This is a genomic window from Sedimenticola sp., assembly GCF_050289425.1.
GTDB lineage: Bacteria > Pseudomonadota > Gammaproteobacteria > Chromatiales > Chromatiaceae > Sedimenticola.
This window is the reverse complement of the sequence record NZ_JBNKFS010000002.1, coordinates 115344-173014: the sequence shown is the minus strand read 5'-3', so window position 1 is coordinate 173014 and position 57671 is coordinate 115344. Positions and strand designations below refer to the sequence as shown.

General features: G+C 55.7%; 47 protein-coding genes and 2 tRNA genes (2 of these 49 cut by a window edge). 36 read left to right on the top strand and 13 right to left on the bottom strand.

Annotated features, from left to right (window positions below; genetic code table 11):
* A protein-coding gene (carB, locus tag ACQY5R_RS02020; RefSeq protein WP_428603866.1) for a carbamoyl-phosphate synthase large subunit crosses the window boundary here: on the top strand, positions 1-529 show its 3' portion. 2678 nt of this gene lie to the left of the window's left edge; 529 of the gene's 3207 nt are visible here — the last part of the coding sequence; its start codon lies beyond the left edge, outside the window; its stop codon occupies positions 527-529.
* Positions 530-583: 54 nt separating this feature from the next.
* Complete coding sequence (greA, locus tag ACQY5R_RS02015) at positions 584-1060, top strand: transcription elongation factor GreA (RefSeq protein WP_428603864.1); 477 nt, start codon at positions 584-586, stop codon at positions 1058-1060.
* Positions 1061-1147: 87 nt separating this feature from the next.
* Here greA and yhbY read toward each other — a convergent pair whose 3' ends face one another.
* Complete coding sequence (gene yhbY, locus ACQY5R_RS02010) at positions 1148-1447, bottom strand: ribosome assembly RNA-binding protein YhbY (RefSeq protein ID WP_428603862.1); 300 nt, start codon at positions 1445-1447, stop codon at positions 1148-1150.
* Positions 1448-1592: 145 nt separating this feature from the next.
* Here yhbY and rlmE point away from each other — a divergent pair, with 145 nt between their 5' ends.
* The 22 genes from rlmE to ACQY5R_RS01900 all read left to right on the top strand — a co-directional run bounded on the left by rlmE (position 1593) and on the right by ACQY5R_RS01900 (position 23155).
* On the top strand, positions 1593-2213 hold the full coding sequence (gene rlmE / locus ACQY5R_RS02005) for a 23S rRNA (uridine(2552)-2'-O)-methyltransferase RlmE (protein WP_428603860.1): 621 nt from the start codon (positions 1593-1595) through the stop codon (positions 2211-2213).
* Between the two features lie 146 nt (positions 2214-2359).
* Positions 2360-4288: an ATP-dependent zinc metalloprotease FtsH gene (ftsH, locus tag ACQY5R_RS02000; protein ID WP_428603858.1), complete on the top strand. Its 1929-nt coding sequence runs from the start codon at positions 2360-2362 to the stop codon at positions 4286-4288.
* A 29-nt stretch (positions 4289-4317) separates the two neighbouring features.
* On the top strand, positions 4318-5154 hold the full coding sequence (gene folP, locus ACQY5R_RS01995) for a dihydropteroate synthase (RefSeq protein ID WP_428603856.1): 837 nt from the start codon (positions 4318-4320) through the stop codon (positions 5152-5154).
* Between the two features lie 89 nt (positions 5155-5243).
* Positions 5244-6620: a phosphoglucosamine mutase gene (gene glmM / locus ACQY5R_RS01990; protein WP_428603854.1), complete on the top strand. Its 1377-nt coding sequence runs from the start codon at positions 5244-5246 to the stop codon at positions 6618-6620.
* 150 nt (positions 6621-6770) lie between these two features.
* A complete protein-coding gene (gene tpiA / locus ACQY5R_RS01985; RefSeq protein ID WP_428603852.1) occupies positions 6771-7523 on the top strand; it encodes a triose-phosphate isomerase in 753 nt (250 codons plus the stop codon).
* A gap of 166 nt (positions 7524-7689) precedes the next feature.
* Entirely contained in the window at positions 7690-8103 is a 414-nt protein-coding gene (gene secG / locus ACQY5R_RS01980; RefSeq protein ID WP_428603850.1) for a preprotein translocase subunit SecG, read from the top strand.
* A 30-nt stretch (positions 8104-8133) separates the two neighbouring features.
* Positions 8134-8218: transfer RNA gene (locus ACQY5R_RS01975), tRNA-Leu, on the top strand.
* A gap of 194 nt (positions 8219-8412) precedes the next feature.
* Entirely contained in the window at positions 8413-8769 is a 357-nt protein-coding gene (locus tag ACQY5R_RS01970; protein WP_428603848.1) for an NADH-quinone oxidoreductase subunit A, read from the top strand.
* Positions 8760-9242, top strand: coding sequence for a NuoB/complex I 20 kDa subunit family protein (locus ACQY5R_RS01965; RefSeq protein ID WP_428603846.1), 483 nt, complete (start codon positions 8760-8762; stop codon positions 9240-9242). The genes ACQY5R_RS01970 and ACQY5R_RS01965 overlap by 10 nt, the downstream gene beginning before the upstream one ends.
* Before the next feature lie 13 nt (positions 9243-9255).
* Positions 9256-9975 carry an NADH-quinone oxidoreductase subunit C gene (locus tag ACQY5R_RS01960; protein WP_428603843.1) on the top strand — a complete coding sequence of 240 codons (720 nt, stop codon included), beginning with the start codon at positions 9256-9258 and terminating at the stop codon, positions 9973-9975.
* The gene (locus tag ACQY5R_RS01955) at positions 9968-11221 is read left to right on the top strand and encodes an NADH-quinone oxidoreductase subunit D (RefSeq protein WP_428603841.1); all 1254 of its coding nucleotides are present in this window, start codon (positions 9968-9970) and stop codon (positions 11219-11221) included. The genes ACQY5R_RS01960 and ACQY5R_RS01955 overlap by 8 nt, the downstream gene beginning before the upstream one ends.
* Positions 11221-11751 carry an NADH-quinone oxidoreductase subunit NuoE gene (nuoE, locus tag ACQY5R_RS01950; protein ID WP_428603839.1) on the top strand — a complete coding sequence of 177 codons (531 nt, stop codon included), beginning with the start codon at positions 11221-11223 and terminating at the stop codon, positions 11749-11751. Before ACQY5R_RS01955 ends, nuoE begins: the two co-directional genes overlap by 1 nt.
* A gap of 5 nt (positions 11752-11756) precedes the next feature.
* The gene (gene nuoF, locus ACQY5R_RS01945; protein ID WP_428603837.1) at positions 11757-13025 is read left to right on the top strand and encodes an NADH-quinone oxidoreductase subunit NuoF; all 1269 of its coding nucleotides are present in this window, start codon (positions 11757-11759) and stop codon (positions 13023-13025) included.
* 54 nt (positions 13026-13079) lie between these two features.
* Positions 13080-15383, top strand: a complete 2304-nt coding sequence (gene nuoG / locus ACQY5R_RS01940; RefSeq protein WP_428603835.1) for an NADH-quinone oxidoreductase subunit NuoG — start codon at positions 13080-13082, stop codon at positions 15381-15383.
* 15 nt (positions 15384-15398) lie between these two features.
* Complete coding sequence (nuoH, locus tag ACQY5R_RS01935) at positions 15399-16439, top strand: NADH-quinone oxidoreductase subunit NuoH (RefSeq protein ID WP_428603833.1); 1041 nt, start codon at positions 15399-15401, stop codon at positions 16437-16439.
* Positions 16440-16452: 13 nt separating this feature from the next.
* The gene (gene nuoI / locus ACQY5R_RS01930; RefSeq protein WP_428603831.1) at positions 16453-16944 is read left to right on the top strand and encodes an NADH-quinone oxidoreductase subunit NuoI; all 492 of its coding nucleotides are present in this window, start codon (positions 16453-16455) and stop codon (positions 16942-16944) included.
* Positions 16945-16978: 34 nt separating this feature from the next.
* Positions 16979-17578 carry an NADH-quinone oxidoreductase subunit J gene (locus ACQY5R_RS01925; RefSeq protein ID WP_428603829.1) on the top strand — a complete coding sequence of 200 codons (600 nt, stop codon included), beginning with the start codon at positions 16979-16981 and terminating at the stop codon, positions 17576-17578.
* Between the two features lie 11 nt (positions 17579-17589).
* A complete protein-coding gene (gene nuoK, locus ACQY5R_RS01920) occupies positions 17590-17895 on the top strand; it encodes an NADH-quinone oxidoreductase subunit NuoK (protein WP_428603827.1) in 306 nt (101 codons plus the stop codon).
* Positions 17896-17897: 2 nt separating this feature from the next.
* Positions 17898-19886: an NADH-quinone oxidoreductase subunit L gene (nuoL, locus tag ACQY5R_RS01915; protein ID WP_428603825.1), complete on the top strand. Its 1989-nt coding sequence runs from the start codon at positions 17898-17900 to the stop codon at positions 19884-19886.
* A 19-nt stretch (positions 19887-19905) separates the two neighbouring features.
* Positions 19906-21423 (top strand): NADH-quinone oxidoreductase subunit M, encoded by a 1518-nt coding sequence (locus ACQY5R_RS01910; protein WP_428603823.1) that lies wholly within the window; start codon positions 19906-19908, stop codon positions 21421-21423.
* Positions 21424-21454: 31 nt separating this feature from the next.
* A complete protein-coding gene (nuoN, locus tag ACQY5R_RS01905) occupies positions 21455-22891 on the top strand; it encodes an NADH-quinone oxidoreductase subunit NuoN (RefSeq protein WP_428603821.1) in 1437 nt (478 codons plus the stop codon).
* Between the two features lie 187 nt (positions 22892-23078).
* Positions 23079-23155, top strand: a tRNA-Met gene (locus ACQY5R_RS01900).
* A gap of 344 nt (positions 23156-23499) precedes the next feature.
* Here the strand turns inward: ACQY5R_RS01900 and ACQY5R_RS01895 are convergent.
* The 3 genes from ACQY5R_RS01895 to ACQY5R_RS01885 all read right to left on the bottom strand — a co-directional run bounded on the left by ACQY5R_RS01895 (position 23500) and on the right by ACQY5R_RS01885 (position 31018).
* The gene (locus tag ACQY5R_RS01895; RefSeq protein WP_428603819.1) at positions 23500-24579 is read right to left on the bottom strand and encodes an HD domain-containing phosphohydrolase; all 1080 of its coding nucleotides are present in this window, start codon (positions 24577-24579) and stop codon (positions 23500-23502) included.
* A 70-nt stretch (positions 24580-24649) separates the two neighbouring features.
* Entirely contained in the window at positions 24650-25720 is a 1071-nt protein-coding gene (locus ACQY5R_RS01890; protein WP_428603817.1) for an HD domain-containing phosphohydrolase, read from the bottom strand.
* A 21-nt stretch (positions 25721-25741) separates the two neighbouring features.
* Entirely contained in the window at positions 25742-31018 is a 5277-nt protein-coding gene (locus tag ACQY5R_RS01885) for a transporter substrate-binding domain-containing protein (protein ID WP_428603815.1), read from the bottom strand.
* A gap of 326 nt (positions 31019-31344) precedes the next feature.
* Here ACQY5R_RS01885 and rimP point away from each other — a divergent pair, with 326 nt between their 5' ends.
* The 7 genes from rimP to pnp all read left to right on the top strand — a co-directional run bounded on the left by rimP (position 31345) and on the right by pnp (position 40016).
* A complete protein-coding gene (gene rimP / locus ACQY5R_RS01880; RefSeq protein WP_428603813.1) occupies positions 31345-31884 on the top strand; it encodes a ribosome maturation factor RimP in 540 nt (179 codons plus the stop codon).
* Positions 31885-31898: 14 nt separating this feature from the next.
* Positions 31899-33401: a transcription termination factor NusA gene (gene nusA / locus ACQY5R_RS01875; protein WP_428603811.1), complete on the top strand. Its 1503-nt coding sequence runs from the start codon at positions 31899-31901 to the stop codon at positions 33399-33401.
* A gap of 21 nt (positions 33402-33422) precedes the next feature.
* Positions 33423-36098, top strand: a complete 2676-nt coding sequence (gene infB / locus ACQY5R_RS01870) for a translation initiation factor IF-2 (protein WP_428603809.1) — start codon at positions 33423-33425, stop codon at positions 36096-36098.
* An 18-nt stretch (positions 36099-36116) separates the two neighbouring features.
* A complete protein-coding gene (gene rbfA, locus ACQY5R_RS01865; protein ID WP_428603807.1) occupies positions 36117-36497 on the top strand; it encodes a 30S ribosome-binding factor RbfA in 381 nt (126 codons plus the stop codon).
* Positions 36497-37408 (top strand): tRNA pseudouridine(55) synthase TruB, encoded by a 912-nt coding sequence (gene truB, locus ACQY5R_RS01860; RefSeq protein ID WP_428603805.1) that lies wholly within the window; start codon positions 36497-36499, stop codon positions 37406-37408. Before rbfA ends, truB begins: the two co-directional genes overlap by 1 nt.
* A 209-nt stretch (positions 37409-37617) precedes the next feature.
* Positions 37618-37887: a 30S ribosomal protein S15 gene (rpsO, locus tag ACQY5R_RS01855; RefSeq protein ID WP_029135016.1), complete on the top strand. Its 270-nt coding sequence runs from the start codon at positions 37618-37620 to the stop codon at positions 37885-37887.
* Between the two features lie 32 nt (positions 37888-37919).
* Complete coding sequence (gene pnp, locus ACQY5R_RS01850) at positions 37920-40016, top strand: polyribonucleotide nucleotidyltransferase (RefSeq protein ID WP_428603802.1); 2097 nt, start codon at positions 37920-37922, stop codon at positions 40014-40016.
* A 114-nt stretch (positions 40017-40130) separates the two neighbouring features.
* Here the strand turns inward: pnp and ACQY5R_RS01845 are convergent, their stop codons facing one another.
* On the bottom strand, positions 40131-41876 hold the full coding sequence (locus ACQY5R_RS01845; protein ID WP_428603799.1) for an ABC transporter ATP-binding protein: 1746 nt from the start codon (positions 41874-41876) through the stop codon (positions 40131-40133).
* Positions 41877-42233: 357 nt separating this feature from the next.
* On the opposite strand from ACQY5R_RS01845, the gene ACQY5R_RS01840 reads away from it, so the two are divergent.
* The 4 genes from ACQY5R_RS01840 (at position 42234) to ACQY5R_RS01825 (ending at position 46803) form a co-directional block, all read left to right on the top strand.
* Positions 42234-43073: a M23 family metallopeptidase gene (locus tag ACQY5R_RS01840; RefSeq protein ID WP_428603797.1), complete on the top strand. Its 840-nt coding sequence runs from the start codon at positions 42234-42236 to the stop codon at positions 43071-43073.
* Positions 43074-43123: 50 nt separating this feature from the next.
* The gene (locus tag ACQY5R_RS01835; RefSeq protein ID WP_428603795.1) at positions 43124-44431 is read left to right on the top strand and encodes a TolC family outer membrane protein; all 1308 of its coding nucleotides are present in this window, start codon (positions 43124-43126) and stop codon (positions 44429-44431) included.
* A 64-nt stretch (positions 44432-44495) separates the two neighbouring features.
* On the top strand, positions 44496-45593 hold the full coding sequence (gene aroC / locus ACQY5R_RS01830) for a chorismate synthase (protein ID WP_428603793.1): 1098 nt from the start codon (positions 44496-44498) through the stop codon (positions 45591-45593).
* Between the two features lie 61 nt (positions 45594-45654).
* Complete coding sequence (locus tag ACQY5R_RS01825; protein WP_428603791.1) at positions 45655-46803, top strand: MFS transporter; 1149 nt, start codon at positions 45655-45657, stop codon at positions 46801-46803.
* 44 nt (positions 46804-46847) lie between these two features.
* On the opposite strand, the gene ACQY5R_RS01820 is transcribed toward ACQY5R_RS01825, so the two are convergent.
* From ACQY5R_RS01820 to ACQY5R_RS01805, 4 genes are all read right to left on the bottom strand, one after another.
* A complete protein-coding gene (locus ACQY5R_RS01820; RefSeq protein ID WP_428603789.1) occupies positions 46848-47693 on the bottom strand; it encodes an alpha/beta fold hydrolase in 846 nt (281 codons plus the stop codon).
* A gap of 325 nt (positions 47694-48018) precedes the next feature.
* A complete protein-coding gene (gene acs, locus ACQY5R_RS01815) occupies positions 48019-49959 on the bottom strand; it encodes an acetate--CoA ligase (RefSeq protein WP_428603787.1) in 1941 nt (646 codons plus the stop codon).
* Positions 49960-50088: 129 nt separating this feature from the next.
* Positions 50089-50817, bottom strand: coding sequence for a 3'-5' exonuclease (locus ACQY5R_RS01810; protein WP_428603785.1), 729 nt, complete (start codon positions 50815-50817; stop codon positions 50089-50091).
* Positions 50818-50943: 126 nt separating this feature from the next.
* Positions 50944-52824 (bottom strand): putative nucleotidyltransferase substrate binding domain-containing protein, encoded by a 1881-nt coding sequence (locus ACQY5R_RS01805; protein WP_428603783.1) that lies wholly within the window; start codon positions 52822-52824, stop codon positions 50944-50946.
* Between the two features lie 47 nt (positions 52825-52871).
* On the opposite strand from ACQY5R_RS01805, the gene ACQY5R_RS01800 reads away from it, so the two are divergent.
* A complete protein-coding gene (locus tag ACQY5R_RS01800; RefSeq protein WP_428603781.1) occupies positions 52872-53141 on the top strand; it encodes a hypothetical protein in 270 nt (89 codons plus the stop codon).
* A gap of 17 nt (positions 53142-53158) precedes the next feature.
* Here ACQY5R_RS01800 and ACQY5R_RS01795 read toward each other — a convergent pair whose 3' ends face one another.
* The 4 genes from ACQY5R_RS01795 to ACQY5R_RS01780 all read right to left on the bottom strand — a co-directional run.
* Positions 53159-53851 (bottom strand): tetratricopeptide repeat protein, encoded by a 693-nt coding sequence (locus tag ACQY5R_RS01795; RefSeq protein WP_428603779.1) that lies wholly within the window; start codon positions 53849-53851, stop codon positions 53159-53161.
* Positions 53844-54077 (bottom strand): hypothetical protein, encoded by a 234-nt coding sequence (locus ACQY5R_RS01790; protein ID WP_428603777.1) that lies wholly within the window; start codon positions 54075-54077, stop codon positions 53844-53846. Before ACQY5R_RS01790 ends, ACQY5R_RS01795 begins: the two co-directional genes overlap by 8 nt.
* 191 nt (positions 54078-54268) lie before the next feature.
* Positions 54269-56254: a sodium:solute symporter family protein gene (locus ACQY5R_RS01785; RefSeq protein WP_428603775.1), complete on the bottom strand. Its 1986-nt coding sequence runs from the start codon at positions 56252-56254 to the stop codon at positions 54269-54271.
* 252 nt (positions 56255-56506) lie between these two features.
* Positions 56507-57671, bottom strand: the 3' portion of a protein-coding gene (locus ACQY5R_RS01780) for a sigma-54-dependent transcriptional regulator (RefSeq protein WP_428603773.1). It continues 191 nt past the right edge of the window; only the last 1165 of its 1356 coding nucleotides appear in the window; its start codon lies off the right edge, out of view; the stop codon is at positions 56507-56509.

Below are 57671 nucleotides of genomic sequence, written 5' to 3'. Positions count from 1 at the left end.
CTTCCCGTTTGTCAAATTCCCCGGTGTCGATACCCTGCTGGGGCCTGAGATGAAATCAACCGGAGAGGTGATGGGGGTCGGTGCCACCTTTGGCGAGGCCTTTGCCAAAGCGATGGAAGGCGGTGGTGATTTGTTGCCACGCTCCGGTCGGGCGCTGCTTTCGGTGAGAGAGCAGGATAAGACGCGTATTGTCTCAGTGGCGCGCGATCTGCATCAGCTTGGTTTCCAACTCTACGCCACAGGTGGAACCTGCAAGGTGATCATGGATCACGGCATTGAGTGCGAACGGGTAAACAAGGTGGCAGAAGGGCGTCCACATATTGTGGATATGATCAAGAACGATGAATTCCGCCTGATTATCAATACCACTGAAGGGAAAAAAGCGATTGCCGATTCGGCCGCGATACGACGCTCTGCCCTGCAGCACAAGGTGACCTACACCACCACCATGTCGGGTGGCGAAGCGATCTGCCTGGCATTGAAACAGGCTGACAGTACCAACGTCAACCGTCTCCAGGACTTGCACTGACCCCGGGAGGTTGGGCGTGGACTTGGTTAGCGAACAAAAAATGAGGTTTAAGGTATGAGCAAGGTGCCCCTGACAGTCAGAGGTGCGGAGAATCTCCGGGCCGAACTGACTCACCTGAAACAGGTAGCGCGCCCGAAGGTGATCCAGGCGATCGCCGAGGCGCGCGCCCATGGTGATTTGAAAGAGAATGCGGAGTATCACGCAGCACGTGAGCAGCAGGGCTTCATCGAAGGCCGGATCAAGGATATTGAATCCAAACTCTCGCATGCGCAAATTATCGATGTGAAGAGCATCAATGCCGATGGTCGGGTCATCTTTGGCGCCACCGTTGATGTGTATGAAGAGGAAGAGGATGCGGAGCACACCTTCCAGATCGTCGGCGACGATGAGGCCGATATCAAACAGGGGCTGATTTCAGTCAGTTCACCGATGGCGCGGGCCCTGATCGGTAAATCCGTTGGTGATGAAACGGCGGTACAGACCCCGAATGGTCTGCGCCACATGGAGATACTGGCAGTCCGCTACGAGTAACGGTTTGCGGGTTCGGGGTTTAACCAAAGGGGGCTGATGCCCCCTTTTCGGTTTTGCCCAACCAGGGGGGGTCGGACGCGGACTGGCTCAGTCCTGGCTCAGGGCGATGACCGGTTTATCCGGATTACGCCGGAAGAAGGCCGCTACATGGCCGATGGTCTGGACCAGTTCGGCGTCACAGCGTTCGCCTATGGCAGCGATCATCGCCTGACGCTCTTCCCGATCGGCGGCATTCAGGCGCACCTTGATCAATTCATGGGTATTCAGCGTGATATCCAATTCGTTGAACACGGCCTCGGTTAAACCGTTCTGGCCGATGATCACCACAGGATTGAGGTGATGAACCAGACTCTTTAGCTGGCGGATCTGTTTTTTTGTCAGAGGCATCGCGGACTCCGGTCGCGCTTGAAAGGCCGCGCATTCTAACGTAGTTATAAGCAACCCGACACTATATTTGATAGTCGAGTTATATCCATCGGGCAAATTCGATGTGCTCGATAGGTCGAAAGCAAAGATTATATAAGCAGGATTAATGAAAAAGAGTAAAAGCAGTCAGCAATGGCTGGACCGCCATTTCAATGATGCCTATGTCAAACGTGCCCAAGCTGAGGGGTATCGGTCCCGTGCGGCATTCAAATTATTGGAATTGCAGGAAAAAGATAGATTGATATCGCCCGGTCAAGTGGTGGTGGATCTGGGTGCGGCGCCGGGCGGCTGGTCCCAGGTGGCGGCCAGATTGGTGGGGTCAACCGGCAAGGTGTTTGCGCTGGATATTCTGGACATGGAGCCGTTGCCGGATGTCGATTTCATCCAGGGAGACTTTCGCGAGGAGGCGTCGGTGGAGCAGATGCGGGCGTTACTCGCGGGTCGTCCGGTGGATCTTGTAATCTCTGATATGGCCCCCAATGTGAGTGGTATGAGCGCGGTGGATCAGCCCCGTGCCATGTATCTGTGTGAATTGGCTCTGGATTATGCCCGCGAAGTATTGCGTCCGGGGGGCGGTTTTGTGGTAAAGGTTTTCCAGGGCGAAGGATTTGATCAGTATGTGCGGGAGCTGCGCAGCACTTTTACCAAGGTGGTGACGCGAAAACCCGCTGCCTCAAGGCCACAAAGCCGCGAGGTCTATCTGGTGGCGACCCGCTATAATGTATAGTACTGTAGGTCGCTCGTTTTGATGATAAGCAATTGAATTATGGCCGGTTCCTGTGGTCGATACGGCAAGGGACCGGAAAACGCCGGGGCGGTGCAAGGATTTTCTCGGCATGGGCAGTAATGTAGAGGGTTTTGACCTTGAATGATATGGCAAAGAATCTGATTCTCTGGGTGATCATCGCGATCGTTTTGATGTCAGTATTCAACAACTTTTCATCCCAGACGACTCAGACCAATGCGCTGTCGTATTCGGATTTTATTGCCCAGGTAAAGAGCGGCGCGGTTCAGAAAGTGAACATCGATGGTCGCGAAATCAAGGGTACTTTGACCTCTGGTGCGACCTTCTCCACCTACAGCCCGGGCGATGACGGGCTGGTTGGGGATTTACTTAACAACAATGTGCAGATTGTCGCTACGCCGCCTGACAAGCCGTCGATCTTGATGACCATTCTGATCAACTGGTTCCCGCTGTTTATCTTGATCGGTCTATGGATATTCTTCATGCGCCAGATGCAGGGCGGTGGTGCCGGTCGCGGGGCGATGTCGTTTGGTAAAAGCAAGGCCCGTATGTTGGGTGAAGATCAGGTCAAAGTGACCTTTGCCGATGTGGCCGGTGTTGAGGAGGCCAAGGAAGAGGTCTCGGAGATGGTGGAATTCCTGCGTGATCCGTCGAAGTTCCAGAAGCTCGGTGGAAAGATTCCCAAGGGCGTCTTGATGGTCGGTTCACCCGGAACCGGTAAAACGCTATTGGCCAAGGCGATCGCCGGAGAGGCCAAGGTCCCGTTCTTTACCATTTCCGGTTCCGATTTTGTCGAAATGTTCGTGGGTGTCGGTGCTTCACGAGTGCGCGACATGTTTGAGCAGGCAAAAAAACACGCTCCCTGCATCATTTTTATTGACGAGATCGATGCCGTCGGACGCCATCGTGGCGCCGGTCTGGGAGGCGGGCATGACGAGCGTGAGCAGACGCTCAATCAGTTGCTGGTGGAGATGGACGGATTTGAAGGCAACGAAGGGGTGATCGTTATCGCGGCCACCAACCGTCCCGATGTCCTCGATCCTGCGCTGTTACGTCCCGGCCGTTTCGATCGCCAAGTGGTGGTACCGTTGCCCGACGTTCGCGGACGTGAGCAGATTTTAAAGGTTCATCTGCGTAAGGTGGCGGCCTCCGATGACGTGAAACCGGCATTGATTGCGCGCGGTACCCCCGGATTCTCCGGCGCCGATCTCGCCAACTTGGTCAATGAGGCGGCGCTGTTCGCTGCCCGTGCCAACAAGCGCATGGTGGAGATGGCCGAAATGGAGCGGGCCAAGGATAAGATCATGATGGGCGCTGAGCGTAAGTCCATGGTGATGAATGAGGATGAAAAGAAGCTGACCGCTTACCATGAAGCCGGTCACGCCATCGTGGGGCGCAATGTGCCGTCCCACGATCCGGTCTACAAAGTGAGCATTATCCCGCGTGGTCGAGCATTGGGCGTTACCATGTTCCTGCCGGAAGAGGATCGCTACAGCCAGAGTAAAGAGCATCTGGAGAGTCAGATCTCCAGTCTGTTTGGCGGCCGCGTGGCGGAGGAGCTGGTGTTTGGCAAGGATATGGTCACCACCGGTGCTTCCAATGATATCCAGCGTGCCACCAGCATCGCCCGCAGTATGGTTACCAAGTGGGGGTTGTCCGATCGTCTGGGGCCGCTGATGTACGGCGAGGAAGAGGAAGAGGTGTTCCTCGGTCGCTCTGTGACCCAGCACAAGAATGTCTCTGATGAGACCGCCCATACCATCGATGAAGAGGTGCATAGCGTTATAGACCGCAACTACGCCAGGGCGAAACAGATCCTGGAAGAGAATATGGATAAGTTGCATTTGATGGCCGAAGCGCTGATGAAGTACGAGACCATTGATAGCAGCCAGATCAACGATATCATGGCCGGCAAGCCGCCCCAGCCGCCTGCGGATTGGATCGATGACTCGGATTCGTCTCCCAAATCGGGTGGTGATGGTTTGAAGGCGGATGTGATCGAAAAGCCAAAGGGCGACTCGCCGGACGGCATTGGCGGTCCGGCCGGACAGCACTGATCGCTGCCTAATACGGTTATCGATTTGCAATGCCGATCCTTGATTGCGCAGGTAAGAGCATCGATCTGGATCGCCCGCAGGTTATGGGCATACTCAACGTCACCCCCGACTCCTTTTCGGACGGGGGTGATTTTTTTAACCGTGATCGAGCGCTGGAACACGCGTTTAAATTGATTGATGAAGGCGCCGATATTCTCGATGTCGGCGGTGAGTCTACCCGCCCGGGAGCAACGGCGGTGTCTGAGCAGGAGGAGCTGGACCGGGTTGTTCCGGTGATTCAGGCCATTGCTGCCGAAATACCCGTGCCCATTTCCATCGATACCAATAAGGCATCCGTGATGCGTGAGGCGGTGGCCGCCGGGGCAGGATTGATCAATGATGTGATGGCCCTGCAGGGTGATGGGGCGATGGCGGCGGCACAGGCGTTGGAGGTGCCGGTTTGCCTGATGCACATGCAGGGACAGCCGCGCACCATGCAGCAAGCCCCCCATTACGAAGACGTGGTGGCGGAGGTGGTGGCGTTTCTGCAATCGCGGGTGGAGGCGTGCCTTTCGGCCGGTATTGCCCGGCACCGGTTGATCCTTGATCCGGGCTTTGGTTTCGGCAAAACGCTACAGCACAATCTCACGCTGTTATCGCATCTGGAGCAAGTCTGTGCATTGCAACTACCTGTTTTGGTTGGTGTTTCAAGAAAATCGATGATCGGTGGCGTGCTGGATAACGCCCCGGTCGATCAGCGCCTGTACGGCGGGCTGGCTTGTGCGGTATTGGCGGTTGAACGCGGAGCGGGCATTATCCGCACTCATGATGTCAAGCCGACGGCCGATGTAATACGTATGGCGCAAGCGGTTGTTTCGACCAGATAAGTGGCGCCCCTGAGTGCAGGGAAAGGCGTTTTATCCGGTATAATGGGCGCAATTTTTTAGCGTTATCAACAAGGATCGAGGGGAATACCTTGAAGCGGAAATATTTTGGGACAGACGGCATTCGCGGTCGTGTCGGTGAAGGGAAAATCACTCCGGAATTTGTCATGCGCCTGGGTTGGGCGGCAGGCCGTGTGCTCGGTAACGGAAAGGGCAGTAAGGTGTTGATCGGCAAGGACACGCGTATCTCCGGCTACCTGCTGGAGTCGGCGTTGGAAGCCGGTCTGGTGGCCGCCGGGGTCGATATCCATCTGCTGGGCCCGATGCCGACCCCCGGCATCGCCTACCTCACCCGTACCCTGCATGCCCAGGCGGGTATCGTGATCAGCGCTTCCCATAACCCCCATTGTGACAACGGCATCAAGTTTTTTTCCAGCGAAGGAAAAAAGTTGCCCGATGAAGTCGAGTTGGCCATTGAGCGGGAACTGGATAAGCCGATGACAACGGTCGAGTCGGAACAACTGGGCAAGGCGTATCGGGTCGGTGACGCGGCCGGTCGCTATATCGAGTTCTGCAAAAGCACCATCCCCTGGACCATGAGTTTCAAGGGGATGAAGTTAGTGGTGGATTGTGCTCATGGGGCGACTTACCACATCGCACCACACGTATTTAGAGAGGTGGGGGCCGAGGTAATAGCAATCGGCGCCGAGCCGGATGGACTCAATATCAACGCCGGTGTGGGTTCAACGCATATTGAAACCCTGCAGAAAGAGGTTCTCAAGCAGCAGGCTGACCTGGGTATCGCTTTGGATGGCGATGGCGACCGACTGATCATGGTGGATCAGAACGGCGCCGTGCTGGATGGGGATGACATACTTTATATCATCGCCTGTTCGCGGTTGCGCCGCGGCGTTTTGGAAGGAGGCGTGGTGGGGACCCTCATGACCAATTTCGGGTTGGAGCACGCCTTGAATGAGCACGGTATCGATCTGGTACGTACCGATGTGGGAGATCGTTATATTCTTGAGCGGTTGCAGGTGGAGCGTTGGTCGCTCGGCGGCGAACCCTCGGGACATATCATCTGTCTTGATCGTACCACGACGGGAGATGGCATTATCTCCGCGCTGCAGGTGCTGGCGGAAATCAACAAGAGCGGCCGCTCCTTGCATGAATTGCGCGATGGCTATCAGAAATTTCCTCAGATCACCCGAAATGTTCAGCGAGGTACCGTGTCGGCTTCAGAGCTGATGGCGGACCCATCGGTACAGCAAGCCGTGGCAGAGGCTGAAACCCAGCTCTCGGGAACGGGCCGCGTGTTATTGCGGCCATCCGGTACCGAGCCACTTATCAGGGTGACGCTTGAGGGGCCAGATGAATCACAGATTCAACAGTTGTCGCTGCAGATCGCAGATATTCTTGTGCAGATTGTCGCTAACGCGACAGACAGGCCGGCTGTCTCTACCGGGTAAAAGTCCAGTCATAGGTATAACTGATTCCATCTATACCATTTCCTGATTTGATTTCGTCTGGAGCGGTGGATAGACTTTTTGCCTCTATCGTCATCTGAAAAGGCCGTCACGGCAGGCCACCTTTGAAGCTAAATCTGTCAGGAGAAAACGATGCGTCAACCACTCGTTGCAGGTAACTGGAAAATGAACGGCTCACTTGAGAGTATCGAGCAGCTGCTTCAGGGGATCAAGGCCGGCATGGGTGACGTAAAACAGGCGGAAGTGGCTGTTTGTGCGCCGGCAATCTACCTCTCTGCCGTTCAACAGCAGTTGCGGGGGACAGCCATTGCCTGGGGCGCCCAGGATGTCTCGGCCGAAACTTCCGGTGCCTACACCGGCGAAATCGCCACTTCGATGCTGCTGGAGTTTGGCTGCAAATATGTCATCGTGGGTCATTCCGAGAGGCGTGCCTATCACGCCGAAAGCGATGAACTGGTCGCGCGCAAGTATGCAGCGGCGCGCTCAGCAGGTTTGGTGCCGATATTGTGCGTCGGTGAAACCCTCGCGGAGCGTGAACAGGGTATTACCGAAGCGGTGGTTGCCCGTCAATTGGATGCGGTGATTGCATTGGAAGGCGCGGCGGCCTTGGGTGACGGGGTTGTTGCGTATGAGCCGGTCTGGGCTATCGGTACCGGAGAGACGGCTACCCCCGAGCAGGCGCAGGAAGTTCATGCCTTTATCCGTAATCGCGTTGCCGGGCAGGATGCGGGCGTCGCGGAAGGGTTGCGAATCCTGTATGGTGGCAGCATGAAACCGGGCAATGCCCAGGAATTGATTGCCAAGCCTGATATCGATGGTGGTCTGATTGGCGGCGCTTCTCTCGATTCGGCTGACTTTTTAGGTATCTGTACGGCAGCTAACTGAGTCCATCAAAAATAATTGCATACTTCAATTGTTTAGGATGATTGTCCGGATTAATTCCGAAAAAAACCTACAAATTATCGCTTTTTGATGCTGATGTGACTTCTTTCTCGCAACTGCATCATGTACAATGCGCGCTTTGAATTTTCAGCAATAAACGGAAGCCCGAATGCAAACAGTTCTGGTCGTAGTTCATCTCTTCCTGGCGGTGGGTGTCATCGGTCTCGTGCTGATGCAGCACGGCAAGGGTGCTGATGCGGGCGCGGCCTTTGGTTCCGGATCATCCGGTACGGTTTTCGGCGCCGCAGGTTCAGCCAATTTTTTGAGCAGGGCAACGGCGCTGCTGGCCACCCTTTTCTTCCTGACCAGTCTGGGTATGGGTTGGTTTTCCATGCAGTCGGTTGAGAAGCCGGGGCTGATGACGGAAGAGGCCAAGCCAGCGATTGAAATCCCGGTCTCCAAACCGGAGCCGATGTCCGAAGTGCCCGCCATTCCCGGTGCAACCAGTGGGAGCTCGGTAGAGGTTCCGGTGGTCTCTCCTGTGACAACCGATAGCGGTGAGAAGCCGAAGGTAGCTGAATGAGATAATCCAGAAAGGCGAAATCGCCTGAATGCCGATGTGGTGAAATTGGTAGACACGCTATCTTGAGGGGGTAGTGGCGCAAGCCGTGCCGGTTCAAATCCGGCCATCGGCACCATTCTGAAAAAACGGTATCACCCGTCAGGGTGATGCCGTTTTTTGCTAGTAAAATCAACATAAGTGCCTGATTATAAAGTTTTTTATTGTCTGTATAAGCTTGACAGATCAAGTCCGCTGCTCTACCATTTCGCCCCGTTAAACTTACGGCTGGGACCACTAATAATGAGAACCCGGTGAGAAGGACGAGAGCAAATGTTAGAGAACTATCTTCCCGTTCTGGTGTTTATCGGTGTCGGCCTGATTGTCGGGGTCGTCATGGTGGCACTGGGTTTTGTGCTCGGCACAAGACGCCCCGATAGCGAAAAGCTGTCTCCCTACGAGTGTGGTTTTGAGGCATTTGAAGATGCCCGCATGAAGTTCGACGTCAGGTATTACCTGGTCGCTATCCTATTTATTATTTTCGATCTTGAGATTGCTTTCCTGTTTCCCTGGGCGGTTGTCCTGGACAAGATCGGTATGGTTGGACTTATTGCTATGACCGTCTTCCTGGGTGTGCTGGTGGTCGGCTTTATCTACGAGTGGAAGAAAGGGGCCCTGGAATGGGAGTAGAAGGCATACTTGAAAAGGGTGTCATCACCACAAGCGCCGACAAGCTGATCAACTGGGCGCGTACCGGCTCCCTCTGGCCGATGACCTTCGGCCTCGCTTGTTGCGCCGTTGAGATGATGCACGCGGCGGCTGCGCGCTATGACATGGACCGGTTCGGAATTATTTTCCGTCCCAGCCCCCGTCAATCGGACGTGATGATTGTGGCCGGCACGCTGGTTAACAAAATGGCGCCGGCACTGCGTAAGGTGTATGACCAAATGGCCGAGCCTCGTTGGGTGATCTCTATGGGATCCTGTGCCAACGGTGGCGGCTATTACCACTACTCCTATTCCGTAGTGCGGGGTTGTGATCGTGTGGTGCCGGTAGATATCTATGTACCGGGTTGCCCGCCTACTGCCGAGGCACTCCTTTACGGAGTGATCCAGTTGCAGGAAAAAATCAAGCGTACCAGTACTATCGCGCGTCAGGACTAGGTGAGTCAGGTTAATGAGCGAAACAGTCAAGACGAAAACCCAGCTTCGCCACGAGACACTGCAGAACAATCTGGTTGATCGTTATGCATCAAGGGGTTGTGTGGTGACTTCCGCTTTGGGTGAGGTCACGATGGTGATCCCCAGAGAACATCTATTGAGCATCGCTACAGAGCTCCGTGACGACGAAGCCTTTTTGTTCGAAGAGTTGATCGATGCCTGTGGTATCGACTACGCGGGCTACGGCGAATCGGAGTGGATGACCCAGGAGGCTTCGACAGCTGGGTTCTGCCGCGGTGTGGAGCGACATAATATAGATGTATCCGCGCGTGGTGAGAACGATCGCTTTGCCGTGGTTTACCACCTCCTTTCCATGTCCAACAACCAGCGTCTGCGCTTGCGTACATTTGTCGATGCTACCCAGCCCATTATCGATTCTGTGGTGGGTATCTGGCGTGGTGCCGACTGGTTTGAGCGTGAAGCCTTTGATCTATACGGCATTATGTTCAGCGGCCATCCGGATCTGCGCCGCATTCTCACCGATTATGGTTTTGTCGGCCATCCGTTCCGCAAGGATTTCCCCCTCGAGGGCAATGTCCAGATGCGTTATGACGCAGAGCAGGCGCGGGTGGTCTATGAACCGGTCTCTCTCGATCCACGTGTGCTGGTGCCGAAGGTGATCCGCGAAGATAACCGATTTGTGTCCACTGCACAGCAGGACTCCACCGATGCCTGAGATTCGTAATTACACCCTCAACTTCGGCCCCCAACATCCGGCCGCTCATGGCGTATTGCGTCTGGTCCTAGAGATGGATGGCGAAGTCATCGAGCGGGCCGATCCGCATATCGGACTATTGCATCGCGCAACGGAGAAACTGGCCGAAAGCAAACCCTTCAATCAGGCTATCCCTTATATGGATCGCCTCGATTATGTCTCCATGATGTGCAATGAGCACGGTTATGTCATGGCGGTAGAGAAGTTGCTGGGCGTCGAAGTACCGCTACGGGCCAAATATATCCGCACCATGTTCGATGAGATCACGCGGATTCTCAATCACCTGATGTGGTTGGGCACACACGCCCTGGATGTCGGCGCCATGACCGTTTTCCTCTACGCTTTCCGTGAGCGTGAGGATCTGATGGATTGTTACGAAGCGGTGTCGGGTGCACGTATGCACGCCGCCTACTACCGAGTCGGAGGCGTCTATCGGGATCTGCCGGATGTGATGCCGCGCTATGCCAATAATCAATTCCGTAGCGATGCCGATATTGCCCGCAAGAATGAGACCCGCCAGGGCTCGTTGCTCGATTTTATCGAAGATTTTGCCAATCGCTTTCCGGCTTTGGTGGATGAGTACGAGACGCTGCTGACCGATAACCGGATCTGGAAGCAGCGTACCGTAGGTATCGGTGTGGTCACCCCGGAGCGTGCCAAACAGCTGTCGTTCACCGGGCCGATGGTGCGGGGATCGGGACTGGCTTGGGATCTGCGCAAGAAACAGCCATATGCCGCCTACGACCGGGTCGATTTCGATATTCCGGTGGGTGTGAACGGTGACTGCTACGACCGCTACTTGGTGAGGGTTGAGGAGTTACGCCAGTCTACGCGGATCATCAAACAGTGTGTTCAATGGTTGCGCGAAAATTCGGGGCCGGTAATTGTGGAAGACCACAAGATATCGCCGCCTGCCCGCGACTATATGAAAGGTGACATGGAGAGTCTGATCCACCACTTCAAACTGTTCACCGAGGGTTACTGCCCGCCGGCCGGTGAGGCCTATGCGGCGGTTGAAGCGCCCAAAGGTGAATTCGGCTGCTATGTGGTTTCCGATGGTGGCAACAAGCCGTTCCGCTTAAAGATTCGTGCTCCCGGTTTTGCGCATCTGGCAGCGATGGACGAGATGGTTAAAGGCCACATGCTGGCCGACGTGGTGGCGGTTATCGGCACCATGGATGTTGTGTTCGGGGAGATTGATCGCTGATGGGTTTCAAGAATTCACCAATGACCACGGTCAAGCCGGCGGAGAATAAAGAGCAACTGTTCTCGGCAGAAATACGGGCAGAGATCGATACCTGGGTGGCCAAGTATCCGGAAGGCTGGCAGCAGTCCGCGGTAATGGCGGCACTACGCATCGTGCAGGATGGCAACGGTGGATACCTGACCCAGGAACTGATGGATCAGGTGGCCGCCTATCTGGATATGCCGCCGATTGCGGTCTACGAAGTCGCCACCTTCTACTCCATGTATGAGCACAAGAAGGTGGGCAAGCACAAAGTCTGTGTCTGCACCAACGTCTCGTGCATGATCAACGGTTCCGACAAGTTGGTCGATCACATGGAGAAAAAGCTGGGCGTCAAACTGGGACAGACCACGGAAGACGGTAAATTTACCTTGAAAGAGGTGGAGTGCCTGGGTGCTTGCGGCGGTGCGCCGATGTTCCAGATCGGCAACAAGTATTACGAGAATTTGACGCCTGAACTGGTCGATTCCATTCTGGACGGGCTGGAGTAAGCATCATGGCAAACGAAGTCTGTCTCAGAAACAATGATCTTGAACGCCCCTGGTTGCTGGAAACCTACCAGAGCCGTGGGGGTTACTCCGCACTGACCAAGATCCTCACCGAGAAGATTCCGCCGGAGCAAGTGATCGAAGAGGTCAAGTCCTCCGGTCTGCGCGGTCGTGGCGGTGCCGGATTCCCGACCGGTCTCAAGTGGAGCTTCATCTCCCGCAACGCCCCGGGACAGAAATATGTGGTGTGCAACTCGGACGAGGGCGAGCCGGGCACCTTTAAGGATCGTGACATCCTGCGTTACAACCCGCACCAGTTGATCGAAGGTATGATTATCGCCGGCTACGCTATCGGCGCTACCGTCGGTTACAACTATATCCGCGGCGAGTTCTGGGAGCCCTACGAGCGCTTCGAAGCGGCGCTGGAAGAGGCGAGGGCAGCCGGCTTCCTGGGAGCCAATCTGCTGGGTTCCGGTTTCGATTTTCAGCTCCACTCTCACTTGGGCGGTGGCGCCTATGTCTGTGGTGAAGAGACGGCACTGCTGGAATCGATTGAGGGCAAAAAGGGTCAGCCGCGCTATAAGCCGCCATTTCCGGCCCATTTTGGACTCTATGGCCGTCCGACCATCATTAACAATACCGAATCGCTGGCTTCCATCCCGGTCATTATGGAAAAGGGCGGCGAGTGGTTTAAAAAATTGGGTGTGGAAAACAGTGGCGGGTCAAAGCTGTTCTCCATCTCCGGCAATCTGAATAATCCCGGGGTGTTTGAAATTCCGCTTGGGACACCGTTCTCCGAACTGTTGGAGATGGCCGGTGGCATGAAGGATGGCCGTAAGATCAAAGCCGTCATTCCCGGTGGTTCCTCGGCGCCCATTATTCCAGGCGATCAGATGATGGATCTGACCATGGATTACGATGCCATCGCCAAGGCCGGCTCCATGCTCGGTTCCGGCGCAGTGATCGTGCTGGATGACACCAACTGTATGGTTAAGGTGCTGGAGCGCATGTCCTACTTCTATTTTGAAGAGTCGTGCGGACAGTGTACGCCTTGTCGAGAAGGTACCGGTTGGCTCTATCGGGTGGTGAGCCGGATCGAACGGGGCGAGGGTCGTCCGGAAGATTTGGCACTGCTGGATGACGTGACGCAAAAGATTGCTGGGCGCACCATTTGTGCACTGGGCGATGCGGCAGCCATGCCGGTTCAAGGCATGCTGAAGCACTTCCGGCATGAATTCGAGTATCACATAGAACACAAGAAATGCATGGTGGGCTGAGGCCATTCCCTGTATTGAACGTTATTTACGGCTACTGGTTAGAGAACTAAATCAATGTCTGAAGACCAGACGATTACAATCGAGATAGATGGTAAGGCGATACAGGCTAAACCCGGTCAGATGCTGATCGAGGTGACCGACGCTGCCGGCATCGATATCCCGCGTTTCTGTTATCACAAGAAACTTTCCGTCTCCGCAAACTGCAGGATGTGTCTGGTTGAGGTGGAGCGCGCGCCGAAACCGTTGCCAGCCTGTGCTACGCCGGTCAACGACGGGATGAAGGTGTTTACCCGTTCTCCGGTCGCGCTGGCCGCGCAGAAAGGGACCATGGAGTTTCTGCTGATCAACCATCCTCTGGACTGTCCGATCTGTGATCAGGGTGGTGAGTGCGAGCTGCAGGATATCTCGATGGGGTACGGCAGCGATGTCTCACGCTTTGTCGAAGGCAAGCGCATCGTCAAGGACAAAGATATCGGACCGCTGATCACCACCGACTTGACCCGCTGCATACATTGTACGCGTTGCGTGCGCTTTGGTGCCGAGATTGCCGGTATCCGTGAATTGGGTGCTACCGGCCGTGGTGAGCACATGACCATCGGCACCTATGTTGAAAAGAGTGTGGATTCCGAACTCTCCGGCAACATTATCGATGTCTGCCCGGTGGGCTCCCTCACCTCCAAGCCTTCTCAGTTCAAGGCCCGTGCCTGGGAGCTGATTCAACGCGATACCATCGCGCCACACGACTCCGTGGGCTCCAATATCCATGTGCACGTCCGTCGCAATGAGTTGATTCGGGTGCATCCGAAGGATAATGAATCAGTCAATGAGTGTTGGATTTCCGACCGTGACCGTTTCAGTTATGAAGGTGTCTACAGCGATGATCGGTTGACCACGCCGATGGTCAAAAAGAACGGCGAGTGGACCCGGGTCAGTTGGGACGAAGCGCTGACGGAAACCGTAAAAGGGTTAAAGGCAGCGGGTGCAGATGTAGGCGCGCTGCTCTCCCCGAATGCCACCCTGGAAGAGTTGTTCCTGGCGCAAAAGCTGGTTAAGGCAATGGGTAGTGAAGCGGTTGACAGTCGCCTGCGTCAGGGTGACTTCCGTGGAGAAACGCCTCGTTTGCCTTGGCTGGGACAGTCGATCGAATCGCTGGAAACGGTGGAGGCCGCCTTGCTGATCGGCAGCCATATTCGTAAAGAGCAACCGATTCTGGCTCACCGTCTGCGTAAGGCCGCCATGGAAGGAGCCAAGATCAGCTTTATCAATCCGATTGAAATAGATTTGAATTACGTTGCCCAGCAACAGGTCACCACTCCCTCTGGCATGCTTGATGAATTGGCGGCGGTCGCCAAGGCGGCGGGTGCCAACGGCGCGCTGATCGATCAGGCGACGGTTTCCCCTCAGCATCAGGCTATCGCCGACAATTTGAAAGCGGCTGCAAAGGGTACGGTGCTACTGGGTAATCTGGCGACCGCACACGGAGACTTTGCTGTGTTACGTTCGCTGGCAAATGCGATTGCCAAGGCGTGCGATGTGACGCTGGGTTATCTGCCGGAAGCGGCCAACAGCGTCGGCGCATATCTGGTCGGTGCGGTGGCTGCCACCGGTCATGATGCACAGGCCATGTTGGCGCAGCCGCGCAAGGCCTATCTGTTGATGGGCATTCAGCCGGGACTGGATCTGTGGCACCCGGCGAAGGCCCAGGCTGCCTTTGATCAAGCCGATTTTGTGGTGGCGTTGACCGCTTACAGAAGTGCTGACCTGGATGCGGCGGCCGATGTCTTGTTGCCGACGGCCGTGTTTGCCGAAACCTCCGGCAGCTATGTCAACGCAGCCGGTATTCGGCAATCCTTTACGGGTGCCATCACGCCGAGCGGCAACACGCGTCCGGCCTGGAAGGTCCTGCGTGTGCTGGGCAATCTGCTGGAAGTGGCCGGGTTTGACTATGTCAGCTCCGACGAAGTACTGGCGGAGATTCAGGCGTTGACGGATGGCGTGACGCCGGACAACAGTGTCACCGACAACGCCGAGCAGACGGTGTTAACCGCAAACGGTGGCTTGCAGCGTATCGGTGATGTGCCGATCTACGCGCTGGATCCGCTGGTGCGGCACGCTGCGTCACTGCAGAAAACCCGCGATGCCATTACGGCTGGTATCTATATCAATAGTGACGAGGCGTCCAGACTCGGTCTGGCGGCTGGCAAGTCGGCCATTGCTGTTCAAGATGGCCAGCGCACCCAACTGCCGGTATTCATTGACCCCAACATACCAAACGGTTGCGTTCGCATACCCGCCGCACTGGCCGGTACGGAAACGCTTGGCGCCCAGTTTGGTGAAGTGACCCTGGAGAAGGTTTAAACGATGGAATCATTGATGACTCTCTGGGAATGGCTTGGCGAAAACCTGATCGTCCTGCAGATCCTGATCAAAATCGTGGTGATCGTTGCACCGCTGATGCTCTGTGTAGCCTACTTTACCTACGCGGAGCGCAAGCTCATCGGTTATATGCAAGTGCGTATCGGCCCCAATCGTGTCGGGCCCAAGGGTTGGCTGCAGCCGATCGCCGACGCCGTCAAGCTGATGTTCAAAGAGATCGTAATCCCGACCAAGGCCAATAAAACCCTGTTCCTGATTGCGCCGTTGCTGACGCTGGGTCCGGCTCTCGCCGCCTGGGCCGTGATGCCTTTTTCCGACGGTCTGGTGCTGGCGGACCTGAATGCCGGACTGCTGTATATCCTGGCCCTCACCTCCATCGGTGTATATGGCGTGATCATCGCCGGTTGGGCGTCGAACTCGAAGTATGCCTTCCTGGGGGCGATGCGTTCCGCCGCCCAGATCGTGGCCTACGAAATCGCTATGGGCTTTGCCCTGGTTGGTGTGCTGGTTGCCGCCGGTAGTCTGAATCTGGGTGAGATTGTCCGTGCCCAGCAGAGCGAAGCCGGTATCTTCGGCTGGTTCTGGTTGCCGCTGTTTCCACTGTTCCTGATCTACTTTATCTCCGGTGTGGCCGAGACCAACCGTGCGCCGTTTGACGTAGCGGAAGGTGAATCGGAGATTGTGGCTGGTTTCCATGTCGAGTATTCCGGCATGCCGTTCGCGGTATTCTTCCTCGGCGAGTACGCAAACATGATTCTGATCTCCGCCCTGACAGCATTGCTGTTCCTGGGTGGTTGGTTGTCACCGCTGCCCGCCAGTTGGGTGGATGGTGTGTTCCTGCTGGGTGACGGCATCCATTGGTTGTTCCTGAAGACGGCTTTCGCCGGCTTCTTCTTCCTCTGGTTCCGCGCCACATTCCCGCGTTATCGCTATGACCAAATCATGCGCTTGGGATGGAAGGTCTTTATTCCGATCACCATCGTCTGGATTCTGGTGGTCGGGCTGATGGTCGTCTACCGTTTCGCCTGGTTTAGCTGAGGTTGGATGAAAGATGAAAATGCTACGCGATTACATCAAAAGTCTGGCCATGCTGGAGCTCCTCAAGGGGTTGAGGGTGACCGGCGGATACATGTTCAAAAAGAAGTTTACGGTTCAATATCCGGAAGAGAAGGCACCGATATCCCCGCGTTTTCGCGGTTTGCATGCGCTGCGCCGCTACGAGAACGGTGAGGAGCGCTGCATCGCCTGCAAACTGTGTGAGGCAACTTGCCCGGCGGTAGCGATCACCATTGAGGTATCGCCACCACTACCGGATGGATCTCGCCGTACCTCCCGGTATGACATTGACTTGTTTAAGTGCATCTTCTGTGGTTACTGCCAGGAAGCTTGCCCGGTCGACGCTATCGTTGAGACACCGATTTACGAGTACCACTTTGAAAGCCGGCAGGATGCCGTTATGACCAAGGAAAAGCTGCTGGCTAATGGTGACAAACATGAACCGGCGTTGGCTGCCTGCATCCGTGCAGACGGCAAATATCGGTAATAGTGGTTTTTAAAAACTGAGACTGGACTAACCCATGACATTCGAGAAGTTTGTCTTTTATCTATTCGCTGCGATCCTGGTGTTTGCCGCGACTATGGTCATCACCCGGCGCAATCCCGTGCACTCGGCGCTGTTTCTGGTGCTGGCGTTTTTCTCCAGTGCCGGCATCTGGTTGTTGGCTGAGGCTGAGTTTCTCGCCATTGTGCTGATTCTTGTCTACGTCGGCGCGGTCATGGTGTTGTTCCTGTTTGTGGTGATGATGCTGGATATCGATGTGGCCACCTTGCGGGCTGGCTTTATCCGATATATGCCGGTCGGCGCCTTGGTAGCGCTGGTGATGGCGATCGAAATTTTCCTGGTTGTCGGTCCGGGCAACTTCGGTCTCGACATAGTTGCTGCACCAGCGGCGCACGCGGCGAACTACAACAACACGGAAGAGCTGGGTAGCGTGCTCTACACCGTCTATATGTACCCGTTTGAAGTTGCCGCGGTTATTTTGCTGGTTGGCATTATCGCCGCAATCGGTTTGACCATGCGCAAACGTCCCGAGACTAAGTATCAGAATCCGTCTTTGCAGGTACGCGTGAAAAAGGCTGATCGCTTACGGGTGATCAAGATGGATGTAGAGGATTGATTGGAGCCGACATGATTGCACTTTCAGACTATCTCATACTCGGCGCAATACTGTTTTCGCTCAGCGTGACGGGTATTTTCCTGAACCGGAAGAACGTCATCATTCTGCTTATGTGCGTGGAACTGATGTTGCTGGCGGTAAATATGAACTTTATCGCTTTTTCCCATTTTCTTGGCGATTCCGCCGGTCAGGTGTTCGTATTCTTTATCTTGACCGTTGCTGCCGCCGAGGCGGCCATCGGCTTGGCTATTCTTGTGGTGCTGTTCCGTAACAAGCGCACCATTAACGTTGAAGATTTGGATACTCTCAAGGGTTAAGCATGGAAAAGATATATCTCCTTATCGTGCTGGCGCCCCTGATTGGCGCAATCATCGCCGGCTTTTTGGGCTCGCGGATCGGTCGTGCCGGTGCGCATTGGATTACCAGCGGCGGCGTCGGCTTCTCCATGCTGTTGTCCTTTTACGTGTTGCTGCAGTTTATCAACGGCACCACAGAGATTTACAACGGCAGCGTTTATACCTGGATGGTCAGCGACGGTATCCGCATGGAGGTCGGTTTTCTGATCGACCAATTGACCGCCATGATGATGGTAGTGGTGACCTTTGTGTCATTTTGTGTGCACATCTATACCATCGGCTACATGGCGCATGACGAAGAGAACTGGCCGAAGACCAGCCTGGCCGGCACCAATAGCTACCAGCGCTTCTTCAGCTACATCTCGCTGTTCACCTTCTCCATGCTGATGCTGGTGATGTCCAACAACTTCCTGCAGCTGTTCTTTGGCTGGGAAGCGGTGGGCTTGGTCTCCTATCTGTTGATCGGTTTCTGGTCGGTGCGGGAAACGGCCGTGTTTGCCAATCTGAAGGCATTTCTGGTCAACCGTGTTGGCGACTTCGGTTTTATTCTGGGGATCGCTGCGGTAGCAATGTATACCAATAGCCTGGATTACGCCGAGGTGTTCAAACTGGCACCGGGATTGGCGGATACGCAGATTACCTTGCTGGGCGACAGCGGTTGGTCGTTGATGACGGTGATCTGTATCTGTCTGTTCATCGGCGCTATGGGTAAATCGGCACAGGTACCGCTGCATGTGTGGCTACCCGATTCGATGGAAGGTCCGACACCCATTTCCGCCCTGATCCACGCCGCCACCATGGTGACCGCCGGTGTGTTTATGGTGACGCGTATGTCACCGCTCTACGAGCTGTCCGAAACGGCGCTGACCTTCGTGCTGGTGATCGGTGCCACGACGGCCCTGTTTACCGGTTTGATCGGCGTGGTGCAGAATGACATCAAACGGGTTGTGGCCTACTCCACCCTGTCACAGCTTGGCTACATGATGGTGGCGCTCGGTGTCTCCGCTTATGCGGCTGGTGTGTTCCATCTGATGACCCACGCCTTTTTCAAGGCGCTGCTGTTCCTGGCCGCCGGCTCCGTGATTATCGGCATGCACCATGATCAGGATATCCGCAATATGGGTGGTATCCGCAAGTACATGAAGATTACCTGGATCACCTCGCTGATCGGCTCACTGGCGTTGATCGGTTTGCCGGGTTCATCCGGTTTCTTCTCGAAAGACGCAATTATCGAGGCGGTGCATCACTCGACCATCTCTGGCTCAAGCTATGCTTACTTTGCTGTCGTTTCGGGTGTCTTCATTACCGCGCTCTACAGCTTCCGGATGTACTTCCTGGTATTTCATGGCAACGGACCCCGTGATGAGCATGCGGCGGCACACCTGCACGAGTCACCCCTGGTGGTTACCGTGCCGTTGATGCTGCTGGCTGTTCCATCACTGTTTATCGGTATGTTTACGGTGGGTGATATGGTGTTCGGTGAGTGGTTCAAGGATGCCATCTTCGTGCTGCCGGAACACAACACCCTGGAAGAGATCGGTTTCCATGGAACCTGGGCCTTCTTTACCCACGGTATCTTTGGTCTGCCGACCCTGTTGGCGGCCTCCGGTGTGGCGGTTGCCTTTATCTTCTATATCAAGAAACCGGCACTGGCCGAGGCTTGGAAGAAACGCTTCGAGAGCGTCGGCATCTACCAGATGTTGGATAAGAAATACGGTTTTGACGAGACCTATCAGGCGCTGTTTGCCGGAGGAAGTCGGGGTATCGGCAACCTATTGTGGGGCTTGGGTGACAGAGGGCTGATTGATGGTTTGATCATCAACGGCTCGGCTCGATCGATCGGCCGCTTCGCTGGCTGGGTGCGCCACATCCAAACCGGTTATCTCTTCCATTACGCAATTGCCATGATTCTGGGTCTGCTTGTTTTGCTGACCTGGTTCGTGATCGCTTAAGAAAGGTAGGACGCATCGCATGTTAGCAGACTGGCCCATTCTCAGTTTGACCATCTGGTTGCCAATCGTTGGTGGCTTTCTGGTTCTCGCAAGTGGAGACAAGGCAGCCAACGCCACCCGCTGGACGGCACTGACCGTTGCGATCCTCACGTTTCTTGTGAGTTTACCGCTCTATTCGGGTTTTGATTCTACGACTGCCGGCATGCAGTTTGTTGAGCGTGCGCCCTGGATTGAGCTGTTCAAAATCGAGTATTACCTGGGTGTGGATGGCATCTCCATGCCGCTGATCATCCTGACAACCTTTATCTCGATTTTTGTCATTATTGCCGGCTGGGAAGTGATCCAGTACAAGCCCTCGCACTATATGGCCGCGTTCCTGATTATGGAGGGCGTCATGGTGGGCGTCTTCTCTGCGCTGGATGCCATGCTGTTCTACGTGTTCTGGGAAGCGATGCTGATTCCGATGTTCTTGATTATCGGTGTCTGGGGCGGACCGAACCGGGTATATGCGACCATCAAGTTCTTCCTCTACACCTTTTTTGGCTCGGTATTCATGCTGGTTGCGTTGATCTACATGTACTTCCAGGCCGGCAGCTTCGATATCCTCGCCTTCCACGATCTGAAAATGGGTCTGGATGTACAGATATTGATCTTTATTGCCTTCCTGATGGCCTTTGCGGTCAAGGTGCCGATGTGGCCGGTCCACACCTGGTTGCCGGATGCCCACGTAGAGGCACCTACCGGTGGCTCGGTAATTCTGGCGGCGATCATGCTGAAGATCGGTGGCTACGGTTTCTTGCGTTTCAGCCTTCCCATCACACCAGATGCCAGCAGCCACCTGGATTGGCTGATTATCACCCTATCGTTGATCGCGGTGGTGTATATCGGCTTTGTCGCGCTGGTCCAGCAGGACATGAAGAAGCTGATCGCCTATTCATCCATCGCCCATATGGGTTTTGTCACCCTCGGTTTCTTTATTGTGTTCATCATCGCCCAGAACAGTACCGCCCAGGGAGGCGCTGCACTGGGTATGGAAGGCGGCATGGTGCAGATGGTTTCCCACGGCTTCATCTCTGCCGCAATGTTCCTCTGTGTCGGCGTATTGTATGACCGTATTCACAGTCGCCAGATCGCCGATTACGGCGGTGTGGTCCACACCATGCCGATCTTTGCCGGCTTCATGGTGTTCTTTGCCATGTCGAATGCCGGACTACCCGGTACCTCAGGTTTTGTCGGTGAGTTCATGGTGATCCTGGCCAGCTTCCGCGCCGACTTCTGGTTTGCATTCCTGGCGGCTACCACACTGATTATCGGCGCCGCCTATACCCTGTGGATGGTTAAGCGGGTTGTCTTTGGCGCGGTCGGCAATGACAAAGTAGCGGCGCTTAGCGATATCAACGGTCGTGAGCTCCTGATACTGGGCTCCTTGGCGGCAGCCGTGTTGATTCTCGGACTCTGGCCCGCGCCGCTGGTAGAGGTGATGGATGCCTCTATCGTCAACCTGTTGAAACATATTGCTGTAACAAAAATACCCTAACCGGCCCTAATTAAGGAATTGGTGAGATTCGATGCAATTTGATACATCCAGCCTGATACCGGTATTACCGGAGATCTTCATCTTGATCGCGGCCTGTGTGGTCCTGGTGGTGGATCTGTTTCTAAAAGAGGATCAACGGGTAATCAGTTATGGCATGACACAAATCAGCCTACTACTGGCCATCGTTGTCACCCTGCTGACGGCGCCGGCGGAAACACGCATTGTATTTGACGGTAGCGTGGTCAGGGATGGTATGAGTGACATACTCAAGATCGCTATCTTTATCATCAGTGCCGGGGCTTTCCTCTATTCCAAAGAGTATCTGCGCGATCGCGATCTGTTTAAAGGCGAGTTTTATGTCCTCGGTCTGTTTGCGGTACTCGGCATGATGGTGATGGTGTCGGCCAATAGCTTCCTGACTGTCTATCTTGGATTGGAATTGCTGGCCCTCTCTTTCTACGCTTTGGTCGCTTTCAATCGGGATTCTGCCGACGCCTCCGAGGCGGCAATGAAATACTTTGTGCTGGGTGCGCTGGCTTCCGGTATGTTGCTGTACGGTATCTCCATGATCTATGGTGCTACCGGTTCCATCGGTTTTCAGGCGATTGGCGAAGGACTGGCCAACCCCGACGTCAATAAAATGGTGCTGGTATTCGGCTTGGTGTTCGTCGTGATCGGTCTGGCATTCAAGTTTGGCGCCGTGCCGTTCCATATGTGGGTGCCGGATGTTTATCAGGGGGCACCGACTGCCGTGGTCACCTTCCTTGGCAGTACCCCCAAGATTGCTGCTTTCGCGTTGGCGATGCGCATGCTGGTTGATGGGCTTGGTGGGTTGCATGGTGACTGGCAGTACATGTTGGTGATCCTGGCTATTCTCTCCATGGGTGTGGGTAACGTGTTTGCCATCGCCCAAAGCAACATCAAACGCATGTTGGCCTATTCGACCATTTCCCATGTCGGTTTTATCCTGATCGGTATTCTTGCCGGTACCAGCAAGGGCTATACTGCCGCCATGTTCTACAGCATCGTCTACGCTATTATGGCGCTTGGCGCCTTCGGTATCGTCATGCTGTTGAGCCGGCGTGGTTTCGAAGCGGAAAACCTGGACGACTACAAAGGCTTGAACGAGCGTAGCCCCTGGTTTGCCGGCATGATGCTACTGGTCATGTTCTCTATGGCGGGTGTGCCGCCTACGGTTGGTTTCTTTGCCAAGATGTTTGTTCTGGAAGCGGTTGTCAGCGTGGATATGACTTGGTTGGCGCTGGTAGGCGTATTCTTCTCTATCATCGGCGCTTTCTACTATCTGCGCATCATCAAGCTGATGTATTTTGACAAGCCGCTGGATTCGACTCCGTTGACGGCTGGTGTGGATACCCAAATTGCGCTGACGGTGAACGGCCTTGCCATGCTGGTCTTGGGTATGTTCCCGGCGGGTCTGCTCTCCCTCTGCGCGACAGCGTTAGGTTAAGGTGCAGGCGTAGAATTAAGTAAAAATTACCCAAAGCCCTGTCTTCCCGGCGGGGCTTTCTCTTAGTGGCATGCGCCATTTCTGCAGTCAGGCAGCCAAATCCCAGGCGATTAAGCCAAGCCAAATATTTAAAAGGGGAAGGGGGTTGTCAAACCTATTTCATGTGCGTATCATCTGCGCCACCAGATGCGGGGTGGAGCAGTCTGGCAGCTCGTCGGGCTCATAACCCGAAGGTCGTAGGTTCGAATCCTGCCCCCGCTACCAAATATAAAAAGGGTCGCTTAGTGCGGCCCTTTTTTGTGCCTGAATAGAACGCATTCGAACCTACGACATCAAACAGTCCGGTTCGACTAGCGCCGTAGGCGCGCTGCACGAGCGCGAATGCGCGAGTCATCCTGCCCCCGCTACCAAACAAGAAAAGGGTCGCTCAGTGCGGTCTTTTTGTTCCCGATTAAAATATTCTCGAACCTTGGGTGTCCGAACAAGCTGAACAAGCTTGTTTAGAAAGAGCCGAATACGGTAAGTCGGATAGCGATAACTCGACCCCGCCGGCTAGCAGAGGCCACTGACCACTCTGGTTGGGGTTGAGTAGTATGTGCCGGAGTAAGCTAGTCGCTGCCGTTTTCCCGGTCTTTCAATCTCTCGGCGATACTCTTGAATGTCTGTTCCTGCACCATGAAGGCTTCAACCACATCCGGGTCGAAATGGGTTCCGCTTGACTGGCTGATAATCTCTACCGCTTTTTCGTGGGAAAACGCCTCTTTATAGACGCGTTTTGAGATCAGTGCATCGTAGACATCCGCCAGTGCCATCAATCTCCCGCTTATTGGAATATCATCTCCCTTCAGCGCAGACGGATATCCAGTCCCATCCCAACGTTCGTGGTGCGTGTAGGCGATGGTCTTGGCGACATCCAGCAGTGGCGTGTTGCCCAATTCTTTCTCGGCGTTTTCAATGGCGTTAAGTCCGTATTCGGTGTGGCGCTTCATTTCATGCCATTCGGCCTCATCCAATTTGCCGGGTTTTAGCAGAACCCGGTCAGGTACGCCGACTTTTCCAATATCGTGTAAAGGTGCTGCCCGGTAGAGCAGTTCTATACGTTCTTCGTCAAGATAGTTTTTGAATTTGGGATGCGCCTTTAACTGAGTTGCCAGCGCTTTTACATAGGATTGGGTTCGTTGAATGTGTTTGCCGGTTTCGTTATCGCGGGTCTCAGCCAGGGATGCCATACAATAGATGGCGACATCGCGGGTACGGGCGATCTCCTCCGTACGCTCTGAAATCACTCTCTCCAGCAAGTGCTGGTGGTTGGCGAGGTTGATTTGGGATCGAACACGCGCTTTGACAATAGGCGGGCTAAAGGGTTTGCTGATGTAATCAGCAGCACCTAATTCGAAACCCTTGATTTCATCTTCCACTTCACCTTTGACGGTGAGGAAAATGACGGGCACGTAGTGGGGCTGGGTCAGTTTTTTTATCTGTTTGCACACTTCATAACCGTCCATGCCGGGCATGAGTATATCCAACAGGACCAAATCTGGTAGAGAGTTTTCCGATATGCGCTTGAGTGCGGTTTTACCGTCTTTGGCAACCGTAATGTGATAATCGTCTTGCAGCAGATTCATTAAGACATCTATGTAGAATGTCTCGTCGTCGACGATCAAAATTTTAGGTCTTGTTTCGGTCATATTTGCTCAACACCTCTGTCTGGATTACGACCCCTTCAACTATAGCGGGTTATGCTTATCGACCGCACCGCTATCCGGGATTGCTGTCAGTATAACGGTTTGCAATAGCATTAAACTCTTCATGGGTGTGTTTGAAGATTTCCACAAGCAGGGGATCGAAATGAGCCCCACTATTGTTCTCTATGTAGGTAACAGCCTCTTCATGGGAGAAGGCTCTTCTATAGTGACGTTTACTGATGAGTGCGTCATAGACATCGGCAACCGCCATCAGTCTGGCGGCCAGTGGAATCTCTCCTTCCTTCAAGCCTTCTGGATAGCCGCTACCGTCCCAACGTTCATGGTGGCAATAGGTAATCTCTTTGGCAATCTTAAGATAGGGGATGTGACCTATGTCACTTTCTGCCTTCTCCAGTGCAGTGCGACCGTAGAGAGTATGTTTATTCATCTCCAGTTTCTCTTCCTCAGAGAACTTGGAAGGCTTACACAGGATGCGGTCAGGCAAGTCTATTTTTCCGATATCATGCAGGGGCACGGCACTTGTTATCATATCGACGGTTTTGGCGTTTAGATGGCCGTGAAACGATTCATGTTGATTCAGTTTTTCCGCCAGGATTCTTACGTACTGTTGAGTCCGCTTGAGATGATTACTCGTTTCATTATCCCGTGCTTCAGCCAGTGCACCCATACTGTAGGTAACGGCATCCTTGGTTTTTTCAATTTGCTCGGTTCGTTCCATCACCAGCCCCTCCAGTGCGATGTGCTGTTGGGCAAGTGCCAGGTGATTCTTTACTCTGGCAAGGAGTATCGGAGGGCTAATCGGTTTGGATATATAATCCACGGCACCCAGCTCCAGGCCGCGAATCTCGTCGTCCACTTCACTTTTTCCGGTTAAAAATACAATGGGGATGTCACTGGTGGAGGGGGCCAATTTCAATTTTTCACACACCTGGTAGCCATCCATGCCGGGCATCATGACGTCGAGCAATATCAACATAGGAGGATGCTTGGCGTTTGCACGCTTAATAGCTTGATCGCCATTTTTTGCAACAGAGACCTTGTATAGAGGTAACAGGAGGCTTAGAAGCAGATCGAGATAAAAAGACTCGTCATCGACAATTAAGATACTCGGTTTATCGTCCATTCCGTTTTGCCTTGTTGTTCGCTAAGAGCGTTCTCTATGCCATTGTTCCAGCGTGTCCATTGCGTCTTCGAAATCATAGTCAGCGACCTGCTTCTCCAGTTGGGTGAAGGTCGCTTTGTCCTGTTCAGAAGTGAGATGGTTTTTGATGGTCTGGACCAGCTTCAGACTACTGCCGTTGCCTTCATCGAGCTTTTGCCGCAGATCGACCACGGCTTGTTCGATATTAATGTTGTCCACCGCTTGCTCAGTAGAAGACGTGTCTGGAGGCGTTTTTTCACCGGCCTGTGCCAGGGTTGATAGCTGACCGAATATCTCTACACAGGCATTGCGGAAGCTTTCCTGGATACCGTCATTATGCTGTTGATGCAGAGAGACTTCCTGTTCGGCGGCGGCACTTTGTAAGCTGCTGGCGCCGATGTTGCCGGCGACTCCCTTGATGGTGTGGACGGTGCGGGTTGCCGCTTCGATGTCCGAGGTGGAGAGTTGGTCCTGCAAAATCTCCAAGGCGTTTTGATGGTCTTCATAGAACTGTCGAGCGAGCTTTTCATACAGCTCACGATTGCCACCGACCCTGGCGATTCCCGCTTTGACATTGATGCCGGGTAAGCGCTCCTGGAGATCAGTGATCTCTTGTTCGCTGACGGTGAGGGGCGGTGGTTTATCTTCAATAGCAGTGTCGATAGGTAGCCATTGACTCAATATTCGGTGAAGATCGGCGGGGTCTATGGGTTTGGGGACGTGCTCGTTCATCCCTGCAGCAAGTGCTTTCTCCTTATCGCCACTGAGTGCGTTGGCGGTGAGTGCAATGATCGGCAAGGTGTTTGATTCAGGCAAATTCCGGATTTTACCAGCCGCCTCATAGCCGTCCATCTGCGGCATTTGGATATCCATTAGTATCACATCGTAACGATGTTCCGATGCGGCAGCGACCGCTTCCATTCCATTCGAAGCGATCGTTATAGTCAGCCCCATTTGTTCCAACAGTTCTCTGGCCACCTGTTGATTGATAAGGTTGTCCTCGACGAGTAGCACTTCGCCTTTGAGCTGTGGCGGTGGCTGGTATGACTGAATACTTGAAATTCCCGCTTCGGCTGCCAGTTCAGGATTCTCGGAAGCCTTGGCCTTTATGATGGCGTCAAAGAGTTGTGACGGGGTGATCGGCTTGATCAGAATGCTGTCGAGTGCCGATTCATCCAGGTGGGTTTCCGACATTTCGCGACCGTATGCGGTGACCATAATGATAATGGGTGGCTGGCCTTCGGTGGCCAATTCGCGGATTTGTTTTGCCACTTGGTTTCCATCCATGCCGGGCATAATCCAGTCAAGTAGGATCAAGTCATAGCGGGAGTCGGTCTGGCGCAGATGGTGCAGCGCCTTGCTGCCAGAGTCGAAGGCGGTGACGTGGAAGGAGAGTGACTCGAGAATATGGCTGAGCACCTCCAGGGAGGTGTGATTATCATCCACTAACAGTACCCGCATACCCCGGATGTCCGGAAGGAGTTTGGGTGAGGTAACGGGTTCGGCGATGGTGAAGGGCAGGGTGAAGTAGAAGCGGCTACCGGCACCAGGTGTACTGTCCACGCCTATTTCACCCCCCATCAGGCTGACCAGTTGCCGGCTGATCGAAAGGCCCAGTCCAGTACCTCCGTATTTCCGGGTCGTGGAGCCGTCCGCCTGGGTGAAGGCATTGAACAGGCTTCCCTGTTTTGCTTTCGAAATACCGATACCGCTATCGATGACATCGAATTGAAGCCATATCTGCTGTGCTTCCTGTTTGCGCTTGCTGATTTTGACCAGAACCTCTCCCTGCTCCGTGAACTTAATGGCGTTGGACACCAGGTTTAACAGTACCTGTCCCAGTCGGAACGGATCCCCCCTGAGTTGGGTAGGAATGTCCTGGTCTTGCTCGAAGACGATCTCGAGACCCTTTTCCACCGCTTTAATGGAAGATAGCGTAGCCAGATTGTGTAGCACGTCCTCCAAGTCGAATTTGACATGCTCTACTTTTAGCTTGCCAGCTTCGATCTTTGAGAAATCGAGAATGTCGTTGATGATCGATAGCAACGACTGGGCTGATAACTGTATTTTTTCGATGTAATCCCGCTGCTTGGTATTCAAGTCGGTGCGGGAGGTGAGATGGCAAAGTCCGACAATGGCATTCATCGGGGTGCGGATTTCGTGACTCATATTGGCCAGGAATTCGCTCTTGAAACGGCTCGCCTGCACAGCCTGATCTTTGGCTTCAGAGACGATCCGGCGTTGGCGACTGATTTGTGCCACCCAGACCAGAATCAGAATGATAATGATCAGGGCGCCACCGGCGGTTTCCCACAGCAGTTTATAGTCGACGCTCTGCTCATAGCGGATTTTCATCCATTTCTGGCGGATGGCAACCATCTCTTCCGGTTGAATGCTGTTGAGAGCTTTCTGCATGATGCCGCGCAGGATGGGCCAATCTTTGCGTACGCCAATAGACAAGCTATTGCTGTAAGGGGTCGGGGCGGCAACTTTGATATTGTTGAGGCCGTGTTCGGTAATCAGGTAGCTGCCGATGGTGAGGTTGCCGACATAGGCATCCACTTCGCCGGCAGAGAGCTTTTTAAGCGCTTCAATGGTATTGCTTACCTTTACTGTCGTGAGGTTAGGATAATCCCGGTTCAGGCGCTCTTCGGTGACATAGCCACTTTCTACCACCACCCGTCTGCCGACTAAGTCATCCAGGTTGTTCAAAAAGAAATCGGTGTCGGTTCGAGTGAATATCACCTGGGGAAATTCCAGGTAGGGATTGGTGAAGTCCAGGTATTTTGATCTCAGCGGTGTCTGGGTCACCGCGGGCAGAAGATCTATTTCACCCTTTTTTATCCTTTTATGTACCTCTTTCCAGGAAATACCGGTAACGGGTGTCATGCCCAGATCTAACTGTTTGGCGATGATCTGGATGACATCTGATGCCATGCCGCGGTAGGTTTTTCCATCACTGTCAAAGTATTCGACCGGGGGGAATACGGGGTCGATGCCGATCCTGATCTCACGGTGGTTGCGCAGCCATACCTTTTCTTTTTTACTCAGTGCAATACGTTTTCGAGCCGGCAAATTGGCGGTGTATTGTGAACTGAGCCATCGGCTCTCTATCTCAGTTTTTTCAGTCTCGCTAATCGAGTCAAGCGCTTTGTCGATGATGTCAATTAGCGGTGCCCATTCAGGATCTGAGCGTGTGACGGCGAAGTTCTGTGGTGCGGCTCCGAGTCCGGGATCCCCGCTGATAATCAAATTACTCAGTTGGTGTTTTCGGATCAGCCATTGCGCCACCGCCATATTTCCAACGTACGCATCGGCCTTCCCCCAGGCCAGTTCCCGAAGCGCTTCCAACGTTGAATCCATCGGTTTGAGATGGATTCTCGGGTGTTGCTCCTGTAACTGCCGCATGGTGGCAAAGCCGTTTTCGATTACCACTGTCTTGTCATAAAGGGATTCGATCGTGCGATAGGGCGGGGAGGCGTTTCCATTCGAGATGATGACCTTCTGAATCTGAGTAAACGGCTCGCTGAATAGGAGTTTCTCTTCCCGTTCCGGTTTGCGGGTGATGGTCGCGCCCACTTTCAGTTCACCCTGCATGACTTTATTCAGCATCTGTTTGAACGTGGGGCCCGTTGAGGGGGTAAATTTGATACCCAGACGCTTTTCCAATAGAGCGAGGTAGTCGGCAGCAATACCCTTATGGCGCCCCGTCTCATCAATGTAATCGATCGGTGGCCAGTTTCCATCTACACCGATATCGATATTAGGGTGTTGTGCAAGCCAGGCGATCTGGTCATTGGTTAGATCGATACCTGATCGGTCTTCAGCGCTATCCCATTGCGCCCCCAGCCACTGCTGAATGGCGACGATCTTGGTTTGGTATTCGATGGCGTGGATACCCTGGTTGACCGACTTCAGCAGCGCTTGGTCATGACGGCGGAGAGCGGCGGTGATAGCCGCCGTATACAGGGGGGTATGGGTGTGTCGGTATTGCCCGGCTTTGCCGGATTGGAGTAACGCGTAGTCGGCGGATATCTCATCACTGATGAAACCCTGGATTTGGCCTTGTTCTACGGCTCGGATCATCTCTCTGGTGTCATTGTAGAGACGTAGCTGGGACGGCGAATAGCGGTTGGCGAGTTGGCTTGGAATGCTCACCTGGGTGTAGCCGAATACAGCACTATCGGCGTCTGGCGCGGTATCCGTGCCGGCCAGGCTGTATAGAAAGACCGGTATTTCAAGCAGCGGGTCGGAAAGTTGCAGGCCGGATGGTAGATCGGCAGGGTAGTAGATCGAACCGCTGATATCCGCTTGCCCCTTTGCCACACGGTTGAGGGACTGGCTCTCTTCCAGTAATCGGAAGGCCACTTTGTTGCCGGTTTTATGGGCCCATTCTTGCCAGAGCTGATTCAGAATGCCGGTGGGTTCGCCCTCTTCGTCAAACATACTGAAGGGCGGCATATCCCGCCGGTTTACGATGGTGATGACGTCCTGGGTATCGGTTTGATTGCTGCCCAGCCAGCGCGTTTCGATGTCAGCGCGTTCTTCGGTCGTGATGGCCTTTAGCCCTTGATTCAGCTGCTTCAGCAGCGCCTGGTTCCCTTGCTGCACGGCCCCCAGGTAGGTGCGGGTATAGACCGGCTTTTCCGGGTAATAGATAAAGTTGGAACTTTTGCCGGTATGCTTCAAATGGTAACGGTAGTTTATGCCGGGAGAGATGAATGCCTTGATTTCTCCCCGGTCAGCGGCGGCGTAGAGTTTGGGGAAGTTGTCATAGACCACGAATGCCGCATGCGGCAGGCGCTGCCGCATGAAGGTTTCGGTATAGCCTTTTGGCACCCCGATTTGTAGTCCGATCAAGTCTTCCAGCTTTTGAATGCCACTGATCGATCGATGGTGAAAAAAGTGATAATCGAGTTCCAGTAGCGGGTAGTCCGCATAATCCAGAAACCGATCCCTCTCTTTGGTGAAAAACAGTCCCGCATGAATGTCGGCGGTGCCGTCCTTGACGGCTTGCAGGGTTTGATCCCAGGGTAATGCCTCGAATTGGACTGGAATGCCTGTTTTGGTGGACCAAAGCTTCCAGATATCCATCAAGATGCCGGCCGCTTCCCCATTTTCGTCCCGGTATTTGAGTGGGGGGTTGCCCTCGTTATAAACGATGATGGTTGGAGTGGGTTTTTCCTGGCCGGCATCCAGGGCTGCACTGAAAGCGGAGGGGCTGCTGATTAGGGACAACATCAGCAGCAGCAATCCCGACCAGTCAGTCCTTTTGACCATCCCTAAATTACCTGTTTGTTTATATGGTCTTGAGAAATCTAACACACTTTTATTGGATGTGAAGGTAAGAGACGGTTTTCTGAGCTTATCATCACGCGTGATAGTCAGACACCAGGTTCGGAAAATGGTGGGGTACGCGAAGATTGTCGTGTCGCCGGACCGTTGCTGGGTCCGCTGTCCCGCCAAGTTGTTTATCTTCCCCCGATTGCATGACGGGGATGTCGCGGGTATAATCAGCGCGATTCGGTAGCCGTGATGGCTGTTTGCAGTGAAAAGTCAGTAAATTCATTGCGTTAAGAAGGACCCCGTTTGGGGTTTTTTTATTGGTGTCGCCGGCCAACAGCCAGCCACCTGATTATTCTTGGGCCAATGGCCCTTTTTTTGTTTCTGGTTTTTTATCTACGAGTATGGCTGGCGCATCAGAAAGTTTGATTGAAATTGTCCGGGGGGCGGTTGAGCCTCTTGGCTATGAGCTGGTCGGCGTGGAGTACCTGAGTCAGGGAAGGGGCGGGTCACTGTTGCGGATCTATATTGATCATGAAGACGGGATCAGCGTGGATGATTGCGCTGTAGTCAGTCATCAGGTCAGTGGTGTTTTGGACGTGGAGGACCCGATCAAGGAGAACTACAGCCTTGAGGTCTCCTCGCCAGGTCTGGATAGACCGTTGTTTTTTGAAAAGGATTATGTGCGATTTGCCGGTCAGAAAATCAATGTCCGGTTACGCACAAAACTGCATGAGCGGCGTCGCTTTGAAGGCGTGCTGAAAGGTCTGCAGGATGGCAAGGTCCTGGTGGTTGTGGACGGTGAAGAGACCGCCCTGCCGCTGGATTTGATTGATAGAGCGCGATTAGTGCCTGAATTTTGATTGGGTTGAGACAGATGAATAAAGAGATTCTGCTTGTCGTTGATGTCGTGTCCAACGAAAAGGATATTGAAAAAGAGATCATTTTCGAGGCGATCGAGTATGCACTCGCGTCTGCGACCCGGAAAAAACACGGGGGCGATATCGGTGTGCGCGTTCAGGTCGATCGTGTGACCGGCGACTACACCAGTTTCCGCCGCTGGGAAGTGATTGAAGAGGTGGAAGAGGGCGAAGAGCTCAATCCGGAGAAGGAGATCCTGCTGGCCGATGCGCGCAAGACGAATCCGGATCTCCAGGTGGGTGATTTCATTGAAGAGCCCATGGAGTCGATCGCCTTCGGTCGAATCGCTGCCCAGACTGCCAAACAGGTGATTGTGCAGAAGGTACGGGAAGCGGAACGGGCCAAGGTGGTTGAGGCCTATCAGGAGCGCATCGGTGAGTTGGTGACCGGTATAGTGAAACGGGTGGATCGCGGTAACGTGACGCTGGATCTTGGCGGCAATGCCGAGGCGATCGTGCTGCGCGACCAGATGATTCCACGCGAACCGGTACGCACCGGCGACCGGGTTCGTGGTTACCTCTACGATGTGCGTTCCGAACAGCGGGGCCCGCAGCTGTTTGTCAGCCGCAGTTGTCCTGAGCTGCTGATCGAATTGTTTAAGCTGGAGGTGCCGGAGGTTGGCGAAGGGCTCATCGAGATTAAGGGCGCCGCCCGGGATCCGGGGTTGCGCGCCAAGATTGCGGTCAAGACCAATGACCAGCGCATCGACCCGGTCGGCGCCTGTGTCGGCATGCGCGGCTCGCGTGTGCAGGCTATCTCCAATGAATTGAATGGCGAGCGGGTGGATATTATCTTATGGAATGATAATCCTGCCCAGTTTGTCATCAACGCCATGTCGCCGGCCGATGTCGCCTCTATCGTTGTAGATGAGGATTCCGGCAGCATGACCGTCGCGGTCAGTGAAGAAAACCTCTCCCAGGCTATTGGGCGTGGTGGCCAGAATGTGCGGCTGGCCAGTGAGCTGACCGGTTGGGAATTGAATGTCATGAACGAAGCCGATGCTGAAGCTCAGAGTGAGGCTGAAATACGTGAGTTCGTGGAAAACTTCATGCGGCAACTGGATGTTGACGAAGAAGTGGCGATGATTCTGGTACAGGAAGGGTTTACCACGCTGGACGAGGTGGCTTATGTGCCGATCAGCGAAATGTTGGAGATTGAAGAGTTCGACAAGGAGATTGTCGATGCCCTGAGAGAGCGGGCAAAGGAGATTCTGCTGACCCAGGCGATTGCCAAAGAGGAAGCGATGGGTGAGGGACCGGCGGAAGACCTGCTTGGCATGGAGGGGATGGATTCAGATCTGGCTTATGAGATGGCAAGCCGTGGGATTATTACCATGGAAGATCTGGCTGAACAGTCGGTTGACGAATTGATGGTTATTGATGGTATGGACGAGGAGAAGGCGGCACAGCTGATCATGGCTGCACGCGCCCCCTGGTTTGCAGATGAGCAGCAGAGCTAAGGTTGCCGGAGGTACTATCCTATGAGTGATGTAACGGTAAGGCAGCTCGCAAAAGATGTCGGAATTGCAGAAGAGCGCCTGCTTACCCAGCTAAAAGATGCGGGTGTAATGAAAAAAAGCGCTGAAGATCTGATCAGTGTTTCGGAAAAGGCGAAGCTGTTAGGGCATCTGCGGGAGAGTCATGGCAAGAAGGACGATGACGCAACTGCCGGCGGCCCTCGGAAAATCACCCTGAAGCGCAAAACGGTCAGCGAGCTGCAACAGCCGGCAACCGGCGGTCGTGGTCCCGGCAGCCGGGGCGCTACCCGGACGGCGGGAAAGACCGTCAGTGTCGAAGTTCGGCGCAAGCGCACCTACGTGAAGCGCGGTAGCGCCAGTGAGGATGAGAAGACGCTGCAGGACGCCGAGGCGGCACGCAAAGCGTTGGATGAACAAGCGACCAAGCGGCAGCAGATAGCGGCCGAAGACCAGGCTCGGCGTGATGCCGAGGAGGCGTTGAGACGCTCGGAACTGGACAAGGTCAAAGAAGAAGAGAACAAGCGCCTGGAAGAAGAGGCGCGTTTGCGCGAAGAGGAAGAGAAGCAGCGCCAAGCCAAACTGGAAGCGGCGCGCTTGTTGGAAGAGCAAGAGCGCCAGACGCGCGAAGCGACCGAAGGTCGTGAGAGCAAGCCCAAAGAAGAGGCGAAGGTTGCCACGCCTATAGAACCTGAAGTGATTCCGGTGCCACCGACAGAAGAGCGTCCGGCCAAGCGGAGTGGACACAAAAAAGAGACGCGTGCCCATGTCGGTCGTGGTCGTGACGATGATGACAGCGACAGCCGCAAAAAGCTGCACGTATCGGCCGAGAAGCGGGGACGGCGTAAAGGGAAGGCTGGCCGCGCCAAGACCGGATCGGCACAATCGGATTCCCAGCACGGCTTTGTAAAGCCGACTGCGCCGGTAGTGCGGGAAGTGGTGGTACCGGAGAGTATTACCGCTGCTGAATTGGCGTCCCAGATGTCTATCAAGGCCGCTGCCGTCATCAAGGAATTGATGAAGATGGGCATGATGGTCACCATCAACCAGCCATTGGACCACGATACGGCAACCCTGGTGGTTGAGGAAATGGGTCATGTGGCGGTCACCAAAAAGGATGACAGTATCGAGGCCCAGGTGATGAGTTCACTGGACGAAGTCCAGGGTGAACTGGTGCATCGGGCACCGGTTGTCACCATCATGGGGCACGTCGATCACGGAAAAACCTCGCTGCTGGATTATATCCGAAGCAGCCGCGTGGCGGCAGGAGAGGCTGGTGGTATTACCCAGCATATCGGTGCTTATCACGTAGAGACCGATCGCGGCATGATTTCGTTTCTGGATACCCCGGGGCACGCGGCGTTTTCTGCCATGCGTGCGCGTGGTGCTAAAGTGACGGATATCGTCGTGCTAGTTGTGGCGGCCGATGATGGCGCCAAACCGCAGACTATCGAAGCGATACAACACTCCAAGGCGGCCGGTGTGCCGATGATTATCGCTATCAACAAGATGGATAAACCGGAGGCCAACCCGGACCGGGTGAAGCAGGAACTCTCCCAGCATGAGGTGATTCCGGAGGATTGGGGTGGTGATACCCAATTCATTGAGGTCTCTGCCAAGACCGGTGACGGAGTTGATAGTCTGCTGGATGCCATTCTGCTGCAGGCAGAGGTTCTGGAGTTGACCGCTGTGCAGGATGGTCCGGCACGCGGTATCGTGGTCGAGTCCAGCCTGGACAAGGGGCGCGGATCGGTTGCGACGATTCTGGTTCAGTCGGGTAACCTGAAGAAGGGCGATATGCTGGTGTGTGGCCAGGAGTTTGGTCGTGTGCGGGCGTTGCTGGATGAAAATCGGCAGCCCATCGAATCGGCTGGCCCCTCCATTCCTGTCGAAGTGCTCGGCCTCTCCGGCGTTCCCAACGCGGGCGACGAGGTGATCGCCGTAGCGGATGAACGTAAGGCGCGTGAGCTGGCTTCCGTGCGTCAAGAGACCAATCGTGATAACCGGCTGGCCGCACAGAAAGCCGCCAAGCTGGATGAATTCTTCTCCAAGATGACCGAAGGTGATGTCGGGGTGATCAATCTGATCATCAAGGCCGATGTTCAAGGTAGTGTCGAGGCGTTGCGTGAATCGCTGCTGAAACTCTCTACCGATGAAGTAAAGGTCAAGGTGGTCGCCTCCGCTGTGGGTGGCATCAATGAGACGGACATCAACCTGGCGGCCACTTCGGATGCCTTTGTCATCGGCTTTAATGTGCGTGCCGATGCGGCAGCGCGGCGCGCAGCAGAAGACCGTGGCCTGGATATCCGTTACTACAGCATCATCTATGAGGTGATCGATGATGTGAAGAAAGCGTTGTCCGGTCTGTTGTCGCCCGAAGTGCGGGAAGAGATCGTCGGCCTGGCCGAGGTGCGCGATGTATTCCGTTCCTCCAAACTCGGTGCGATTGCCGGTTGTATGGTGGTGGAAGGTGTCGTCAAGCGTAACAACCCGATTCGCGTACTGCGTGAAAATGTGGTGATTTACGAGGGCGTACTGGAGTCACTGAGAAGGCTCAAGGATGACGTTTCCGAGGTGAAGGCGGGTACCGAGTGCGGTATCGGCGTGAAGAATTACAACGATGTCAAACCGGGTGATCAGATCGAGGTCTTTGAACGCACCGAAATTGCCCGTCAGCTGTGATTCTGAACGGACGGATTAATGGCTCGCGAATTTAAGAGAACCGACCGGGTAGCGGCGCAGATACAGCGTGAGCTGGCGGAGCTGGTGCGTGGCAGTTTTGATACCCGCAAAACCGGTATGATCACCATACAGGCGGTGCAGGTGGTACGGGATTTTTCCCATGCCAAAGTCTATTTCACCTTCCTGGGCGGTGAATTGGATGAACGGGGAGTGACCAGGGCGTTAAAACAGATGGCTCCCAAGCTGCGCCACGAACTGGGGCAGCGGATACGGATGCGTACCGTACCGGAGTTGCACTTCGTCCATGATGAATCGATCGAACGGGGTAGCCGCCTTACTTCATTGATCGAGCAGGCGGTCAAATCGGATCACCCGGATCAAGATGAGCGTGACGACTGATGGGACGCCGACGTCAGCGCGGGCGTAACGTCCAGGGGATCCTGTTGTTTGACAAACCGTTGGGGGAGAGCTCCAACAAGGCGTTGCAGAAGGTCAAGAATCTCTATTACGCCAGTAAGGCGGGACATACAGGTAGCCTCGACCCGCTAGCGACCGGGCTGCTGCCGATCTGTTTTGGTGGGGCCACCAAGGTATCAGCTTTCCTGTTGGATGCGGATAAGCGCTATTGGGTGCGTATCAAACTGGGCGAAACCACCAGCACCGGCGATTCCGAAGGGGAGCTACTGGCGACCCGGCCAACCGACGCGGTAACCGCCGAGGGGTTGTCGGCGGCATTACAGGGTTTCCTTGGCGAGATCGAACAGGTACCGCCTATGTATTCCGCCCTGAAGCATCAGGGTGAGCGGCTCTACAAGCTGGCACGGGACGGTGTCGAGGTGGAGCGGAAACCGCGCCGCGTGACCATCCATGAGATCCGACTTCTCGGCTGTGAGTGGCCGGAGTTCGAACTGGAAGTCCACTGCAGCAAGGGCACTTATATCCGTACCCTGGCCGAGGATATCGGTGAGGCGTTGGGTTGCGGCGCCCATGTGGTCTGTCTGCGACGCACCCAGGTGGGACCCTTTTCGGGTGAAAACATGCTGGATATGGAGGCGCTGCAGGCTGCGGCTGAGCAGGGTGGCCGGGATGCGCTGGATGCGTTGTTATTGCCGGTAGATGCGGCCCTGACAAGTTGGCCGGCGGTGCACCTGAACAGTGACAGCAGTTTTTATCTCCGCCAGGGACAAGCGGTGCTGGTGCCCAAGGCGCCCACAGAAGGGCGTGTACGCCTCTATGATGACCAAGAGAATTTTATCGGTGTTGGAGAAGTACTGGATGATGGGCGGGTAGCGCCAAAAAGGTTGATTTAGCAGGCAGATATAGTCTGTTAATGACTGAATAAAGCAGCGGCATTTGATTGCCACTCTAAAACCCATCATAATCCCCCGTTTACAGATCCCGCGTGGCTGGCCAGGCTGTTCGGTGATCGTTTAGCCCCCGCGCAAGCGGGTTTTAAGTCCGCCCCTGATCCCACTTGTCGGGCGCGGATTTCTTATTTAACTACAGTGAGGAAACGAAAATGGCATTTAATGCAGAACAGAAAAAGGCGATTGTTGAAGAATATGCGCAGGGTGCGAACGACACCGGTTCCCCTGAGGTTCAGGTAGCTCTGTTGACCGCTCGCATCAACCAGCTTACCGAGCATTTCGCTGCCCATAAACACGATCACCACTCCCGCCGTGGATTGGTGCGCATGGTGAACTCTCGCCGCAAGCTGCTGGACTATCTGAAGTCCAAAGATGTTGAACGTTATCGCTCATTGATTTCGCGTCTAGGCCTGCGTCGTTAATCTGAACCTGAACCAAATTTGAGGACACTATTGTGACCCCTATCAAGAAAGTATTTCAGTACGGCGAACACACCGTAAGCCTGGAGACCGGGGAAATCGCCCGCCAGGCAGACGGCGCAATCATGATCGATATGGACGGGACCGTCGTGCAGTGCACCGTGGTTGGTGCCAAGAGTGCCATTGAAGGACGCGATTTCTTCCCCCTGACGGTGGATTATCAGGAAAAGACCTACGCAGCGGGCAAAATCCCGGGCGGTTTCTTCCGTCGTGAAGGGCGTCCAAGTGAGAAAGAGATCCTCACCTGTCGTCTGATCGACCGTCCCATCCGTCCGCTGTTTCCCAAGGGCTTTACCAATGAAGTACAGATTATCTGTACGGTGATGTCCCTGAACCCGAAAGTCGATCCGGAAATTCCGTCGCTGATCGGTGTCTCTGCTGCGCTGGCTATTTCCGGTCTGCCTTTCCAGGGCCCGATCGCCGCGGCCCGTGTCGGCTACAAGGACGGCAACTACCTGCTCAATACCGCGCATACCGGTCTCAATGACGAGAGCGACCTGGATCTGGTCGTAGCCGGTACCGAACATGCGGTACTGATGGTGGAATCCGAGGCACGCGAGCTCTCCGAAGAGGTGATGTTGGGTGCGGTGCTGTTCGGTCACGAGCAGATGCAGGTCGCCATCAACGCCATCAAGGAGCTGGCAGCCGAGGTCGGCAAGCCGATTATGGAGTACAGCGTGCCGACGGAAGATGCCTCGCTGAGCGAAGCCGTGGCTGCGGCTGCAGGCGACGCCATCAAGCAGGCTTACTCCGTAGCGGACAAGATGGAGCGTTACGCTCAGCTGGACGCGGCTACCAGTGCGGCTGTCGAGGCCCTTTGCAGCGGCGAAGAGGCGAAGTGGAGCGAAGGCGAAGTCAAGGATGCGCTCGGTAAGTTGAAGAAAAAGGTTGTTCGGGGACGTATCCTCTCCGGAGAGCCGCGTATCGACGGTCGCGACACCAAGACCGTTCGTCCCATCTCGGTGCGCACCGGCGTGTTGCCGCGTACCCACGGTTCGGCGTTGTTCACCCGTGGCGAGACCCAGGCTATCGTGGTCACCACCCTCGGTACCGAGCGTGATTCGCAGATCATTGATGCGTTGGATGGCACCTACCGGGAGCCGTTCATGTTGCACTACAACTTCCCTCCTTTCAGCGTGGGTGAGACCGGTCGTGTCGGTTCACCCAAGCGTCGCGAGATCGGCCACGGCCGGTTGGCGAAGCGCGGTGTGCTCTCCTGCATGCCGACCCTGGAAGAGTTCCCCTATTCGATCCGGGTTGTTTCCGAGATCACCGAGTCCAACGGTTCCAGCTCCATGGCTTCTGTCTGTGGTACCAGTCTGGCGTTGATGGATGCCGGTGTGCCGATCAAGGCGCCGGTGGCCGGCGTAGCCATGGGCCTGATCAAGGAAGACGACGCCTTCGCCGTACTGACCGATATCCTGGGTGATGAAGATCACCTGGGCGATATGGACTTTAAGGTGGCGGGTACCTCCAACGGCATCAACGCGCTGCAGATGGATATCAAGATTGACGGTATCACCAAGCAGATCATGCAGATTGCCCTGGATCAGGCCAAAGATGGTCGTCTGACCATCCTGGCGGAGATGAACAAGGCAATCGAGACCCATCGTGAAGAGATGTCTGAGCATGCGCCACGCATCATCACCATCAAGATCGATCCGGACAAGATCCGCGACGTGATCGGCAAGGGCGGTACCACCATCCGTTCCATTACCGAAGAGACCGGTGCCACCGTCGATGTCAGCGATGACGGCGTGGTGAAGATCTTCTCGGTCGATAAGGCCGCGGGCGAAGATGCAAAAAAACGTATCGAGCTCATCACTGCCGATGTGGAAGTGGGTGCCATCTACGAAGGTAAGGTGGTCCGTCTGATGGACTTCGGTGCCTTTGTGACCATCTTGCCGGGCCGTGACGGTCTGGTGCACATCTCCCAGATCTGCGAAGAGCGGGTCGAAAAGGTAAGTGACAAGCTCTCCGAAGGCGATGTGGTCAAGGTGAAGGTATTGGAAGTGGATAAGCAGGGTCGTGTCCGTCTCAGCATGAAGGCTGTCGAAGAGGGCGAGTCCTGAGTGACTTGACGCTTCACTAAGCTGTATCCAGGGGGCTTCGGCCCCCTTTTTCGTGATCGCGGCGGGGACGCCGCTCCTACAGGTGGTATCGGCAGTGCATAACAACCCACATCGTCAAACCTCCTGCCGGCCGTACAGGGAGGCATAGAGCCCCCGATTGTTGATCAGCTCTTCATGGCTGCCTTGCTCGATGATCTTGCCGTCTTCGAACACCAGCGCCCGGTCTGCCTGTTTTACCGCGCTCAGGCGGTGGGCGATAATCAGCGTGGTGCGACCGCGCAGAAAACTCTGCAGCGCCTGATGGAGGTGCTGTTCGGTGGTGGTATCGAGCGCCGAGGTGGCTTCGTCCAGTATCACCAATTTCGGGTCGGTGAGTACCATGCGGGCGATGGCCAGCCGTTGTCGCTGGCCGCCGGAGAGACGCACGCCATCCCGCCCGACCAAGGTATCCAGGCCGTTATCCAAGTCCCGGATGGTCTCTTCCAACTGGGCGATGCGTAACGCCTGCCACAGCTTCTCGTCACTGCAGGGTTTGCCCAGGGTGAGGTTGATACGCACGGTGTCGTTGAATAGGGCCGGCTGCTGCAGCACGGTGGCGACGTGCTCCCGTACCTTGTCCATACCGATCTCGGTCACCGGGATGCCATTAAAATAGATGTTGCCGGATTCCGGCGGGTAGAGCCCGAGAATGATCTGCACCAGGGTTGTTTTTCCGCCGCCGCTGGCTCCCACTAGCGCCACCTTTTCCCCGGCCTGAATGGTGAGCGAGAGATTGTTCAGCACCAGCGGCCCATTACCATAGCGGAAGCAGATTCGCTCCAGTCGCAGGTCGGTGGTGATTTGATGTTGGAACGGATCCTGGTGGTGGGGGTACTTCGGTTCCAGATCCATGCGGATCAGCCGGTTGATCCGCTCCAGTGCCGCTTTGGCGGCATTGTAAGAGTACTGGATGGCCAGGATCTCCTGCAACGGTGCCATCATGTACCAGAGATAAGCGTATACGGCCAGCATCTGGCCGATGCTGAGGCCTGAAAACAGCACCATCACCATGCTCAGTGCGCGGAAAAAATCGAAGCCGAACAGGACGGTCGTGAAAGAGAGGCGCTGGGCGGCATCGCTTTTCCAGGTAAAGGCGGCCGAGTGTTGGCGTATCCGGTCCGCCTTGGCGACGATGCGTTGAATGTAGTGGCTTTCCCGATTGCTGGCTCGGATCTGCTGGATGGCATCCAGGGTCTCAGCCAGGCTCTCTTGGAATGCCTGATAGGCGCTATTTTCACGCCGTTTCAGCGTCTTGACCTTGTGGCCGAAAAGGGTGGTGATCCAGATGACGACGGGATTGATCAATAGAATCACGATAGCCAGTTGCCAGTGCATCCACAGCAGCACCACGGCGGTGCCGACGATGCTCAGCACCGCCACCAGAAACTTGCTGGTGGCGACGCCGAGAAAACTGTCTACGGCATCGATATCGGTGACCAGATGGGAGGCGACCGTACCGCTACCCAGGGTTTCATACTCGGCCATGGAGACCCGCTCGAGTCGCTTCAGCAGGCTGCGACGGATGCGAAAGGTGACGTCCTTGGAGATGATGGTGAACTGGCGCATCTGCCAGACGCCCAACACCAGGGAGGCGAGGCGCATCAGCATGGTCAACAGCAGGATAACGCCGATATAGAGCAGCGGCGAGTGCCAGGACTCGGGAAACAGGGAATTCATCAGCGGTACACTGGGCCCCGGTTTCTGCAACAGCACCTCATCCACGATAAAGGGGATCAACAGGGGAATGGGGACTGAGATGCAGGTGCCAAGAATGGCGATGATATTGGCCTTGACCAGCTCACTACGGTGATCCAGCACCATACCGACCACTTCGGACCAACTATAGTGTCTCGTGCGAACGCTTGTAACGGTATGTGGGTTATCTGTCATTTAACGGCGTGTTGGGGAACGACCGGCGTCATTCGGGGTCAGAAATTTCCATGTGCGCTTTTGCTTTGGCATTATTTCATGATTAACTGATACCCTGAAACGATTAGCCGCCGGCTGTAACCTTTCTGCCAGTGTGGTCACTGACCGGTATCGGTCCCGATGCTCCGGTTTCTGCCAGAGACGGATCGGCTACATTGCAGGGTTCCGCACCTAAATCATCGTACTGTCTTGAGTGTAGTCTCTGGCTGGTATGGCATCCAAGCATGACTGAAAACGAATAAGAGAATAATGAAAGTATTTGTCTCCCTGGTATATGGATTGTCATTGATTGGCGGTCTGCTCTTTTCCATTGATAGTTTGGCGGCTGTAGATCTGCAAGGCGATTATGTTCAAGGGGGATTGCTGGTCGGGAAAACAGAGCCGGGAGCGAGCGTCAAGCTGGATGACATCCAGGTACGGGTGTCCGATCAGGGGTACTTTGTGCTGGGGTTTGATCGTGATCATGCGGCCGAGAGCCGGTTGTATCTCACCTATCCTGACGGACGCCGTGAGGTACGGGTCCTGAAAATTGCCCAACGGAAATACAATATCCAACGTATCGATAAGTTGCCAAAACGTAAGGTGACCCCGGAAAAGATGGACCTCGAACGGATACGCAAAGAGTCGGCGCTGGTTAAGGCTGCCAGAAAACTGAACGATGCCCGCACCGATTATCTGAGCGGTTGGCAGTGGCCGGTGAAGGGGCGTATCTCCGGCGTCTACGGCAGCCAGCGGATCCTCAACGGAAAACCGCGGCGACCCCATTTCGGTGTGGATGTGGCCGCTCCGGTCGGTACCTTGGTGAAGGCACCGGCCGACGGCATTGTCACTCTGGTACATCCCGATATGTTCTTTTCCGGCGGCACGTTGATCCTGGATCACGGCCAGCAACTCTCCTCTTCATTTCTGCATCTGAGTGAAATCCTGGTCAAGGAGGGGGATCGGATCCACCAGGGTGATCCTATTGCCCGGGTCGGTGCCACAGGTCGGGTGACCGGCCCCCACCTGGACTGGCGCATGAACTTTCATCGGTATCAGATTGATCCGCAGTTGCTGGTGCCGCCGATGGAACAAAAAACGGCTCATTAACACTTTAATGATATAATTTCGCGATTCACGATTCTGTTGCAGGATTAACCATGAAAAAGTTGTTGTTGCCTCTGTTATTAGGACAATTGATGGGCATCTCCGTGGTGCAGGCGGAGAACCTGGTGGAGATCTATCAGCTGGCGCTGCAGAATGATCCGCAACTGCGTGCGGCGGCGGCTACCCGGGACTCCGCGCTGGAGTCGCGGCCCCAGGCGGAATCACGCCTGTTACCGAGCGTCAATCTCTCCAGCGGTGCCAACCTGATTCGCTCCGATGTCAATAACTCCTCTTCCGGGTCCAGTCTCAACAACTACGGGACGGCCAGTCTCTCGCTCAACCTCAGCCAATCCCTTTACCGGCAGGAGTACGGGATTCAGCTGGATCAAGCCGATAAGCAGATCGCGCAGGCGGAGGTGACGTATGCGGCAGAAGAGCAGGGATTGATCCTGCGGGTTGCCCAGGCCTATTTCAATGTACTGTCGGCCCAGGACAGTCTCGAGTTTGCCAAGGCGGAAAATGCCGCGATCGCCCGTCAGCTGGACCAGGCCAAGCAGCGTTTCGAGGTGGGGCTGATCGCCATTACTGATGTGCACGAGGCGCAGGCCGCCTTCGACCAGTCGCGCGCCGATCTGATCCAGGCCGAGAACACCCTGGACAACGCCTGGGAGGCGCAGCAGGAGATCATCATGCAAACGGTGGATCAATTGGCTCCGCTGGCTCCCGAACTGCCGCTGAATTCGCCGCAACCGGCGAACCCGGAACAGTGGGCGGATACGGCGCAAACCCAGAATCTGGCCCTGCAGGCGGCCGGCTATGGGGTTGATATTGCCCGCATGAATATCGACGTACAGGATGCAGGCGATTCACCGACGCTGGATCTGGTCGGTTCCCACGCCCTCAATCTGAGTAGCAGTGCCACCGGCACCGATGCCCAAACCACCACCATCGGACTGCAGTTGAACGTGCCGCTCTATACCGGTGGCGCGGTCAATTCGCGTACCCGCCAAGCACGCTTCGATTACGAGGCCGCGCAACAGAACCTGGACAAGCAGCGTCGTTCGGTCAATCGTACGGTACGCGATGCCTACCGGGGAGTGATATCCAGCATCAGCACGGTTGAGGCGCTGAAAGCAAGCACGATCTCGGCGCAAAGCGCCCTGGAGGCGACCATGGCCGGCTTTGAGGTCGGTACACGAACCATGGTGGATGTGTTGAATGCGCAGCGGGATCTGTTCCGTGCCCGCAGCAACTATTCAAAGGTGCGCTATGACTACATCCTTAACGGCCTGCAGTTGAAACAGGCCGCCGGTACCTTAACCGGCGAAGACTTGAAGCAAGTCAACAGCTGGCTGCAATAGCGCCGTTAGAGCAGCGCGGACTTCGTATCCGGAAATATTCGATCGATTAACAAGCAGCGACACTATGTCTGGAAATAGCTACGGAAAACTCTTCACTGTCACTTCGTTCGGCGAGAGCCATGGGCCGGCCATCGGCTGCATCGTTGACGGTTGCCCGCCGGGAATGTTGCTCAGCGAAGCGGATCTGCAAGCGGATCTGGATCGTCGCAAACCGGGTACTTCGCGCCACACCACCCAGCGACGTGAAGCGGACCAGGTGCAGATCCTCTCCGGTGTGTTCGAGGGCAAGACCACCGGCACGCCGATCGCCTTGATCATCCACAACACCGATCAGCGTTCCAAGGATTATTCTAAAATCATGGACCGGTTCCGTCCGGGCCATGCCGATTACACCTACACCCAAAAATATGGCTTGCGCGATTATCGAGGCGGTGGCCGTTCTTCGGCGCGGGAGACGGCGATGCGGGTCGCTGCCGGGGCGATTGCCAAAAAGTATCTGCAGCAGCAGTGCGGGATCACCATTCGCGCCTATCTTTCCCAACTCGGTCCGATCCGTATCGAAAAGCTGGACTGGGAACAGGTCGAGCAAAACCCCTTTTTCTGCCCGGATGCCGATAAGGTAGCCGAGATGGAGAACTACATGGATGCGCTGCGCAAGGAGGGCAACTCCGTCGGCGCGCGCATCAACGTGGTGGCCAGTGGTATCCCGGTGGGGTTGGGGGAGCCGATCTTCGACCGCTTGGATGCCGAGATTGCCCACGCCCTGATGAGCATCAACGCCGCCAAAGGCGTGGAAATCGGTGCCGGCTTCGATTGCGTGGCGCAGAAGGGTACCGAACACCGTGATGAGATGACGCCGGAAGGATTTCTCAGCAACCACGCCGGCGGCATTCTTGGGGGTATCTCCAGCGGCCAGGATATCTTGGCCAGTGTTGCGTTCAAACCCACCTCCAGTCTGCGTCTGCCGGGACGTAGTGTCAATCTGGCCGGTGAACCGGTCGAGGTTGTCACGGAAGGGCGTCATGACCCCTGTGTCGGCATCCGTGCCACGCCGATCGTCGAGGCGATGCTGGCACTGGTATTGATGGACCACCTGCTGCGTCATCGGGCGCAGAATATGGACGTACAGAGCGGGACGCCGGATATCCCCGCCTCTGTATAATCTCTGACCGGCGGCCCTGTGCGGTTGCCGGTCTGTTCACTGATCCCATAGTTTGACGCATATGCCCTATTGGCGCCTGTCGGGTTTCTATTTTTTCTATTTTGCCGCACTGGGTGTCCTGGTGCCGTACTGGGGGCTCTATCTGAAGAGCCTCGGTTTCAACGCCGTGGCGATCGGACAATTGATGGCGATCCCGATGGCCACCAAGTTTGTTGCCCCCTTTGTGTGGGGGTGGTTGGGTGATTACCTGGGTCGCCGCATGGCGATTGTGCGCCTCGGCGCGCTGCTCACCACGCTGATATTCGGCGCTGTCTTCTGGCTGCGGGGGTTCTGGGAACTGGGCCTCGCCATGCTGTTGTTCAGCTTTTTCTGGAATGCCGTCTTACCTCAGTTCGAGGCCGTGGTGCTCTGCTATCTGGGGCAGAAAGCCTCCCGCTATGCGCAGATCCGGGTGTGGGGATCGATCGGTTTTATCGTCACCGTGGTGGTGCTCGGCGTGGCGGTGGACCGCTACGGACCGATCGCGGTACTGCCGGTACTGCTGTCGATCTATGGGTTGTTGTGGGGTGCCAGTCTGCTGATTGCCGATCCCACGTCCCAACCGCATCCGGCCGGTCAACCCGGCATTTTGTCGGTATTGCGTAAGCCGGCGGTCATGGCGTTCCTGGCCGCCTGCTTTTTGTTACAGGCCGGACATGGGGCTTATTACGGCTTCTACTCCATCTACATGGTGGAACTCGGTTACAGCAAGACCCTGATCGGCCAACTCTGGGCGCTGGGGGTGGTTGCCGAAGTGTTGATCTTTCTCGTTATGCATCGCCTGTTGCTACGTTTGGGGGCGCGCAAGGTGCTGATGATCAGCTTGCTGTTGGCGGCGCTGCGCTGGTATCTGATTGGCAATTTCGCCGACTCGCTGGTCGTGCTGTTCTTCGCCCAGACCCTGCATGCGGCGACCTTCGGCACCTTTCATGCGGCGGCGATTCATCTGGTGCACCACTATTTTACCGGGCGTCATCAAGGACGTGGGCAGGCGCTATACAGCAGTCTCAGTTTTGGCTTTGGTGGCGCACTGGGAACGGTCAGTAGCGGCTTCCTTTGGGAGAGCGCCGGCCCCACCCTGGTGTTCAACCTGTCGGTGGCGGTATCACTCCTGGGGCTGGCTATCGTCTGGCGCTGGGTGGTGAATGACCTTAGCCAGAGTCGGCTCTGACAGCTCCCAAAGGAAGTGCTGTGGAGATTTGCTTGAGGTGTAGGTCAAGCGTTAAAGAAGCGGTTGATTGCCGCTGCCACCGGTTCGGGGTTTCCCATGTGCAGGTGATGGCCGCCGCGCAGTTTGACTATCTGTAACCGGTTGATCAAGGTTTCGCGCTCATCCCAGTTGTACTGGGCGGGAGCGTCCCGCTCGGCGGCGCGGATGAACAGGGTTGGGGCGTTGATGCAGGGTAGAAAGCCCTTCACCTGCTCTTCGGTGATATAGATCGGTGAACGGTATCGGAGGCGCGGATCGGTGCGCCAAAACAGCCCGTCGGCATCTTGACCGGTATTTCGTTTTACCAGCCGGTGTGCCGCCTGTTCGCCAAGATCACCGGCTTGTCGGCGTGCGGCAACGATCGTTTCCAGCGACGAATAGTGGCGCCGGCTTTCACGATGGGCAAGGATTTGTCGCGTGGCCTCGGCCAGATGGCTGGCACAGGCTTTGGGATCGTCACCCCAGGGGCCCAGCCCTTCAATCAGTACCAACCGCTCTATCCGCTCGGGAAAACTGGCGGCAATCAGTGAGGCGATACCGGCCCCCATGGAGTGCCCCAGCAACGAAAACCGCTCCCAGCCGACATGCTCGGCAGCGGCGATGACGTCCGTAACGAAATCGACGAAGTGATAGTGTTGTCCCGGTGGGCGGTGGTCCGACAGGCCGTGTCCCGGCAGATCCAGTGCCAGGATATCCAGGTCGGGCAACAGGGGCGCCAACGGTTCAAAACTGGCGGCGTTATCCAGCCAGCCGTGCAGCGCAATTACCCGTTGTCCGCCATCGGCTGGAAAGTGCAGCGCGGCCAGGTTGATCCAGCGGGTATCGAGTCTCACCGATTGGACTGTTCTCATAGCGTTAGCCCGGATATTTCACAAAGACGGATGGCCTTTGTAAATAAAGCATTAAAGATCGACTTGTTATGCCAATATTTTACGTTTTTACAATAGTACAGTTTGTCCTATTCGGTTTCAGAACGACTGCGCCGTTGCATTTTGCCCAATCCCCCTTAAACCATAGCTACGGCTATGCTTTTACGGGTGATCGAACAAACTGCTTAGGCTCTATCGCCCTGAATCCCGAATCCTTTGCGAATTATCCGGGCTAGCCCGGATATCTCTATAAAAAAAGGCAACCCCGTTGCCGGGGTTGCCCTGGTTCGCCCCATACCAAACGGTATTACTTGTTGGCGCGGTTTTCGATCAGATCATCGACCACTCCGGGATCGGCCAGGGTGGAGGTGTCACCCAGGGTGTCGATCTCGTTGCAGGCGACCTTGCGCAGGATGCGACGCATGATCTTGCCGGAACGGGTTTTCGGCAGGCCGGGTGCCCATTGGATCAGGTTGATCTTGGCAATTGGCCCGATCTCATCACGGACCAGTTTGACCAGTTCCGCCTTCAGCTCATCGGTCGGCTCGACGCCGGCCATCGGCGTGACGTAGGCGTAGATGCCCTGGCCGGTGATCTCGTGCGGATAGCCCACCACAGCGGCCTCGGCCACCTTTTCGTGTAGCACCAGTGCCGACTCGATCTCGGCGGTACCCAAGCGGTGACCGGAGACGTTCAGCACGTCGTCGATACGGCCGGTGATCCAGTAGTAGCCGTCCTTGTCGCGGCGTGCGCCGTCACCTGTGAAGTAGTTGCCCGGGTACTGGGTAAAGTAGGTATCCTTAAAGCGTTGATGATCGCCGTACACCGAGCGCATCATGCCGGGCCAGGGACGGGTGATGATCAATGCGCCTTCGCACTCGCCTTCCAGGGTTTCGCCGGTGGAGGCGTCGACGATGGCCGGCACCACGCCGAAGAACGGTTTGGAGGCGGAGCCCGGCTTCAGGTCGGTGGCGCCAGGCAGCGGGGTGATCAGGTGGCCACCGGTTTCGGTCTGCCACCAGGTGTCGACGATCGGGCAGCGCTCGCCGCCCACTACGCGGTAGTACCACTCCCAGGCTTCCGGGTTGATCGGTTCACCCACCGAACCCAGCAGACGTAGGGAGGAGAGGTCATGCTTTTTCACCGGCTCTTCGCCGACCCGCATCAGTGCGCGGATGGCGGTGGGGGCAGTGTAGAAAGTGTTGACCTTGTGTTTTTCGCACACGGCCCAGAAACGGCCGGCATCCGGGTAGGTGGGGATACCCTCGAACATCAGGCTGATGGCGCCGTTGGTCAACGGGCCGTAGACGATATAGGTGTGGCCGGTGACCCAGCCCACGTCGGCGGTACACCAGTAGATCTCACCCTCTTTGTAATCGAAGGTGTACTTGTGAGTCATGGCGGCGAACAGCAGGTAGCCGCCGGTGGTGTGCAGTACGCCCTTGGGTTTGCCGGTAGAACCGGAGGTGTAGAGGATGAACAGTGGATCTTCCGCATCCATCTGCTCCGGCTCACACTCGGCAGAGGCGTTGGCCATGGCGTCGTGATAGTAGATGTCACGACCTTCGGTCCAGGCAACGTTGCCGCCGGTGCGTTTGACTACCACGCAGGTGTGCACGTTGGGGCAATCTTCCAGGGCGATATCGGCGTTGGCCTTGAGCGGAACATTCTTGCCGCCACGCACGGATTCATCCGAGGTGATCAGGGTCTGGCAGTCGGAATCCAGGATGCGGCTGGAGAGGGCGTCTGGAGAGAAACCGCCGAATACGATGGAGTGTACGGCGCCGATACGGGTACAGGCCAGCATGGCGACGGACGCTTCCAGGATCATCGGCATGTAGATGCAGACCCGGTCGCCCTTCTTGACGCCGCGATCCTTCAATACGTTGGCAAATTTACATACTTCGGTATGCAGCTCGCGGTAGGTGATCTTTTTGTCCTCTTCAGGATTATCACTCTCCCAGATGAGGGCGGTTTGGTCGCCGCGGGTTTCCAGGTGGCGATCCAGGCAGTTGTAGGAGACATTCAGTTTGCCGCCCTGAAACCACTTGATGTTGGCTTCATTGAAATCCCAATCGCTGACCTTGTCCCACTTGCTGAACCAGGTGAGAAACTCTTCAGCGGCGTCGCCCCAGAAGCCATCCGGGTCGTCTACCGAGCGCTGATACATCTCTTGGTATTTGGCTGCATCAATGTGGGCTTGCGCAGCTGTCTCAGCACTAACCGGATAGATTTTCTCTTCGGACATGGTGTGTCTCCTTTTCTTTAATTACGTGGACCGAACGCTCGGTCGGTTTCTCTCATTTAGATTCGTTGTACTGCTGAACTGCTGAACTGCTTGTGGCGATTCGGTGAACCTGCCGACTATCGGAAAATATTAAAAATGTCCCAATTCGTATTGCCGGTGAATCAATTTGTCCACCGGGTTGTTGTATTCCGTCAATACCGAAGCGATACGTCTGAATACTTCGGCTGTGGTTATGGCATCTCCTCGTGCCGTATGCCTTCCCTGTACCTCCACCTTAGCGTAGTCGGCCACCTCTTCCAGCGTGTAGTGCCCGACCCGTCCGGTATGTACCAGGTAGAGCAACATGGTATCCAACCATGGATGCTTCAGGTGGCAAAGCAACTCCCGCTGCAGGATCTTGTTTAAAAACCGGATATCAAATCCTATATGGTGCCCGACCAGTACGCTCTCACCGATAAAATCGGCAATCTCCAACATCACCTCCTCGATTAAGGGGGCGTCTTTCACATCCTCATCCGTCAAGTGATGGATGCGGGTGGATTCGGCCGGGATTTTCCGCCCCGGAAAAACCAGGGTATTAAATTCACGGCCGGTCAGCTCAAGGCCCTGCATCTCAATCAGCGCGATAGAGCAGATCTCGTCACCGGCATAGGCCTGCAGGCCGGTGGTTTCCGTATCGATCACCACAAATCGGGTCTCCTCAAGCGGCTTGGTCACCAGCTGTTTTGGATTGATCGACAACAGGCGCTGATGCAGGGCCAGCATATCCGGATCGGATAGCAGGGCACCCTTGCTCAGGGTGCGCCGAAAACCAGCATGTATGCGCCCGAATAACTCGCCGAGTTGTTCACTTGCCATATTTTTTTGCATTGACCGTCCGACCTGACCCAGTATCCGCCTGGTTTTTTTATAGTGCCGGTCACTGGACCGGAGCGGACTGATGTCGCCAAATTTGGCTGCCGGGCAGTGTCTGCCACTCCTCTCTCAGAATATATCTGTTGCGTATTCGTCCTGCAGTTGCTCCTGAAACCGTTTAACCGCCCGCATCGCCATACGCAATGTACTGCGTGACTGTGGGGAGAGTCGTTCCGGGTTAATGAGTTTGTTCAGTTCCTTGCCCGCTTTTGCCTGTTCAATCTGGTGTGTTAGCAGCAGGTCGAGCAACTCTTCAAAGGCTTGTTGTACCGAATCCTTGAAGTCGGTAGAGAGTTTGCCGACGCGCATCAGGGCATTCAGGCGGTCGGTGGTGTTTTGCGCCGCAATGCCGTTTTGCAGCGAAAAGATACGCGCCGCATCGGCAATGATGCGTAGGCCGTTGCGCTTGATATCGATGTATTCTCCCTGCTTGTCTTTCATGGTAACCAATTGGTTAAAGAAGCCGATAGCGGGTTTTCCCTCGGCATCGTGGTCAGACATCATTTTCAACAGTCGCGGCTTCCCTTTCAGCTCAGACAGCGCATGACGGCGCAATTCTGTGGTCAGTGAGTCGTCGCCATAGAGGGTGTCGAAATCGAACACCACGTTGGACCAGCGTGCCGCTTTTTCGGTCGGTTGATCGGCGATGTGGCTGATCTGCTGCTTCCAGTTCGACAGGGTTTTGTTGTAAAGCGGATTGCGCGCCATGATGGCACCGGGGCAGAGTGGGTAACCGATGCGATCCAAATTCAGATTGAGCCGATTGCAGAAATGGTCAAACCACTCCTTGACGGCCTTGCTCTCGCTGATGGGCGAATCTTCAATGATGATGCCGTTGTCCTGGTCCGGATTGAGTAGCATCTCCAGCCGGCCGCCGGAGCCCATGATCAGGACACTGAAGCCGACCGGTGCTTTGCCCAGATCCTTGGTCTCCATCCAGCGCAGGGTCAGCTCCACCGCCCGGCGCTGGGCGATCAGGTGATACTCGCTGAGCAGCCGGACGGCGCTGCTGGGGCGGTGATTGGTCTCCTGGATATCGATCGCGGCATCGACCAGCTGCGGTGTCAGTTCCGCCAGCTCTTTAATACTGCCGGCTTCACGGAAGCGGTTGGTCAGCGTACTGGGACGTGAGATCAGGATACGCAGAATGTCGGTCTGCGAGACCATGCCGATCGGATATTGATCTTCGAGAACGATCAGGTATTTGGCGGTGTGCCGTTTCATGATCTCTTCCGCTTCCCACAAGGCGGTATCCGGGTCGATCACCCGGGGCGTATCTGGCGTAACCTTAAGCACCTGGTCATCGGGGGCCGCGCCATGGGTCATTACCGCTTCGGCGAGACCGGCGTAGGTGAGTACGCCGCGCAACTGGCCCTGTTCATCGGTGACGACCAGACTGCCGATTTTGCGCGATTTCATCATGCTGAAGGCTTCACGCAGGGTGGTCTCTGCGGTACAGGACGCCACCGGCGATCGCATTACCCGGGTGACCGGCTGGGCCAGCACGCCGGTGGAGATGGAGCGGTCCGGACTGCGCTCCCGAAGCTTGGTGGCGATGACCCGGTTGAGCACGTTGAACAGTTCCGGGCGCGCCTCCTCGAGTGCCTTGAAGCGCTCCTCCGGGATTGCCAGAATCTCCGACTGACTGGTGGCGATGGTTTTCGTGGTGTAGTCGTTTTTATCCAGGTAGTTGGCCAGGCCGATCAAGTCGCCGGGCAGTACTGTGTCCTGGCGGCCGTTGGGACGGTGCATGACCACGTTACCGTCCAACAGGATATAGATCTCTCGCTTATAGGGTTCGCCGGGACGGAACAGCGCCACGCCACCGGGCAGGACGCGACGGCTGGCGCAGGCCACCAGCTCTTGCAGGGCTGCCATTGGGACATCCCTGAAGGTGCGGGTCGCCGCCAGTATCTGCTCGGTTGTTACACTCTCTGTCTGCTGTTTCATCCGCATACTGATAATCATGATTTGTCGTCGGCGGTCATATTCGGCGTGTGCTTGCATTCACCGCCTGTGTCGACACTGTCCCGGCGGGAGAAAAACTGCTATTTTCTTCCGCCTGTTTACCCGTTCTCCTTATCGTTAATGAAGGCACGCTATTGATCGACTGGATCTTTCTGCTGGTTACCGGGATGATCGCGTATCACGCGCTCACGCATCGCAATGAAGCGGGTGATAACGATATCGGTCATCTGCTGTTCGGTTCCATTGCGCTGCTGTTCTTTGTCCGTGTCCTGTTTGTCGATATCCTGAGATTGATTTAATGATCAAAACGGCCACCTCAATCCAGTCGGTAGGCGCGCTGTCGATTGTCCAGTTCCGGGTTCCGCATCACCCGCTCCGCCTCCGGTTTTGCCAACTGCTCAGCGAGATAGCGGGCGCGGTCGGCAACGGTCGGCGGCCGTTGCGACTGGTTGCGCAGGAAACGGGTTAGCCATCCCGGTCCTTCCGCCAGTTCGGGTTCCAGTTCCAGCCCGGCCCGATAGTCGGCGAGCGCTCCGCGGTAGTCCCCCAACCGATCCTTGAGGATGCCGCGATTGGCCAGCGCGACACCCTGCGCGCGCCGGTTTGACTCACTGACGCCTGCCACCCGTTCACCCTCAATGGCCTTGTCATACAGGGTTAGCGCCTGTGCCAACTGCTGTACCGATTCGCTTCGCAACCGGTCTATTTCCTGTTGCCGGGCCGGATCCAGTTGGCTGGCTTGCTGTGCCCGCTGCATGCCCAGCCGCATCCATGCCTGGGCCTGTCCACGCAGCGCGCCGAGATTATCCGGGTCTTGCGCATAGACCCGATTGAAGCTGCTCAGCGCCTGCTGAAATTCACCATCTTCCAGGTAGCGATCGGCCGCCGCCAGCTCCCGGCTTGTTGCCGTCGACGCTATCGGTCTACCGTCGTAGAGCGTCCAACCGATCCAGGCGATCGTCAGGACCACGGCGACGCGCCGAAGTGTCCGATACCTTGATTCATCCATGGATGGCACCGGAAATCGACAGGTTGAAAAACCAGGAGAACAGCGTTACCAGTATGAGGCTGATAAAACGCGCCCGATTTTTTTGCCCCTGTAGCTCGCCGGCCGCTAACTCCCGGCCCAGCTTTCGCTGCAGCCGGCGTACGCTGGTCACCCAGATAATGTTGCTGACCGGAAGAAACAACATTATTGCCAGTAGCGCGACCCAGAGATAAAACATTGAATTCATTGTCTGATTCAGCTCTTGGTCCTGATCGGGTTTACCTACCCGACCCAGTCGGATGCTGTCATGCCGCCGCGTAAAGGCACGAAATTAATCACAATCCGTACCGCTCATCCATTGTTCAAAGGTGGTATAGCCGACTCCTGCCTCAGGCGTGGGAGTTTCTGTCCTGCCTGTCGGTCAGGCGTCTATTCCTCTCAGCCCGGCTTATCCAGATCCAACTGGATATCGCCGATATCTTCGTGCAGTGCCACCACCTCCTTGTGGGGGACAGTGGAGAGTTCCACGCGATATGCCAGGAACCACATCATGGCCACACCAAGTGCCCACCAGAGCAGTTGCCAGGCCCAGATAGAGGGCATGCCGAATGTCCAGCTGGCGGCATCGGTGGGATCGCCGAAAATCCAGTTACCGATTACCGCGCCAGGCCCGATACCGAAAAAGAACCAGGTCAGGGTGGCGATCCAGGCCACCGGGATCAAGCTGCGTTTCTCGGGAGAGAGCGAGGCATGGTCATGCAGGAAGTTGTGGAAGATCATCCGGTGTTCGCGCTCACTGCTGTTCTGGGTCAGGGCGGAAGCGATGATCGCCAGGCTGAAATTGAACAGCATCCCCCAGAAGGCGGAGTGCAGGGTCATGGGCCAGCGGCCCCAGGGCATGTATTCGGCCCCGATACTCTCGGTCAGGGTAACAGCGATCAGGCCGGCGATCAGGCCGATGCAGACACCCTGCCGGGTCAGGAAGGGCCACCAGCAGACGGCGATCAGCGCCGGCCACATCTGGAATCCATAAGCTACCGCCAACCCGCCCAGCAGCACCAGCGCGTCGGTGGAGGTGGAGGCGACCATCAGGGCGGCGATCACAATCAGCACGACGCCAAGCCGACCATACAGTTTCTGCTGGGCGTGGCTGGCGTTGGGAATGATGAAGCGCTTTAACAGATCGCGGGTCAACATACCGCCGGCGGTCGACATGTAGGCGGCTCCGGTCGATTGCATGGCGGCCAGGGCGCAGACAGAGAGCAGTCCCACCAACCAGGGGGCGGCTTCGGCCATCAGATAGACCAGCTGCGGGACCAGCATGTCGCCTTTGCCCTCCGACTGCATCAGATCGACGCCACCCAGGCCGGCGCTCATGACGTTGTTGACCAGGTCGGGAAATTTACTCATGAACTCGGTATCGGCGCCAAGAAAATGGGCGCCGATACCCTGGATGGCGGTGAAGAACATCAGGATGAAACCGATAACCAGTGAGGAGGCCCACACTTGCTGAGGTGCGAAGGGTTCCGGACTTTTGTTGCCAAAAGCCCACATGGAGAAGGCCGGGGCCGATTGGATGCCCATCAGGCCGAACATGTAGGTGAGCACCATTACCCCGGTCCAGGCGCCGCCGACCGGTGCGCTGTCGGTGCCCAGTCCGGCGCCGAACTGGATGACGCCGGGGATGGCGATATAGGCGCTGTAGCCGTCCGGAGTGGTCTTGCCGAACATCGCCTTGCCGGTTGCCGGGTCGATCTGGGTCAGGGCGGCGATGCCTTGGTTGAGCTGTTCGAACCCGCCCACTTGGTGCATCGCGATGATGCCGATCACGGCGATACCGCCCCCGAGCAGGATGGCCTGGGCGGAATCCACATAGGCGACGGCACGCAGTCCACCTGAAGCGACATAGATGATGACCACAATGGAGAGCAACCACATGCCGACATTGGTGCTCAGCATGTCATCGGTCAGTACATTGAACAGGAAGCCGGAGGCACGCAGTTGGATGCCGAGGTATGGCACGGAGAAGATCAATGCCACCAGTACCACCAGGACACGGATCATGTCGGAGCGGAAATAGTAGGCCAGCATTTCGCCCGGTGTGATAAAGCCGAAGCGCTTGCCCAGCATCCATTGGCGTTTTAAAAACAGGACACCGGTAAACGGGATGGTGATGGCGTAGAAGGAGGCGTAGGCGTACTGGAAACCGTCCCGGTAAATGAGGCCAGGGTGACCCATGAAGGTCCAGCCGGAAAAGGAGGTGGCGGTGGCAGCAAGAATGAAGACCCAGAGCGAGATTTGCCGACCGGCAACGAAATAATCACTGGCGGTTTTTGCCGACAGTGCGCCCTTGATACCCCAGAAGATGCAGTAAGACCAGTAAAGCGCAACGAATACAAACAACCAGACAACCTTTGCGTCCATTGGTCGTATTCCCCCTCAGTAGTGATGATCAAATGGTTTTTTTATTTCTGTTTTCTGAAACTGTCATATCTTGGACAAATTGTCGATACGCCCCGACTGCCGGTATTATGCGAGAAATGTGCCGGTTAATAAAGCTATTCGGCTCAATGGGTTGGCGAATTTCGTCTGCTTCTTGTTACCGCTTTCTGTTACTAATCGTGACAAGTCTGTGTGGTTCCGTAACATTGGCGTAAAACCTTCTCAAGCTTTGTTTCAGTGACTGCCCTTCTTGTTCCTGGGGATGCCGAAACGCTGTCGACGCTCCCATAACGCTTTGCGGCTGATACCCAGGCGTTTTGCCAGTTCGGTTTCAGTCATCTGTTCCTGATTCTCCAGGACAAATTGCCGAAAATACTCTTCCAGCGACAAATCGCCGCTACTCGGGGGGGCTGAGTTCGACTGGCTGGAGGTGGCGTGCGCGCTCTCGATGGCCAGCAAGTCCGGCGTGATGACCTCTTCCTCGCACAGAATTACCGCCCGTTCCAGGGCATTTTCCAGCTCCCGCACGTTGCCTGGCCAACCGTAGGTGGTGATCGTGTCCATGGCGGCCTGATTCAGGGTCATGGGCGGCCGGTTTAGCTGTTTGCGGGTCTTCTCCAGCAGGAAGACCGCCAGTTCCACCACATCATGGCCGCGCTCCCGTAGCGGCGGCAAATTGAGTTCCACCACCCGCAGACGGAAATAGAGATCACTGCGGAATTCACCTTCCTGGACACGCTGCTTCAGGTCTCGATGGGTGGCGGCAATTAGCCGGACGTCCACCAGCCGGGATTGTTCGGAGCCGACCCGGCGGATCTCGCCGTTCTGCAATACCCGCAATAGGCGGGCCTGGGCGGCGAGGGGCAGTTCACCGATCTCATCCAGAAACAGGGTGCCTCCTTCAGCGGCCTCGATCAGTCCGGTACGGGAGGTGTCGGCCCCGGTGAAAGCCCCTTTTTCGTGTCCGAACAGCTCCGATTCGATCAATGTTTCGGGAATGGCAGCGCAATTGACGGTGACGATCGGGGCATCCTTGCGCAGACTCTGTTCGTGCAGGGCGCGAGCCACCAACTCCTTACCGGTACCGGATTCGCCGAGGATCAGCACGGTGGTATCCGTCGGAGCGACCTTGGTGACCCGGCGGCATACCTCCTGCATGGCCGGGCACTTACCGACCATGCCGTCCACCGGGTAGGATTTATCCAGATCCGATTTCAGCACTTCGGTTTTGCGCCCCAGCTTCTCCTGTTTCAAGGTACGTTCGATCAGCATCACCAGTTCGTCGTGGTCGAACGGTTTGGCGATGTAGTCGATAGCGCCTTGTTTCATGGAATCCACCGCTGAGCGCACGCTGGCATAGCTGGTCATGATCAGCACCGGCACGCCGGGGGCGCGATTG

Bases quoted from the DNA above. Each gene is read 5' to 3' on its own strand.
- greA (WP_428603864.1), top strand. From the start codon at position 584: ATGAGCAAGGTGCCCCTGACAGTCAGAGGTGCGGAGAATCTCCGGGCC.
- yhbY (WP_428603862.1), bottom strand. From the start codon at position 1,447: ATGCCTCTGACAAAAAAACAGATCCGCCAGCTAAAGAGTCTGGTTCAT.
- rlmE (WP_428603860.1), top strand. From the start codon at position 1,593: ATGAAAAAGAGTAAAAGCAGTCAGCAATGGCTGGACCGCCATTTCAAT.
- ftsH (WP_428603858.1), top strand. From the start codon at position 2,360: ATGGCAAAGAATCTGATTCTCTGGGTGATCATCGCGATCGTTTTGATG.
- folP (WP_428603856.1), top strand. From the start codon at position 4,318: ATGCCGATCCTTGATTGCGCAGGTAAGAGCATCGATCTGGATCGCCCG.
- tpiA (WP_428603852.1), top strand. From the start codon at position 6,771: ATGCGTCAACCACTCGTTGCAGGTAACTGGAAAATGAACGGCTCACTT.
- secG (WP_428603850.1), top strand. From the start codon at position 7,690: ATGCAAACAGTTCTGGTCGTAGTTCATCTCTTCCTGGCGGTGGGTGTC.
- ACQY5R_RS01970 (WP_428603848.1), top strand. From the start codon at position 8,413: ATGTTAGAGAACTATCTTCCCGTTCTGGTGTTTATCGGTGTCGGCCTG.
- ACQY5R_RS01965 (WP_428603846.1), top strand. From the start codon at position 8,760: ATGGGAGTAGAAGGCATACTTGAAAAGGGTGTCATCACCACAAGCGCC.
- ACQY5R_RS01960 (WP_428603843.1), top strand. From the start codon at position 9,256: ATGAGCGAAACAGTCAAGACGAAAACCCAGCTTCGCCACGAGACACTG.
- ACQY5R_RS01955 (WP_428603841.1), top strand. From the start codon at position 9,968: ATGCCTGAGATTCGTAATTACACCCTCAACTTCGGCCCCCAACATCCG.
- nuoE (WP_428603839.1), top strand. From the start codon at position 11,221: ATGGGTTTCAAGAATTCACCAATGACCACGGTCAAGCCGGCGGAGAAT.
- nuoF (WP_428603837.1), top strand. From the start codon at position 11,757: ATGGCAAACGAAGTCTGTCTCAGAAACAATGATCTTGAACGCCCCTGG.
- nuoG (WP_428603835.1), top strand. From the start codon at position 13,080: ATGTCTGAAGACCAGACGATTACAATCGAGATAGATGGTAAGGCGATA.
- nuoH (WP_428603833.1), top strand. From the start codon at position 15,399: ATGACTCTCTGGGAATGGCTTGGCGAAAACCTGATCGTCCTGCAGATC.
- nuoI (WP_428603831.1), top strand. From the start codon at position 16,453: ATGAAAATGCTACGCGATTACATCAAAAGTCTGGCCATGCTGGAGCTC.
- ACQY5R_RS01925 (WP_428603829.1), top strand. From the start codon at position 16,979: ATGACATTCGAGAAGTTTGTCTTTTATCTATTCGCTGCGATCCTGGTG.
- nuoK (WP_428603827.1), top strand. From the start codon at position 17,590: ATGATTGCACTTTCAGACTATCTCATACTCGGCGCAATACTGTTTTCG.
- nuoL (WP_428603825.1), top strand. From the start codon at position 17,898: ATGGAAAAGATATATCTCCTTATCGTGCTGGCGCCCCTGATTGGCGCA.
- ACQY5R_RS01910 (WP_428603823.1), top strand. From the start codon at position 19,906: ATGTTAGCAGACTGGCCCATTCTCAGTTTGACCATCTGGTTGCCAATC.
- nuoN (WP_428603821.1), top strand. From the start codon at position 21,455: ATGCAATTTGATACATCCAGCCTGATACCGGTATTACCGGAGATCTTC.
- ACQY5R_RS01895 (WP_428603819.1), bottom strand. From the start codon at position 24,579: ATGACCGAAACAAGACCTAAAATTTTGATCGTCGACGACGAGACATTC.
- ACQY5R_RS01890 (WP_428603817.1), bottom strand. From the start codon at position 25,720: ATGGACGATAAACCGAGTATCTTAATTGTCGATGACGAGTCTTTTTAT.
- ACQY5R_RS01885 (WP_428603815.1), bottom strand. From the start codon at position 31,018: ATGGTCAAAAGGACTGACTGGTCGGGATTGCTGCTGCTGATGTTGTCC.
- nusA (WP_428603811.1), top strand. From the start codon at position 31,899: ATGAATAAAGAGATTCTGCTTGTCGTTGATGTCGTGTCCAACGAAAAG.
- infB (WP_428603809.1), top strand. From the start codon at position 33,423: ATGAGTGATGTAACGGTAAGGCAGCTCGCAAAAGATGTCGGAATTGCA.
- rbfA (WP_428603807.1), top strand. From the start codon at position 36,117: ATGGCTCGCGAATTTAAGAGAACCGACCGGGTAGCGGCGCAGATACAG.
- truB (WP_428603805.1), top strand. From the start codon at position 36,497: ATGGGACGCCGACGTCAGCGCGGGCGTAACGTCCAGGGGATCCTGTTG.
- rpsO (WP_029135016.1), top strand. From the start codon at position 37,618: ATGGCATTTAATGCAGAACAGAAAAAGGCGATTGTTGAAGAATATGCG.
- ACQY5R_RS01845 (WP_428603799.1), bottom strand. From the start codon at position 41,876: ATGGTGCTGGATCACCGTAGTGAGCTGGTCAAGGCCAATATCATCGCC.
- ACQY5R_RS01840 (WP_428603797.1), top strand. From the start codon at position 42,234: ATGAAAGTATTTGTCTCCCTGGTATATGGATTGTCATTGATTGGCGGT.
- ACQY5R_RS01835 (WP_428603795.1), top strand. From the start codon at position 43,124: ATGAAAAAGTTGTTGTTGCCTCTGTTATTAGGACAATTGATGGGCATC.
- aroC (WP_428603793.1), top strand. From the start codon at position 44,496: ATGTCTGGAAATAGCTACGGAAAACTCTTCACTGTCACTTCGTTCGGC.
- ACQY5R_RS01825 (WP_428603791.1), top strand. From the start codon at position 45,655: ATGCCCTATTGGCGCCTGTCGGGTTTCTATTTTTTCTATTTTGCCGCA.
- ACQY5R_RS01820 (WP_428603789.1), bottom strand. From the start codon at position 47,693: ATGAGAACAGTCCAATCGGTGAGACTCGATACCCGCTGGATCAACCTG.
- acs (WP_428603787.1), bottom strand. From the start codon at position 49,959: ATGTCCGAAGAGAAAATCTATCCGGTTAGTGCTGAGACAGCTGCGCAA.
- ACQY5R_RS01810 (WP_428603785.1), bottom strand. From the start codon at position 50,817: ATGGCAAGTGAACAACTCGGCGAGTTATTCGGGCGCATACATGCTGGT.
- ACQY5R_RS01805 (WP_428603783.1), bottom strand. From the start codon at position 52,824: ATGAAACAGCAGACAGAGAGTGTAACAACCGAGCAGATACTGGCGGCG.
- ACQY5R_RS01795 (WP_428603779.1), bottom strand. From the start codon at position 53,851: ATGGATGAATCAAGGTATCGGACACTTCGGCGCGTCGCCGTGGTCCTG.
- ACQY5R_RS01790 (WP_428603777.1), bottom strand. From the start codon at position 54,077: ATGAATTCAATGTTTTATCTCTGGGTCGCGCTACTGGCAATAATGTTG.
- ACQY5R_RS01785 (WP_428603775.1), bottom strand. From the start codon at position 56,254: ATGGACGCAAAGGTTGTCTGGTTGTTTGTATTCGTTGCGCTTTACTGG.